We start from the raw sequence: 55,414 nt of genomic DNA on the forward strand, positions 1-55,414 counted from the left end.
CAGGTTCTGAGGAAGCGCAAGGGCAATTTTCAAGTTTTTATTCGTTCGCTTGAAAATTGCACAAAACCGCCTAAATCAGCCCTTTTTAATGCGTCCAGGCAGTTCTGACAGGCTATTAAGTACCCAATCTGCTGCATTTTCCCCTTCAGCAGTGACCGGCTTACCAGAACGAACCAGTACTTTAGTACCCACACCTGCCGCCGACGCTGCCTGCATATCTTCTATTTTGTCACCTACCATATAAGAAGCAGCCATATCGATGTTCAGATGCTTCTGCGCAGAGAGCAGCATACCGGGCTGCGGCTTACGGCAATCACACACTTGGCGATACTCTTCTACTGTTGCATCTGGCAGATGAGGACAGAAATAGATGCCATCAAGATCGACATCACGATCCGCCAGCGACCAATCCATCCACTCAGTGAGTTGCATAAATTGGTCTTCAGTAAACATGCCGCGCGCAATACCGGACTGATTGGTCACCAGCACCAGTGCATAGCCCATCTTCTTCAGCGCTTGTAACGCTTCAATGGTGCCGTCGATGAATTCAAAATTATCGATTTCGTGAACATAACCATGATCGACATTTAAGGTGCCATCACGATCTAGAAAAATAGCGGGGACTTTGTTCGACACGTAGAAACTCCTGCTGCAAATAATGCCGCACAGTATCGCATGATTGCATATATAGAGAGAATGGCAGATTGAATGACTTCGATTGATTTAGCCGTCTGGATGCCTTAACATCCATCCAAATTTCACGCAGTGCGATCGCGTGAAACCCGATACACCACGGATAACGCAACACGATAACTATTAAACTAATGATTAAACTCGAAAACATTACCAAAGTGTTCCAGCAAGGTTCACGTACCATTCAGGCGCTCTCTAACGTCAGCCTGCACGTGCCTGCGGGACAGATTTATGGCGTCATCGGTGCTTCCGGTGCCGGTAAGAGTACGCTAATCCGCTGCGTTAACTTGCTTGAGCGTCCAACATCAGGGCACGTTCTGGTTGATGGTCAGGATTTGACTGCCCTTTCCTCTTCAAAACTGACGCTGGCACGCCGTCAGATTGGCATGATCTTTCAGCACTTCAATTTGATGAACTCACGTACCGTATCCGGTAACGTTGCGCTGCCGCTCGAATTGGGCAATCTCTCACGCGAGCAGATTAAAAACCGCGTGACTGAACTGCTGGAGTTGGTTGGACTGGCAGACAAACACGACAGCTGGCCCGCAAATCTTTCCGGTGGACAAAAGCAGCGTGTGGCAATTGCCCGTGCGCTGGCCACTAATCCAAAAGTTTTGCTGTGTGACGAAGCCACCAGCGCCCTCGATCCAGCAACGACGCGTTCCATCTTAGAATTACTGAAAGACATCAACCGCCGTCTGGGGATCACTATTCTGCTGATCACCCATGAAATGGATGTGGTGAAACGCATCTGCGATCAGGTTGCCGTGATCAGTAATGGCGAACTGATTGAGAAAGACAGCGTCAGCGAAGTGTTCTCACATCCTAAAACGCCGCTGGCTCAGCAGTTCATTCAATCGACGCTGCATCTGGATATTCCAGACGATTACCAGCAGCGCATGCAGCCGCAAGCCTCCGCTGAAAGCGTCCCGCTGTTGCGTCTGGAGTTCACCGGAAAATCCGTGGATGCACCACTGCTGTCAGAAGCCGCTCGTCGCTTCAATGTGAATAACAACATTATCAGTGCGCAGATGGATTACGCCGGCGGCGTGAAGTTCGGCATTATGCTGGCCGAGATGGATGGCAATGAAACAGATACACAGGCAGCCATTGCCTGGTTAAAAGAAAATCATGTGAAAGTAGAGGTACTGGGTTATGTCTGAAGCGATGCTATGGTTACTGACGCGTGGCGTCTGGGAAACGCTGATGATGACCTTCGTCTCTGGTTTCTTTGGTTTTGTGCTCGGCCTGCCCGTCGGCGTGCTGCTGTACGTCACTCGCCCAGGACAAATTCTGGCCAATGGCGCGCTTTATCGCGTGCTCTCTGCGGTGGTGAACATTTTTCGTTCGATCCCCTTCATTATATTACTGGTGTGGATGATTCCTTTCACGCGCATGATTGTCGGCACCTCCATTGGTTTGCAGGCCGCGATCGTACCGCTGACTGTGGGTGCCGCACCCTTTATTGCACGTATGGTCGAGAATGCACTGTTAGAGTTGCCAACCGGTTTAATCGAAGCCTCACGTGCGATGGGCGCTACCCCCCTGCAGATCGTGCGTAAAGTGCTGCTGCCAGAAGCCCTGCCGGGTCTGGTGAATGCCGCTACAATTACCCTGATTACGCTGGTTGGCTACTCCGCGATGGGCGGCGCCGTCGGCGCAGGTGGACTGGGTCAGATTGGCTATCAATATGGTTACATTGGCTATAACGCCACTGTGATGAATACCGTGCTGATCCTGCTGGTTGTTCTGGTGTATCTCATTCAATTCTGTGGCGACCGCATCGTGCGTGCTGTGTCACATAAATAAGTAAACAACATCAATAGTCCTCTATTAAGGAAAGGATATGTCTTTCACATTTAAAAAGATTGCCGCTGTGGGTGCTCTGATTGGCGCAATTGCGCTGGCAGGATGCGATCAGAAAGCTAAAGATCCAAACCACATCAAAGTGGGTGTGATTGTCGGTGCTGAGCAGCAGGTTGCTGAGACTGCAGTTAAAGTCGCTAAAGAAAAATACAACCTGGATGTTGAGCTGGTGACCTTTAACGACTACGTGCTGCCAAACGAAGCGCTGAGCAAAGGCGATATCGACGTTAACGCCTTCCAGCACAAACCTTACCTGGATCAGCAGATCAAAGACCGTGGTTATAAGCTGGTTGCTGTAGCGAATACTTTCGTCTACCCAATTGCTGGTTACTCCAAAAAAATCAAATCACTGGATGAACTGCAGAACGGCGCACAGGTTGCTATTCCTAACGATCCAACCAATCTCGGCCGTTCGCTGCTGCTGCTGCAGAAAGTGGGCCTGATCAAACTGAAAGATGGCGTAGGTCTGCTGCCAACCTCTCTGGATATCGTTGAGAACCCTAAAAACCTGAAGATTGTTGAGCTGGAAGCACCACAGCTGCCACGTTCACTGGACGATCAGCAGATTGCTCTGGCCGTGATCAACACCACCTATGCCAGCCAGATCGGTCTGACCCCAGCGAAAGATGGCATCTTTGTCGAAGATAAAGATTCTCCATACGTGAACCTGATTGTGAGCCGTGAAGACAATAAAGATGCGGAAAACGTGAAGAAATTTGTTCAGGCATATCAGTCTGATGAAGTTTCTGAAGCCGCGAATAAAATCTTCAACGGCGGTGCAGTGAAGGGCTGGTAATTTTCGCCTTTCATGCCATGTAGGGCGGCTTCGGCCGCCCTTTCTTTTTGCTGACTTGTTATTTAATCCCGTCCTTGTTTCAATAACGCCACTTTTTTCTATTGAGGATGTTGCTATGCGTTTCTTACCGCTCTGCTTGTTAGCCTTAATGCTAACTGGGTGTGTACGTGAATATCACCCAATAAGCAGCGCCCCCGCTCGTCCGCAACAGTCATCTAGCGAACCTGAGCGCAAACCCACTCCTCGCCCTGCGCCAGTGAAGATTTATACCGATGCGACCGATCTGGTTAGCAATCCGTTCCGCGATCTGGGTGAAGTTTCCGCCGATGATTGCCAAAGCAGCAGCCAGGATTCGCCACCAAACATCAACACGGCGCGTAAACGTCTGCAGATTAAAGCAGCCAACATGAAAGCGAATGCCGTTTTGCTGCATAAATGCGAAATCGTCACCAGCACGCCAGGCTGCTATCGCCAGGCCATTTGCCAAGGCTCAGCCCTGAAAGTTTCCAATCAATGAGTGATTTTGCCTTTGCGCAAATCGGCGTCATTCGTTCGCCGTGGAAAGAAAAATTTGCCGTACCGCGCCAGCCTGGCTTAGTTCAGGATGGCGGCGGCGAGTTGCATCTCTTGCCGCCTTATAATCAGCCGGAAGCGGTGCGAGGGCTTGAAGCCTTCAGCCATCTTTGGGTGCTGTTTGTCTTCCATCAGACCATGGAAGGCGGCTGGCGTCCGACTGTGCGGCCACCACGGTTAGGGGGCAACGCACGCATGGGTGTCTTTGCTACACGCTCGACATTTCGCCCCAATCCGATTGGCATGTCGCTGGTCGAGTTGAAAGGCATTCGTTGTGAAAAGCAGCAGGTGATTTTGCAACTCGGTAGTTTGGATTTAGTCGATGGCACACCTGTCGTTGATATCAAACCTTACTTGCCGTTCGCTGAAGCGCTGCCTGACGCGCGTGCAGGCTTTGCTCAGAGCGCCCCCGATGCCAATATGCCAGTGCGCTTTTCCGCTTTGGCGCAGAGCCAGATTCAGCAGCAAAACAATTATCCCCATCTGGCCCGTTTCATTGCGGAAGTCTTAGCACAGGATCCCCGCCCCGCCTATCGTAAAGGTGAAGCGGAAGATCGTGAGTATGCTGCCTGGCTACTCGACTTTAACGTGCGCTGGCGTATCGATGAGATCGGCACAGAAGTGATCGCTCTCGATCCACGCTAAAACAAGCTTTTGAGTGAATGATCTCGCTGGTACACTAGCCGCCAGAAAATTTTTTGTCCGTGTCCTTCCGTACAACTGGAATCGTAATCAATGCGTACTACTCAATATCTGCTCTCTACCCTGAAAGAGACGCCATCCGATGCGGAAGTGATCAGCCACCAGCTGATGCTGCGTGCCGGTATGATCCGTAAACTGGCTTCTGGTCTTTATACCTGGCTGCCGACTGGTGTTCGCGTGCTACGAAAAGTTGAAAACATCGTGCGCGAAGAGATGAACAACGCGGGTGCGATTGAAATCTCCATGCCGGTGGTTCAGCCTGCCGATTTGTGGGAAGAGAGCGGTCGTTGGGAGCAGTACGGCCCAGAACTGCTGCGTGTGAAAGATCGTCATGAGCGCCCATTCGTTCTGGGTCCAACCCATGAAGAAGTGGTCACCGATTTGATCCGTAATGAGCTGAGCTCTTACAAGCAGCTGCCACTGAATCTGTATCAGATCCAGACCAAATTCCGTGACGAAGTGCGTCCGCGCTTTGGTGTGATGCGCTCGCGTGAGTTCATCATGAAAGATGCTTACTCGTTCCACACCACGCAGGAATCGCTGCAGGAAACTTACGATGCGATGTATCGCGCTTACAGCCAGAGCTTCAGCCGTATGGGGCTGGATTTCCGTGCAGTGCAAGCCGACACCGGTTCAATCGGTGGTAGTGCATCACACGAATTCCAGGTATTGGCACTGAGCGGTGAAGATGATGTGATTTTCTCCAGCGAATCGGATTACGCTGCAAATATTGAGAAAGCCGAAGCGCTGGCGCCGGCTGGCGAGCGTCCAGCAGCCACGCAGGCAATGACGCAGTTTGCGACCCCGAATGCCAAGACCATTGCTGAGCTGGTCGAACAGCATCAGGTTCCGGTTGAAAAAACGGTGAAAACGCTGATTGTCAAAGCCACTGAAGAGAGCGGTCATGCGCTGGTTGCCTTACTGGTACGTGGCGATCATGAACTCAATGAAATTAAAGCTGAACATCTGGACATCGTTGCAACCCCGTTAGAAATGGGCAGCGAAGAAGCCATTCGCGCGGCTATCGGCGCAGGATTTGGTTCCATCGGTCCAGTCGGCCTGACTATTCCCGTGATCGCCGACCGCACCGTGGCGAAAATGAGTGACTTCTCGGTTGGCGCGAACATTGATGGTCAGCATTTCTCCGGGGTTAACTGGGGTCGTGATTTGCCCGAAGCAAGCGTTGCAGATATCCGTAACGTGGTGGAAGGTGATCCAAGCCCAGATGGCAAAGGCACGCTGCAAATCAAGCGCGGCATCGAAGTGGGTCACATCTTCCAGCTGGGTACCAAGTATTCAGAAGCGATGAAAGCGGCGGTACAGGGCGAAGATGGTCGTAATCAAGTGATGACCATGGGTTGTTACGGTATCGGTATTACCCGTGTGGTTGCTGCCGCCATTGAACAGAACAACGACGAACGCGGCATTATCTGGCCAGCAGCTTTGGCACCGTTTGAAGTGGCGATTCTGCCAATGAATATGCAGAAATCTTTCCGCGTGAAAGAGTTGGCTGAAGAGCTTTACAGCCAACTGCGTGCTAAAGGGATTGATGTGATTCTGGATGACCGTAAAGAGCGTCCTGGCGTGATGTTTGCCGATATGGAACTGATTGGCGTGCCTCACACCATCGTGATTGGCGATCGCAATCTCGATAATCAAGAGATTGAGTACAAATCACGTTCTGCTAGCGAGAAGCAGATGATTAAGCAGCACGACATCGTCGAGTTCCTGACAAAAGCCTTGAACAAGTAAGTCTGAACGCCTCCTCTGGGAGGCGTTTTTTTATTGCACTTTTCCCCGCATCGCCTTCACATTACTGCGCCGTGATTTCCCCTCAAGCCGCCGCTCTTTCGATGCCCGCGTTGGACGTGTCGCTCGCCGCGCCCTTTCGACCGTGGTGAGTTCACGAATCAGATTGATTAACCGTTGCAGGGCCGCCTCACGATTCATTTCCTGGCTACGATATTCCTGAGCTTTGATGATCACAACGCCTTCAGCAGTGATCAGATGGTGGCTTGCCGCAAGCAGACGTTCCTTGTAAAAAGGCGGCAGTGATGACGCGTGAATATCAAAACGCAGATGAATCGCAGTGGATGTTTTATTCACATGCTGCCCACCCGCTCCCTGTGCACGGATGGCACTGAGCTCTACTTCATTGTCGGCAAGTGAGATCGAGCGTGACACTACGATCATCTGTCACCTGCCGTTAAGTGCGACGTTGTGCCGCGTAATAACCTGTTCATCAACTTAACCTTTTGTGCGCCGTCTAAATACTTGAGACCAGCGCTATGTGTCACTTTTTCACTTTTCTTTGCATACATCGCACCTCCCCCTAGCTGATTTCCATGAAAACCCTGTGTTATAGTCGCTTATCAACCAGAGTATTTAAGCTCTGCTGAGGAGGTGTATGTGCAAAAGTATTGTGAGTTAGTTCGCCAGAAGTATGCCGAAATTGGTAGTGGCGACCTGGGGTATGTGCCAGACGCGATTGGTTGCGCGCTAAATGCACTCAACGATATTGCCGCTAATTCTGCGCTAAACTCTTCTGTCAGGGAACAAGCAGCTTACGCTGCTGCTAACTTATTGGTGAGCGACTATGTTGACGAATGAAGCCTACAAACCCATCAACTGCGATGACTACGATAGCCTCGAACTCGCCTGCACCAAACACTGGACGCTGTCTTTAGAGTTAAAAAACGGCGATCAGATCAAGGCGAAAGCCGTGGACATGGTTTCGCGTAAAAACGTGGAATACCTGGCCGTCGATTTCTCCGGTGAAACCCGAGAGCTGCGGCTTGACCATATCGCCAGCTTTAGTCACCCTGAGCTGGGCACCGTCATCGTCAGCGAAGACGAATAAATCCTGCATCTGGGCGGGAATCTCTTCCCGCCCCTCTCGCTTAAGGCTTCAACGAACTGTAATACGCCGCTAAATCCTCCATGTCCTGATCGCTTAACCCAGCCACAAAAGCTTTCATCACCTCTGCCTGGCCACCGCTACGCTCCCCTTTTTTGTAAGCCTGTAACGAATGCAGCAGATAAGGCGTATGTTGACCCGCGAGATTGGGATAGAGCGGTACGGCACTTTTACCTTCCGCTCCATGGCACGCCTGGCAGCTTGCGGCTTTCTGTGCCCCCGCATTGACATCGCCGTCGGCAAACGCCGGTAACGCAGCAGCCAGCAAAGCGGCTGCCATCCAGTATTTCATCATTGCTCTCCATCTTATTGTTGTTGTATCCAGATCGCCTGCCAGCCTTGCTCATGACTGGCCGCACCTTCACGGGTGACAAAAATCCCCGGCGCACTGATAAGCGTCTGGTTGTAATAAATCAGTGGGATACGTTCACGCTGCCACGGTGGCACACCGAACTCCTGCCACAATTTTTTCATGTCGCGGCCACCCGCCCGTCCTTGCAGATGATAGTAACCCCGAGCCTGGAAACGAATGTTGATGGATTCGCCCTCAATCGGCGGGCGTAAGCAAGCTATCTCAGCGTCGCTCTGCAAGGTACCTAAACCATCGGGCAACGTAAGCGCCTGGCGACGGTCATGCCAGGTAAGCGAGTGCTGACTCAGAGAGGGCTGAGGTGTGAGCCAAAACAGCTGCTGGCGATAACGACGCAACGTGAATGAACCCAAAATCAGACAGGGACTGGCATCTTCGCGGCTGTGCATCACTTCATCGGTGATACGTTTTAACGCCTCGCGCGATGGCATTGCCCCCCCCTGCTGTGCGATCCAACGGCGCAACAGTGCATGCCGTCTTGGCTCGCTCATCGTCAGCAACGGAAGGAAAGATAAGGCGCCTCGCTCATCAACAAGTTGCGCCAGTTGTTCAGCCAGTAATTCGTCCAGCAACTGCTCTTGCTCGCCACAGAGTGCCGCGCTGCGGGCACTGGCAGCACTGAAATGTGGCCACCGCGCCTGTAACAATGGCAGAATTTGCTGACGCAAAAATTACGGTCGTAACGGCTGTCAGCATTACTCTCGTCTTCTATCCACCTTAGCTGGTGCTCTGCCGCATAAGCTTCCAGTTGCTGCCGGCTGACATCCAATAGCGGACGCAGATGCAGATGCGCACCGACTTGACGCTGCTCGGGCATCGCAGCTAATCCTGCCGGACCGCTACCTCTTTTCAGGGCGAGTAACAGCGTTTCACACTGATCATCCAGATGTTGAGCGGTAAGTAAGTGCTCACCGGGATGCAGTTGTTGAAACAATGCCTGATAGCGCGCTTCGCGAGCTGCGGCTTCGATACCTTTTGCCTGCCCATCAACCTGAACCTTTAGCACTTCACAGGAAACATGCCACTGCTGGCAAACACCCATACAGTGCGTCGCCCAACTGTCGGCATTTGGGCTTAATCCGTGATGAACATGCAAAGCACGTACGCGCAGCTGTTGGCTCACGAGCTGATGCAGTAACACGGTGGAATCCAGCCCGCCGCTGAACGCCAGCACATAACCGGCGTCGGGTGTCAGCAGCGAGGCAAGATGGGAAAAAGACATGGGTACGTTCCGTCAGAGCGAGCCGCCTGATTGCGGCCCGCAGCAGAGGCTAGTTTACGCTTGATACAGCTCTAGCGGCAAACCATCTGGATCGGGGAAGAAGGTGCACGCTTTGCCGGTCAGGGCATCAATGCGAATGGGTTCGCACACCACGCCTTTTTCAGCCAATGCAGCAATTGACTGTTCTACATCCTCAACACAAAACGCCAGATGGCGTAGACCACATGCTTCAGGCCCACTGACGCGCGGTGGCGGAGAGGGAAACGAGAACAGCTCGATGGTATAAACACCGTTCAGTCCTAAGTCCCCTTTCCAGGAGTCACGCTCGGCGCGGTAATATTCGCCGAGTAGTTCAAAGCCCAGCACGTCACAGTAAAATGCCTTACTGCGCTGATAATCGGTGGCAATAATAGCAATGTGGTGGATCTGTTTTATCTGCAGCATAGCGGCTCCGGTTTTCATATTAGCCGCATACCCTACGTGCTGCATGCGGCGCTGAAAAGAGGCATTAGTCCGAAGTTAACGGTTATTCTCTTCACGCAATACACGCACCAGGTAGCGTCCATCCTCGGTGAGGGTTGCGCCGTGAATATCCGTTTCAAAGCCAGGATAGTGCCGTCCTATAGTGCAGAGCATCAGCAGAAAATCGAGCACCGCGCGGCTCTCTTCGGTGATCATCTCTCCGGGCATCACCAGCGGCACGCCAGGCGGATAAGGTAGGATCATATTGGCAGAAACACGGCCCACCAACTCACGGATATCTACGGTTTCGACTTGCCCCTGCACCTGGCGCTGGAAGGCCTGATGCGGCGTCATTTTTGATTCAGGCAATACATCGAAAGCCTTAAGCATCAGGCGTGGCAGATCGTGTTGTCGGATCAGATTGTGAATGCCCTGCGCCAATGTCTGGATGCGCATATTGCGGTAGAAGTCGGGATCTTCGGCATAGAGATCCGGCAGCATGTTTTTCACCCGCAGGTTGAGATCGTAGGCGCGTTTGAATTCGGTCAGACCACGCAGCACGCTCATGGCTTTGGTTTTATCAATACCGATGCTGAACAGGAACAGCAGGTTGTAGGGCCCGGTTTTCTCCACCACCACCCCACGCTGATCGAGGAACTTCGCCACCAGCGCCGCTGGAATCCCCTCCTCCGCCATCTGTCCTAATTCACTCATGCCTGGCGTCAGAATTGTGACCTTGATCGGATCAAGGTACATGTGATCACGGTCGGCGTTCGTGAATCCATGCCAGTCCTCTTCGCCTGGTTGGATCGGCCAGCATTCAGCTTCATCAATCTGCTCAGGCTGCCAAATATCAAAGAACCAGCCATCACACTCTTCACGCAGGCGCTGAATCTCACGACGGAAATGCAATGCGCGCTCCACTGAACGATTTATCAGTCGTTTACCCGGATTACCGCGCAGCATCGCCGCCGCCGTTTCAATCGATGAGACAATGGCGTAACTCGGCGATGTCGTGGTGTGCATCATATAGGCTTCATTGAAGGTATCGTGGTCGTAATCACCTTTAATGTGAATCAGCGATGCCTGAGAGAACGCCGCCAGCAATTTGTGCGTCGACTGCGTTTCGTAAATCACTTTGCCCGGAATGCGTTCACCACTCATGCCGCTTTTGCCGGCATAAATGGGATGGAAATTGGTGTAAGGCACCCATGCGGAATCGAAATGAATAGAAGGGACGTCCAGCGTTTGCTTGATGTACTGCGTGTTATACAGCAAACCGTCGTAGGTCGAGTTGGTGATGACGGCATGCACCGGCCAACTGGCGCGCGGCGTCTCATTGACCTTTTGCTGAATGCTGTCGCGCGTGAACTCCCGCTGCGGAATTCCGCCCAAAATGCCTAGCGCATTACGCGTCGGCTTGAGCCAGATGGGGATGATGTCGCTCATCATCAGCAGGTGTGTGAGTGATTTGTGGCAGTTACGGTCAATCAGTACCGTGCTACCCGCCGGTGCGGCGTACATTCCGACAATTTTATTCGAGGTCGATGTGCCGTTAGTCACCATATAGCTCTGTTCAGCACCGAAGGTGCGCGCGACATACTCTTCAGCTTCAAGATGGGGGCCAGTATGGTCAAGTAACGAGCCGAGTTCCGTCACGGAGATGGACACATCCGCCTTCAGGGTGTTGGCACCGAAGAAATCATAAAACAGGCTGCCTACCGGGCTTTTCTGGAAGGCGGTGCCGCCCATATGGCCTGGCGTACAGAATGTGTATTTGCCCTCTTTCACATAGGTAAACAGCGCCTTGGTGAGCGGCGGCATGATTTTATCGATGTATTCATCAGTGTACTGCCGGATGTGCAGTGCAATGTCGTCAGCGGCATTGAGCGCGTACTCGAAGAATTGCAGCGCCATGCGCATTTCATTGATGCTGACATCCATCTGCGAATGGGTGTTGATGAAGGCATACAGTGTAGATATTCATTGAGCTGATTGATGTCGCTACACAGCGCCAGGCTGTAATCGTCCCAGTCAAAAACCACACCGCAGATGCGCGGGTTGTGTTCAATCAGTTTCAGCAGGTCGCTGGCATTGTTGGGATATACAGTCTGGAAGCCTTGCAGCTTGAGGGCTGCGTCCAGTTCACGAATCGGTTCATCTTTGTAGAACGCGCCGTGCGGTCCCATGATCGCGATAATATTCAATGCTCACCTCCTGTGGTGTTATGGCACTGAATAAGGATAGCGAAAAGTAAGAGGTGAATGTTCTGGAATGCGGTGTTGTTGATAGTAGATGTAAGGCTGGGATGCAAGAGACAGTTGTTTAGGGGGGGTATTGCTGAGAGTTGAGTGCAAAGGCCAGAAAAGGCCAGCCCGATCGCAAAGGAACAACGCATCCATGCAGATCGGCCGGGCCGTCCATGGCCCGGACGCTTTGCTCTTCGGGCAGGCCTTTCCTGGCCGGTTAGATTGTCATTGCTGCCCAATTCACAGTCGTCTGTCTAATCCCACCTGGAACTCAATAAAAGGACGCTTTGCTCTTCGGGCTGGCCTTTCCTGGCCGGTTAGATTGTCATTGCTGCCCGATTCGTAGCAGTCTGTACGATCGCGCTCAATAATTAACGGACATAAAAAAAGCGGACCGGAGTCCGCTTTTTTTCATGAGCAAGCTAGCTTACGCGTAGCCGTAGCTCATCAGGCGCTGATAACGACGGTTAAGCAACTCTTCGGTGCTTAAGACATCGAGATCGGCCAGATCCGCCAGCAGCTGCTTCTTCAAGCTCGCAGCAATATCCAGCGGATGACGATGCGCGCCACCCAAGGGTTCAGGGATGATCGCATCGATCAGCTTCAGCTCTTTCAGACGATCGGCGGTGATGCCCATCGCTTCAGCAGCCAAAGGCGCTTTATCAGCGCTTTTCCACAGAATAGAAGCACAACCTTCCGGTGAGATCACCGAGTAGGTGCTGTACTGCAGCATGTTCACTTTGTCGCCCACGCCAATCGCCAGCGCACCACCGGAACCGCCTTCGCCAATCACCGTACAGATCACCGGAATTTTCAGGCCTGACATTTCACGCAGGTTGCGAGCGATCGCTTCAGACTGACCACGTTCTTCTGCGCCAACACCAGGATATGCACCCGGGGTGTCGATGAAGGTGATCAATGGCATTTTGAAGCGTTCAGCCATTTCCATCAGTCGCAATGCTTTACGATAGCCTTCTGGTGCAGGCATACCGAAGTTACGACGGATCTTCTCTTTGGTTTCACGGCCTTTCTGATGACCAATGATCATCACCGGGCGACCATCAAGACGGGCAATCCCGCCGACAATCGCTTTGTCATCGGCATAAGCACGGTCGCCAGCCAACTCATCGAAATCATCAAACGCGTTGCGGACATAGTCCAGCGTGTAAGGGCGCAATGGATGACGCGCGAGCTGCGCAACCTGCCATGCACCTAAATCTGAGAAGATTTTACGGGTCAGCTCGACGCTTTTATCGCGCAGGCGCTGCACTTCTTCATCCAGATTAATATCGTGTTTCTCATCCGAACGACCAATTGACTTCAGCGAATCGATTTTCGCTTCCAGTTCTGCAATTGGCTGTTCAAAATCCAGGTAATTAAGACTCATAATGTTCCTGTTTTAGTCAAACTCCAGTTCCACCTGCTCCGATCCTACTAACGACCGCAAATCGTTGAGTAAACGATCGCTGGGCGAAATACGCCACGCTGCACCAAAGCGCAGCTTCGCCCGCGCATCTGCTCTCTGATAATAGAGATGCACCGGAATAGTCCCAGAACGATGAGGCTCCAAGGACTGGCGGAGACGGTTTAAAAGCTGGTCATCAATTTGCCTGTCCGTCAGCGAGATAGCAAGTCCGCGCGCGTATTTTTCCCGCGCTTCGTCGATGTCCATCACTTCTCGAGCGGTCATTTTAAGGCCACCGCTAAAGTCATCAAAGCTGACCTGTCCACTGACGATCAGGATACGGTCTTTCTCCAGCAGCTGCTGGTATTTATCTAACGCATCGGTAAATAACATCACTTCCAAGCGACCGGATCGATCGTCGAGAGTACAAATACCAATTCGGTTGCCGCGCTTGGTGACCATCACGCGGGCAGCAATCACCAGCCCCGCCGCGATGGTTACTTTACCACGATCCGTCGGATGCATGTCCTTCAGGCGCATGCCGCCGACGTAGCGATCGATTTCTTTCAAATATTGGTTAATCGGATGGCCAGTGAGGTATAGCCCGAGCGTCTCACGTTCGCCGTCCAATTGAATCTGTTCCGGCCAAGGCGTGATATTGGTGTATGACTTTTCTACCTGCTCGGGTTCTTCCGCCAGTACGCCAAACATATCTGCTTGCCCGGTGGCTTCCGCTTTCGCATGCTGATCCGCTGCTTTCAGCGCATCACCGAGTGCACTCATCAGCGCCGCACGATGCGGACCAAGCCGATCAAAAGCGCCGGACATGATCAGTTTTTCCATCACGCGGCGGTTGATCTTTTTGGTGTCGGTACGCGCACAGAGATCGAACAACTCTTTGAAGTAGCCGCCTTCGTTACGCGCTTCAATGATCGCTTCGATCGGCCCTTCGCCCACGCCTTTGATCGCGCCGATGCCGTAAACGATTTCACCTTCTTCGTTCACGTGGAACGGATACAGACCAGAGTTGATGTCGGGCGGCAGCACTTTCAAGCCCATACGCCAGCACTCATCCACCAGGCCGACCACCTTCTCGGTATTGTCCATATCCGCGGTCATTACCGCTGCCATAAACTCTGCTGGGTAGTGCGCTTTCAGCCACAGCGTCTGGTAAGACACCAAAGCATAGGCTGCCGAGTGCGACTTGTTAAAGCCATAACCGGCAAACTTCTCTACCAGATCGAAGATCTTCATCGAGAGTTCGCCGTTAACACCCATGCTTTCTGCACCGTCCTGGAATACAGAACGTTGCTTAGCCATCTCTTCAGGTTTCTTTTTACCCATTGCACGGCGCAGCATATCCGCGCCGCCCAGGGTATAACCTGACAGCACCTGAGCAATCTGCATCACCTGTTCCTGATACAGGATGATGCCGTAGGTCGGTTCCAGTACCGGCTTCAGGGTTTCGTGCTGCCACTGAATATCCGGGTACGAAATTTCTTCACGGCCGTGCTTACGGTCAATGAAGTTATCAACCATGCCCGATTGCAACGGTCCCGGACGGAACAGCGCCACCAGTGCGATCATGTCTTCGAAACAGTCGGGTTTCAGACGCTTAATCAGATCTTTCATGCCGCGTGATTCAAGCTGGAACACCGCCGTGGTTTCCGAGCGCTGCAGCATGTCGAAGCTTTTTTTGTCATCCAACGGGATGGCCGCGATATCAATCGGCTCCAACCCTTCTTTCGCACGGCGCGGGTTAATCATCTTCAGCGCCCAGTCGATGATGGTCAGCGTACGCAGGCCGAGGAAGTCAAACTTCACCAGCCCGGCATATTCCACATCATTCTTATCAAACTGAGTAACCGGGAATTGACCGTTCTCGTCACAGTAAAGCGGCGCAAAATCGGTGATTTTGGTCGGTGCGATAACGACCCCACCGGCGTGTTTACCGGCGTTACGCGTGACACCTTCCAGCTTGCGCGCCATGTCGATCAGCGCTTTTACCTCTTCATCTGCCTCGTAGATTTCCGGCAGTTGCGGTTCTGCTTCAAAGGCTTTTTCCAGCGTCATGCCGGGATCCGGCGGGATCAATTTAGAGATGCGATCGACAAAACCATACGGATGGCCGAGCACACGACCCACATCACGAATAACTGCTTTCGCGGCCATGGTGCCGAATGTGATGATCTGCGAAACCGCTTCACGCCCATACATTTCAGCGACATGATCAATCACCTGATCGCGCTTCTCCATGCAGAAATCGACGTCGAAGTCGGGCATCGACACACGTTCTGGGTTCAGGAAACGTTCGAACAGTAGATCAAATTCCAGTGGATCAAGATCGGTGATCTTCAGCGCATACGCCACTAATGAACCCGCACCTGAACCACGTCCAGGTCCAACCGGGATACCGTTATCCTTCGACCACTGGATAAACTCCATCACGATCAGGAAGTAGCCGGGGAACCCCATCTGGTTGATAACGTTGAGTTCGATTTCCAGACGTTCGTCATACTCGAGCCGCTTTTCGGCGCGCACAGCATCATCCGGGAACAAAAATTCCAGACGCTCTTCCAGCCCCTCTTGGGATTTTGCCACCAAGAAATCTTCAGTGGTCATCTCGCCAGTTGGGAATTGCGGCAGAAAGTATTCGCCGAGGCGCACCGTGACGTTACAACGCTTAGCAAGCTCTACGCTGTTTTCCAGCGCTTCTGGGATGTCCGAGAACAACTCGCACATCTCCTCTTCGCTGCGCATATATTGCTGAGGACTGTAAAGGCGTGGACGCTTGGGATCGTCCAACGTATAGCCATCATGAATCGCCACGCGGATTTCATGGGCGTCAAAATCTTCTTCATTCAGGAAGCAAACTTCGTTGGTGGCCACCACGGGCACACCTTCGGCAATCGCCAGTTCAACGGCAGCATGCAGATAACTCTCTTCATCGGCACGTCCAGTACGTGTCAATTCGAGATAATAGCGATTGGGGAAATGTTCCTGATAAAAGCTAAGGCACTGCTGGACCAAAACAGTGTTGCCGCGCAGCAGGCTACGTCCAACATCGCCCTTGCGTCCGCCGGACAACAGAATCAAGCCTTCGCCCAGTTCAATCAACCAGTCACGGTCAATAATCGGACCCGCGATGCCGTATCCACGCTGATAGGCACGTGAGATCATCAGCGTCAGGTTCTGATAGCCCGTATTATTGGCGGCAAGCAAAGTAAGCTGCGTAAGTTCATCAGCCATCAAATCGCTGGCAACGTGGAAATCAGCCCCCACGATGGGTTTAACCCCGGCATCGTGCGCACTTCCGTAAAAACGCACCAAACCACAGAGGTTGATGTAATCGGTTATCGCAATCGCCGGCATGCCGAGCGCAGCCGCCTTCTTGACCAATGGCTTGGTTTTTGCCAAGCCATCGACCATGGAGTAGTCGCTGTGTACGCGCAGATGTATAAAACGAGGTTCAGCCATATCAGTTTCCGGTTAAAACAGCGTCAGGCTATTAAAGCGTAGTCGGCTGACGCGCAGCCAGCACGTCGGCATCTATCAAGGCATTACGCACTGGCGCAAAGCTGCGGCGGTGATGAGGCGTAGCTCCAAACTGAGTCAACTTTTCCATGTGCAACGCGGTGGGATAGCCTTTGTGTTGGGCAAAACCATATTGCGGAAACAGCAAGTCTAACTCGGCCATTTCACGATCACGCGTCACTTTGGCGATAATCGATGCGGCACTGATTTCCTGCACCAGGCTGTCGCCTTTGACCACGGCCTGTGATGGCATTGGCAATGCTGGGCAACGGTTGCCATCGATCAATACAAAATCAGGCGTAACAGGCAGAGCCGCAACTGCACGCTGCATCGCCAGCATGGTGGCGTGCAGAATGTTGAGCTGGTCGATCTCTTCAGGTTCGGCACGGCCAAGGCTCCAGGCCAGCGCTTTTTCTTTGATCTCGTCATACAGTGCCAGGCGACGCTTCTCCGAGAGTTTTTTCGAATCAGCCAAACCCTTAATCGGATTCGCGGGATCGAGGATCACCGCAGCCGTGACGACCGCGCCAACCAGTGGGCCACGTCCGACCTCGTCAACGCCCGCAATGCGTTGGGCGTTGGGATAGATAAAATCAGCCATTGGCAATCTCCAGCACGGCATCCGCGGCCTGCTCATCAGCATTCCAGCGAATCTGTTGGTGTAATTCGTTGAAGGTACTTAGTAGTGCATCGCGGTCTGGGCCGGCATGCAACAGCGGCTCTAAGGCTGCCGCCAAAGCTTCTGGCTGACACTCATCCTGCAGCAACTCTTTCACCAACTCGCGGCCAGCCAGCAAGTTAGGTAATGAAACGTAGGGTGTTTTCACCAGACGTTTTGCTAACCAGAAGGTAAACGGCTTCATGCGGTAACCGACTACCATCGGACATTTCGCTAGCATGCACTCCAGTGCCGCGGTACCCGATGCCAAAATAGCGGCGTCGCTGGCAATCATGGCTTGACGCCCTTTGCCATCCAGCAAATGCATCGGCAGCTCTGGCGCAACCTCGGCTTTAATCTGTTCGAACTGCTCACGGCGCTTGGCATTGACCAGTGGCACCACGATTTCCAGCGTAGGGTAACGCTGTCGCAGTAACTGCGCTGCTCGCAGGAAGTCAGCGCTCAGCATTTCTACCTCGGCACCACGGCTACCTGGCAGCAAGCCCAGACAGATCGTGTCATCTGCGATACCTAACTCACGTCGCGCAGCGGACTTATCTGGCTGCAGCGGCATGGCATCCGCCATGGTGTGGCCAATAAAGCGACATGGAACGTTGAAGCGATCATAAAACGCTTTCTCAAACGGCAGAAACGCCAATACCAAGTTGGTGTTGCGGCCAATTTTGAACACACGTTTTTGCCGCCATGCCCACACCGATGGGCTGACGTAATGAATGGTGCGAATCCCTTTACGCTTAAGGCTACCTTCCAGTGTGATGTTGAAATCAGGCGCATCAATGCCGACGAAAACATCAGGCTTGAGTTCGGTAAAGCGCTGGGTTAAATCCTTGCGAATACTCAGCAAGCGGCGCAGGCGGCCGAGCACTTCGACAATACCCATCACTGCCAGCTCTTCCATCTCATACCAGGCTTCGCAGCCTTCGGCTTGCATTAATGGACCGGCTACGCCAACAAAGCGAGCATCAGGATGGCGCGCTTTAAGCGCACGAATGAGACCTGCACCAAGAATATCGCCGGAGGTTTCTCCGGCGACCAGGGCAATCGTTAAGGGACGCACTGACATGGATTAACGAATCAATCCACGCGTTGAACGAGCAAAGAAGTCGTAGAAAGGCTGCACTTCGCTATGTTGTTTCGCCAGCTCTTCAATCTCTGGTTTAACTTCATCCAGCGTTTTACCACTGCGATAAAGCAGCTTGTACGCATTGCGAATGGCGTGCAGTGCTTCTTTGCTAAAGCCACGACGCTTAAGGCCTTCGATGTTAATACCGAACGGCGTCGCGTGGTTACCCTGCGCGATAACGTATGGCGGCACATCCTGCGCGACGCCTGAACAACCGCCAACCATCACGTGTGCACCAATGGTGCACCACTGGTGTACTGCCGTCATGCCGCCGATAATTGCGAAATCATCAACAGTCACGTGGCCGCCCAGCGTGGCGTTGTTGGCGAAGATGCAACGGTTACCAATCACACAGTCATGCGCAATGTGCGCATTGACCATTAGCAGGTTGTCACTGCCAATTTTGGTAAGGTTGCCGCCCTGCGTGGTGCCACGATGAATGGTGACGCTCTCGCGGATGCGGTTACGATCGCCGATTTCAACACGGGTCGGTTCGCCGGCATATTTCAGGTCTTGGTTCACTTCACCAATCGAAGCAAACTGATAGATCTGATTATCTTTACCGATACGCGTGTGGCCATTCACCACCACGTGCGATTTGAGCACCGTACCTTCACCAATTTCCACGTTAGCGCCGACAAAGCAGAACGGGCCGATGTGAACATTGGCACCGATGACGGCACCTTCTTCAATGACGGAACTGGGATGAATATTGGCGGTTGAATCAATCACTAATTATGCCTCCCGGCTACGGGCACACATCATGGTCGCTTCACAGACAATTTTGCCGTCTACTGTTGCCACGCCTTTGAAGCGTGTCAGACCACGACGCGTTTTCTCGAAGGTGACTTCCATGATCATCTGATCGCCCGGTACAACCGGACGCTTGAAGCGGGCTTCGTCGATACCAGCGAAGTAATAGAGTTCGCCTGGCTCCAGTTTTCCGACGCTTTTAAACGCCAAGATACCGGTGGCCTGCGCCATTGCTTCCAGAATCAGAACGCCTGGGAAAATCGGCTTACCAGGGAAGTGTCCCTGGAAAAACGGTTCATTAACAGAAACGTTCTTTACCGCACGCAGATATTTATGCTCTTCAAATTCCAGCACGCGGTCAACCAGCAAGAACGGATAGCGGTGCGGCAGCAGTTCTAAAATCTCTTCGATTTTCAGAGTATGCGTTTCAGTTGTCAAAATACTCTTCCTGTCCTAAAAAATCTGATGGCAATAATAACACGGCCTGCACAGATCAAAATGATCCTCCGCAGGCCGCAAATCAGTTCGGTGGCGTAACGCTTTCTTGAGAGACCTTCTGCCTTGCCCGGATAAACCGAATGAGGCAGAAAATACGCTGCTTTTTTATGAAAGCGGGTCGCTGGGATGCGTTTAGTCGTCTTTGCCGACCTTACGTTCGATGGCTTTTAAGCGTTTGCTTATTTCATCGATATTCATCACCAAGGCTGCCGTTTTACGCCAGGTTTTGTTGGGTTGCAGTGGGATACCCGATGAGTATACCCCAGGCTCTGTGATAGGGCGCATTACCATGCCCATGCCGGTTACGGTCACTTTGTCACAGATTTCCATATGGCCGTTAATGACGCTGGCGCCGCCAATCATACAATAACGTCCAATCTTCAGACTACCCGCCATGATCACACCACCCGCAACGGCAGTGTTGTCTCCAATCACAACGTTGTGCGCAATCTGACACTGGTTGTCTATGATAACACCATTGCCGATCAGAGTGTTATCCAGTGCACCGCGATCGATAGTGGTACAAGCACCAATTTCTACTCGATCACCAATTATCACGGTTCCCAGCTGTGGGATTTTCACCCAATTGCCACGGTCGTTAGCATACCCGAAACCATCAGCACCGATCACGGTACCCGACTGAATCAGACAATCCTGACCAATCTCGATCTCATGGTAAATCGTAACGTTAGCCCACAAACGTGAACCACGACCGATGCGCGTCTGCTTACCAACAAAACATCCTGCGCCAATCACGATGTCATCACCCAGCTCAACGCCAGACTCGATCACCGCATTTGCACCCACCGAAACATTCTTACCCAGCGACGCTGTTGGATCGATTACCGCACTGGGCGCGATATTTTGCGCGGGCTGAGGCGTCGTGTCCAGCAGTTGTGCCATACGGGCATAGGTCAGGTAAGGATTTTTCACCACCAGGGCGGCCGTTTTACACCACTCCAGATCCGCTTCCGTCAGCACCACGGCTGAAGCCTGGATAAGAGCGAGTTGCTCGCGGTAGCGGCTGTTTGCAAGAAAAGTGATTTGACCAGTGGTGGCGGATTGCATAGAAGCAATGCCGGAGATGACGATATCGCCATCTCCGTGCAATTCTGCATCCAACTGCTGGGCTAAATCAGCCAGTCGAATTGATGACATCGATTATTTAACCTGTTTAACAACGTCAGCAGTGATGTCTTTAGCATCAGTAGAAGAGTACAACACGGCCTGAGAATCCAGCACCAGATCGTAACCTTCGCTCTTCGCTACAGACTGAACAGCGGTCTGGATTTTAGCCAGCAGCTTGTTACGTTCCTGCATCTGACGAGACTGGTTGTCTTTGTCAAAAGCCTGCGCTTTCTGTTCAAAAGCAGCACGCTCAGAAGCAATCTGCTTCTCTTTCTTGGTGCGGTCGCTGGCTTTCATGGTTGACGCATTACGCTGCAGATCCTGGATTTCGCCCTGGATTTTCTGCTGCTGCGACTGAAGGTCAGAAGCACGGCTTGAGAACTCGCCCTCAAGCTGTTTAGCAACGGCGGCACGCTGCGGAGATTGCTGGAAAACCTGGCTCAGGTTCACGACGGCGATTTTATCGGCCGCTTGGGCACCCGCAGAAGCAGCTAATGCAACACCCAGAGCAGCAGCACAGAACAACTTTTTCACTATAAACTCCTTACCTCAACGTGTGTGTTTGCAGCGTGTCACGCCTAAGCGCGACACGGGTGCAAGACGGTATTGTTACTTCCTTGTTCAGAACAGCTTTACCAGGTTTTACCAATGTTAAACTGGAACTGCTCTGATTTGTCTCCCTCGACTTTCTTCATCGGCTGAGCATATGAGAATACCAGCGGACCTAATGGCGACATCCATTGCAGGGCGACACCCGCAGAGACACGGATGTTATTCGGATCGCTGTAATCTGGAATGCCCGCCGCACGTGTTTCTGCGGTGTTCTGCCATTTAGTATCCCAGACTGTACCCGCGTCCATAAACACAGATGTACGGACTGAGTTAGCGTATTTCTCGCTCAGGAACGGCGTTGGTGTGATCAGCTCAAGGCTGGCAATCGCCATAGCGTTACCACCCACTGCATCATCTGACTTACAGATACCGTTAGCATCCGTCAGATTACAGGTGGACGAGTGATCGTTCAGGTAAGCCGCTTTCGGACCAATGGTATTGGACTGGAAGCCACGAACCGTGCTTGAACCACCGCCGTAGAAGTTCTCATAGAACGGCATCTCTTTACCACCGAGTCCGTCACCATATCCAATACGGCCACGTCCCAGCACCACCCAGGTGCCATCGCGGTTCAACGGTACGTACTGTTGAGAATCCAACGTCGCTTTGTAGAAGGCGTTGTCAGAACCTGGAATGGTCACTTTGCCGTTCAGGTTGGTACGGTTACCTTTGGTTGGGAAGAATCCACGATCCAAGGTGTTGTAGGTCCAACCGTAGTTGAAGGTGAAGTCATCCGCAGAGAAATCACCGTCATCGTTCAGACCCTGATGGCGGCCAACCGAGTCCAGATAACGCCACATCGCAACCTGCGGCTGCATGTTAGACAGGTCGTTATGTACATAACCCAGGCCAACACGCAATGTGTTGTTTTCGTTAACCGGGAAGCCCAACGTGCCATCCACACCATAACTTCTGTTGGTGTAGTCTGACAGGTCCGCATCATCCGCTTTAAAGTCGTTATAGAATACGCGACCACCCAAGCTCACACCGTCGACCGTGAAGTACGGATCGGTCAGTGAGAATTCAGCATAGGTCTGGTAATCGTTTTTGGTACCGCTGATGCCAACGGTATTACCGGTACCGAGCCAGTTTTCCTGGGTCACACCCACCTGGAAGCTGACGCCACTTTCAGTACCGTAACCGACACCAAAGTTAAAGGTACCGGTGTTACGCTCTTTAACCTTGTAGACGACGTCTACCTGGTCCGGAGAACCTGGCACGCGCTGGGTATCGACATCGACGGTTTCAAAGTAACCGGTACGATTCAGACGCTCTTTACCCTGGTCAACGAGGTCGCTGCCCAACCAGGCACCTTCCATCTGACGCATTTCACGGCGCAGTACGGCATCTTTCGAGGTATCGTTACCTTCGAAGCGCACTTTACGCACGTAATAGCGGTTGCCGGCATCCACATTGATATGCAGTTTAACGGTTTTGTCTGCGTCGTTAATTTCAGGCTGTGTCACTACACGCGGGTAGGCATAGCCATAACGACCCAGCAGTTTTTTGATGTCATCTTCCATCTGCGTGACTTTGGTGCCGTTATACAGCTCACCCGATGGAATACGCGTCATTTTTTCGATTTCAGCCGAGTGGCCCGCCATGCTGCCGTTTACAATCACGCCGGCAATCTTGTACTGATCGCCTTCGTTGATGTTCACGGTGATGTAGATGCCTTTTTTATCTGGCGTCAGGCTCACTTGGGTTGAATCGATGTTGAAGCGCGCATAACCGCGATCCAGATAGAAGCTGCGCAGGGTTTCAAGATCCCCGGCCAGCTTTTGCTTCTGGTATTTACGATCGCCGACCACGTTCCACCATGGCACTTCATCACGCAGTGAGAAGCGCGAGATCAATTCGTCAGAGCTAAAGGCTTTATTACCAACGATGTTGATCTGCTGGATTTGAGCAGAAACGCCTTCCTGGAAGACGAACTTCAAATCCACGCGGTTACGCGGCAGCGGTGTCGCAATCGCTTTGACGCTGGCGGTGTATTTACCGACGCTGTAGTAGAAGTCTTCCAACCCCTTCTCAATCGAAGAGAGCGTGGTACGGTCAAGTGCTTCACCGACACGTACTCCAGAAGCTTCAAGGTTCTGCTTCAGCTGTTCTTCTTTAACCGCTTTATTACCGGAGAAAGTGATGCTGGCAATGGTCGGACGTTCTTTCACCTGAACAATCAGGGTATTTCCGTCACGAAGAACCTGGACATCTTCAAAGTTACCTGTGGCGAACAGTGAACGAATGGTGTTTCTGACGTCATCATCAGAAACGGTATCACCGACACGTACAGGCATGCTAAGCAGAGCCGCGCCGACGGCGACTCGCTGTAGACCTTCGAAATGAATGTCCTTCACTACGAAATCGTCTGCACCGTAAACGGTGGCGCTGCTGAACAGCAGCGACGCTATGAGCAACTTTTTCATCGCCATCGTTGTTATGCGTTTTCCTAACACATCCCGCGCCTGTCTGCGTTCCAGCTATTACAGACGTGAGAAATCATTGAAAAGTGCAAGCCCCATTAATAACACCAGCAAAATTGAGCCAATGCGATAACTGAAGTCCTGAACTCGCTCGGACACCGGTCCACCTTTGATCTTTTCGATCGCCAGAAAGAGTAGATGTCCACCATCTAATACCGGCAGAGGGAACAGGTTGATGATCCCTAAGTTGACGCTGATCAGCGCCAGGAACATCAGATAGTAAATCACCCCGTATTCCGCTGATAACCCCGCACCTTGCGCAATCGAAATTGGCCCGCTCAGATTATTCAGCTTCACTTCCCCGGTTATCAACTTGCCCAGCATCGAGACCGTTAACTTCATCAACTGCCAGGTTTTGACACTGGCTTCGCCGATGGCGGCAAAAGGTCCATACTGCCTTACCGTTTTGTACTCATCAGGTAGCGGAATTACGCGCGGGATAACTCCCGCAAAGCCTTCCGCTTCATTACCCGGTTTCGCTTCCGGCGTTAACGTCAACGCCACCGGTTCGCCGTTTCGTTCGACATCCAGCGCCATGTTTTTGCGTGGATTATCGCGTACCTGTGCCGCGAAAGCCTGCCATTGTGTTAACGGCTGACCATCGACTTTAACGATCCTATCGCCTGCTTGCAAACCGGCAACGCTTGCCGGTGAGTTTGCCTGAACTTCAGCTAAGGTCGTTTCAATCTGCGGCCCACGTGGACGAATGCCTAACGCCACGACCGGGTCCTGTTTATCAGGCTCAAATTGCCATTCGCGCAAATCTAACTGCTTCTGCTGCGTGGCTTCTTCACCAAACTGCGAGACGGTAAGCGTGGCATTGCTGTCGCCAATTTTACCGATCAGTGCCATGCGCACAGCATCCCAATCAGGCGTTTCGATACCGTCCACCGCTTTTAGTTCCATCCCAGAGGTAATTTGCGCCTCTGCAGCGACCGAACCGTTCAGAATTTCGCCAACAACCGGACGAACCCCCGGCACGCCATGGATGAACACCACCCAATAGGCAAACACGGCAAAAATGAAATTAGCGATGGGACCGGCGGCGATGATGGAAGCGCGTTGCAGCACGGTTTTATTGTTGAAGGCTTGATGGCGTAGTTCAGCAGGAACGCTCTCAACGCGCTCATCAAGCATTTTGACATAGCCGCCGAGCGGAATTAAGGCGATAACATATTCGGTACCTTGGCGATCGCTACGACGCCATAGCGCTTTACCGAAGCCAATTGAGAAACGTTCAACCTTTACGCCACAGCGGCGGGCAACCCAAAAATGGCCGAATTCGTGCACCGTGATTAATACACCGAGTGCCACGATAAAGGCGACAAAACTCCAGAGTATGCTCAACATTGTCGCTTATCCTCAGAGAGTGCGGAACACCAGCAGCAGCAGGCAGGCAAACACCGGCACCGCAGCCGTCAGGCTATCGATACGATCGAGGATACCACCGTGCCCCGGAATCAAGTTACCGCTGTCTTTGATACCGGCTTCACGTTTGAACATGCTTTCGGTGAGGTCGCCGAGAACAGAGGCCAGCGTGGCAATGACGGCGCATATCACCAATGTGCCCGGTGCGACAGTGAGTGGCGCTAACATCGCAAACAGCCACGCAATAATCGCTGACGAGAGCAAACCGCCAAAGAAGCCTTCCCAGGTTTTACCTGGTGAAACTTTAGGAGCCAGCTTATGTTTGCCGAACAGACGTCCAAACATATAAGCACCGGAGTCTGCGCCCCAGACGATAAACATCACGAACAGCAGCCACCATGCACCCGCAAAGTGGTCGGTGTCGTAATGATATTGTCGCAGCGCCATCATGCCCCAAAAGAAGGGGATGACCGTAAGCAGGCCGAATACAAGACGCAGTGGACGTGAATGACGCCACAACGCAGCGGAAGCGGGATAAAAAAGCACAAGGAATAGTGCGACGATCCACCAGCCCAGTGAAGCCCATAGCGAGCCTTCCATCTGGTACTGATGAAGATTACGTTGGTAGGGTTGCAGGGTAAACAGCATCACAGCCAATAACAGGCCGCAGAGCACCGCCAGCCAGATACGCTGCTGACGCGAAGCCATACCTGCAAGCTGTCCCCATTCCCAGGCGGCCAGCATACAGATGATGATCGTTGTAATCGCAAAACCGGACAGCGGTAACCAAAACAGTGCAGCGATTACCAGCGGAATTAAAATAAACGCGGTAATCAGACGAGACTTCAGCAAAGGTTACCCCCAGATTGCTCAGGCGCCACCTGGTGCAGCACCGCCATAGCGACGCTCCCGAGAAGAGAATGCATTCAGTGCACCTTCAAAAACGTGTTCATCAAAATCAGGCCAAAGAACATCGGTAAACCAAAACTCAGCATAGGCAATCTGCCACAGCAGGAAGTTACTAATCCGATGCTCTCCCCCGGTCCTTATCACTAAATCCACCGGCGCCAGCTCCTGCATACACAGATACGGAGCCAAGCTTTCTTCGGTTATCTGGTCAGGACGTAATAAACCTTCCTGAACCTGTTCGGCCAGTTTTCTGGCACCCTGGATAATATCCCAACGGCCACCATAGTTGGCAGCAATGTTGAGGGTCAGTCCATTATTTTGTTGAGTCAGTTCCTCGGCGCGGCGAATGCGTTCCTGAATACGGTTATTAAAACGACTAATATCGCCAATCACGCACAGACGTACGTTATGTTTGTGTAGGCTTTTGACTTCGCTATCGAGCGCCCAAACAAACAACTCCATTAAAGCTGTCACTTCCTGTACCGGTCGGCTCCAGTTTTCACTGCTGAACGCATAAAGCGTGAGCGCTTCCAGCTTATGGCTGACCGCAAAGCTGACAGCCCGGCGTACTGATTTTACCCCGGCTTTGTGGCCTGAAATACGCAGTTTGCCCTGATTTTTTGCCCAGCGACCATTACCATCCATAATGATGGCCACGTGACGTGGCGTGCAGTACGACTCGTCATCGATTGTGTTGTGATTGTTGGACGACATAACGCGTAATAATTCCTTTCATCAGAAATGCTGTGGTTTCTGAATACATTGCGCCTGCGGCAAACTCCAGCCATTCTGCCGGATGACATTGAAACAATGCCGGGCCGTGAAACGCGAGCGAGCGACTATACCATTTTCACCCTAAGCGAACAAATAGCGGTAAGTATCAACCTGCTAAACGAAAGCGAGGTAGCATCTCTGTGGCACAGATTCGCGCTAACCGATCGATCTCCATCACATCATCAATGCTACTCGGCTCCTGGCACACCAGGGACGCCAGCACTTCGCTATTGATGGCAGCAATATCGGTAAAGCGGATCTGATGCTGCAGAAATGCCGCAACGGCCACTTCATTCGCTGCGTTCAGCGTGGTGGTGGCCGCCTGCCCTGTTGAGCATGCATCAATCGCCAGCTTAAGGCAGGGATAGCGCTCATAGTCCGGCTCAGCAAACGTCAATGACTTCATCCGAGTGAAATCAAGTGGCGTTACACCGGCCGAAATACGTGCTGGCCATGCCATGCTGTGCGCGATGGGGGTGCGCATATCAGGCGATCCCAACTGCGCTAACACACTGCCATCGCAGTAACGCACCATGGAGTGAATCACCGACTGCGGATGCAGAATGACTTCCATTTGTGCGTCAGTGGCATTAAACAGCCAGCGAGCTTCAATGTATTCAAGACCTTTATTCATCATGGTGGCCGAATCAACGGAGATTTTACGCCCCATTGACCAGTTCGGATGCGCACACGCCTGGTCTGGCGACATGGTCGCTAACTCGGCTAATGGTGTGTCACGAAAAGGACCACCCGATCCCGTAAGGAGAATGGACTCAATGCCATTTCCCCGCAGATCAGCGTACCCCAACTGATGCTGTATGGAAGCGGGTAAACTCTGAAAAATGGCGTTGTGCTCGCTGTCTACGGGCAGGAGCTGTGCCTGATGATGACGCACCGCCTCCATAAACAGACGGCCGCACGTGACAAGCGATTCTTTATTGGCCAGCAGCACGGTTTTACCGGCACGTATGGCTGCCAGAGTGGGTTGTAAACCAGAGGCGCCCACTATCGCCGCCATCACCTGATCCACCTCGTCCAGTGCCGCTAGCTCGCAGGCCGCCTGAACGCCGGAGAGCACTTCTGTTTGAAGATTTAGTGCTCTCAGTCGCTCACGCAGTGCTTGTGCGGAGACATCATCCGACATTGCGGCATAACGTGGGTTAAATTGCTGGCACTGTTCCGCCATCAACGCCACGTTCTGGCCAGCTACCAGTGCGGTGACTTGATACAGTTCTGGGTTTGCCGCAACCACCGCCAGTGTACTGGTGCCGATTGAGCCGGTGGAACCCAACAGAGTTAATCGCTTCATGATGCTATCCCTGTGACGTCATGGATTGTGCCTACAACCACACCAGGCACAATGTAAAACGCCGCCAGAGTCGTACAACGTCTCTGAACGGCGTTTTATACCCGTCATACTTCAAGTTGCAGGTGCGTTGGCTAAGCTCATTCACCCCAGTCACTTAGCTGAGTAAGCTCCTGGAGATTCATTCCCTTGCCGCCTGCCTGCACCTTGAATTATTTTGGGTACAGATAAAACTGACGGAATTAGAAATCCATCAGTTCCTTTTCTTTGTCGGCCAGTGCAACATCAACATGCTTGATGTACGCATCAGTCATTTTCTGGATCTCTTCCTGCGAGCGACGTTCGTCGTCTTCGCTGATCTCTTTGTCTTTCAGCAGCGCTTTGATCTTATCGTTAGCATCACGACGCACGTTACGGACAGAAACACGACCCTGCTCCGCTTCGCCACGTACGACTTTGATCAGATCTTTACGACGCTCTTCGGTCAGCGCTGGCAGGGGTACACGAATATCGGTACCTGCTGAGCTTGGGTTAAGACCCAAGTCAGATGCCATGATGGCTTTCTCAACGGCTGGGCTCAAAGAGCGATCAAACACGTTGATTTTCAGCGTACGGGAGTCTTCTACCGTGACGCTAGCCAACTGACGCAATGGCGTTGGTGTGCCGTAGTAAGGAACAACAATGCCGTCGAGCAGTGAAGGCGAAGCACGACCGGTACGTACTTTGCTGATTTGGTTTTTGAATGCATCCACACATTTTTCCATGCGCGTGTCAGCATCTTTTTTAATGTCGTTAATCACGTTAAAACCCTTGGATTCGGTTTGACCTGGCCATTTCCGGGAAGCCCGGAAGCGGTATCGATAAACATCGATCATCCTGAATGCTGCGCGATGTCAGTCCATCGCGCCAACAGAATATACCTTATTTTATCTTGCGTCGGGTATTAATGCGTAATCAGGGTGCCTTCTTTTTCACCCATCACTACGCGACGCAGCGCGCCAGGTTTATTCATATTGAAGACACGAATTGGTAGCTGATGATCGCGCGCCAGTGTAAAGGCGGCCAAATCCATCACTTTCAACTCTTTATCCAGCACTTCGCCGTAAGTCAGTTGTTCATACAGCGTGGCATCCGGGTTTTTCACCGGGTCATCCGAGTAGACACCGTCTACTTTGGTGGCTTTCAGAACCACATCGGCTTCGATTTCGATACCGCGCAAGCAGGCGGCTGAATCGGTCGTAAAGAACGGATTGCCAGTACCCGCAGCGAAAATGACCACACGGTTATTACGCAGCAAGCTAATCGCTTCCGCCCAGCTGTAGTTATCACACACGCCATTCAACGGAATGGCAGACATCAGACGCGCGTTGACATACGCACGGTGCAAAGCATCACGCATCGCCAGTCCGTTCATCACGGTAGCCAGCATACCCATATGGTCACCGACCACACGGTTCATACCTGCCTGTGCCAGGCCCGCGCCACGGAACAGGTTACCGCCACCAATAACCACACCCACCTGGATGCCCAGCTCAACCAGCTCTTTCACCTCTTGCGCCATACGGTCAAGCACGCTCGCGTCAATACCAAAACCTTCGGCGCCTTGCAGTGCTTCGCCACTCAGTTTTAGCAGGATACGTTGATATACAGGTTTTGCGTTGGTCGCCATGGTCAATTCTTCCTGGAAGATATGATGAATGAGAAGTTAAATCTGATCGATCATCCGCTTAGCGAACGAAAAAAGCTATTGGGATGAGACTGAAAAGTGGTCCACGCAAAACGCAGACAAAAAAGAACCGCCTTCCGGCGGTTCTTTCGGAACATTAAGACTGTTTAGACATTGCAGCAACTTCTGCTGCGAAGTCAGCTTCAACTTTCTCAATGCCTTCACCCACTTCGAAGCGGATGAAGTTGATAACGTCAGCGTTTTTCTCTTTCAGAGCTTGGCCAACAGTTTTGCTTGGATCGATAACGAAAGCCTGACCGGTCAGAGAAACTTCGCCGGTGAATTTCTTCATGCGGCCTTCAACCATTTTCTCTGCGATTTCTTTTGGCTTGCCAGACTGCATGGCGATATCCAACTGCACCTGGTACTCTTTCTCTACCACGTCAGCAGACACGTCTTCTGGCTTAACGAATTCTGGCTTGCTTGCAGCAACGTGCATAGCAACTTGCTTGCTCAGCTCTTCATCAGCACCGGTGGTTGAAACCAGAACGCCGATACGTGCGCCGTGCTGGTAGCTGTTCAGCTGTGCGCCTTCCAGGATAGCAACACGACGGATGTTGATGTTCTCACCGATTTTAGTAACCAGTGCTACGCGTTCTTCTTCGAACTGCGCTTTCAGAGCTTCAACATCAGTCACTTTACCTGCAGTGGCTGCATCCAGCACTTTGTCAGCGAAAGCCTGGAAACCAGCATCTTTAGCAACAAAGTCGGTCTGGCAGTTAACTTCCAGAATCATTGCGTAGCCGTCAGCGATTTTGGTTTTGATCACGCCGTCAGCAGCAACGTTGCCTGCTTTCTTAGCCGCTTTGATCGCGCCAGATTTACGCATGTTCTCAATCGCCAGCTCGATGTCGCCGTTCGCTTCGGTCAGCGCTTTTTTGCAATCCATCATGCCTGCGCCAGTACGCTCACGCAGTTCTTTTACCAATGCAGCGGTAATTTCAGCCATTCCAGAATCCTCGATTCGTCTCTGTGTGCGTTTACACTGTCAGAAACTTGTTGCGGAAAATTTACTCTGCCCCGCTCACCTGAAGGAAGCGTGACAAACTTAGATAAATAAAAGGGGCCTGTGCGGCCCCCTTAACAGATAACATCTGATGTCTAAGGGCTCTCAGAAAGAGCGAACCTTATTAAGCTTCAGCAGCTTCTTCAGCCTGCTCAGCCAGGTCCTGTGAACGGCCTTCGCGCACGGTGGTCGCAACGGCAGTCAGGTACAGGCTTACAGCACGGATCGCATCGTCGTTACCAGGGATAACGAAATCAACACCATCTGGATCAGAGTTGGTATCAACAACAGCAAATACTGGGATACCCAGGTTGTTTGCTTCTTTGATTGCGATGTGTTCGTGATCAGCGTCAATAACGAACAGTGCATCCGGCAGACCGCCCATATCTTTGATACCGCCCAGGCTGTTTTCCAGCTTGGCCAGTTCACGAGCACGCATCAGTGCTTCTTTCTTGGTCAGTTTGTCGAAAGTACCGTCCTGAGACTGAGTTTCCAGATCTTTCAGACGTTTGATTGACTGGCGAACAGTTTTCCAGTTAGTCAGCATACCACCCAACCAGCGGTGGTTTACGAAGAACTGGTCGCAGCTCAGAGCTGACTCTTTGATTGATTCGGCAGCAGCGCGCTTAGTACCCACGAAAAGGATTTTGCCTTTACGTGAAGAGATTTTTTTCAACTCAGCCAGAGCGTCGTTGAACATTGGTACAGTCTGCTCAAGGTTGATGATGTGAACCTTGTTACGAGCGCCGAAGATGAATGGCTTCATTTTCGGGTTCCAGTAACGGGTCTGGTGACCGAAGTGAACACCAGCCTTGAGCATGTCGCGCATTGAAACAGTTGCCATGATTACCTCTAAAGTATGATTGGGGTTGGGCCTCCATGTATCCCATACAACCGACCTCTTTCAAGGCACCCCGGCGTATGTGTCGATACATGTGTGTTTTAGTACACAAAGTGAGTTTTATGCGTTTCCTGCCAGCCACGAAGGTGACAGAGAATCGTCGGCGCGCTTTATACCATAATGCGCAGGAATACGCCAATAGTAGTTAGCGTCCACAGACGTGGGCAATCCCGATTTGGCAGCCTAATTGCTGGCTGCTAACATGACTGCCACAGAACTCATTATTGTCGAAAATGTCGGCAATTGCGGATTATTTAATGGCCATTTCAATTAAAACCCCTGAAGAAATCGAAAAAATGCGCGTAGCGGGCCGTCTGGCTGCTGAAGTGCTGGAAATGATCGCCCCTCACGTGGTGCCTGGCGTCACGACGGGTGAACTTGATCGCATTTGTCACGCGCACATCACTGACAAGCAGCAGGCAATTTCTGCCTGTCTTGGCTACCACGGTTTTCCGAAGTCAGTGTGCATTTCGGTCAACGAAGTAGTGTGCCACGGGATTCCCAGTGATGATCGTGCACTGAAAGATGGCGATGTCGTCAACGTCGATGTCACCGTAATTAAAGACGAGTATCACGGCGATACCTCGAAAATGTTTATTGTTGGCAAGCCAACCATTCAAGGTGAACGTCTGTGCCGCGTGACACAAGAGAGCCTGTATATCGCTTTGCGTTTGGTCAAACCGGGTATTCGCCTGCGTGAACTGGGCCGTGCAATCCAGCAATATGTTGAAGCGCAGGATTTCTCGGTGGTACGTGAATATTGTGGACACGGTATCGGCAAAGGTTTCCATGAGGAACCACAGGTGCTGCACTACGACGCGGATGACGGCGGTGTTGTGTTGCAAGCGGGCATGACCTTTACCGTTGAGCCGATGGTGAATGCGGGCGATTACCGCATCCGCACCATGAAGGATGGCTGGACAGTGAAAACTAAAGATCGCAGCTTGTCCGCGCAGTATGAGCATACTATTGTGGTGACAGAAAACGGCTGTGAGATTCTGACGCTACGTGAAGATGACACCATCCCTGCGGTGCTCGAAAACAACGCGTAACGCTCTCTAAACAGTACCAGGCCGGCTCATAGCCGGCCTTTTTTATGGCGCAGATGAGGCATGTTGATGAGTGGTAGCGTGACCGAAGCAGTACACAAAGGCCTGACCGATTCCCCCGCCAGCTGGCCCGATGAAGCCCTAACGCGTGACAAACTCAAACTTTATCTTGAGCAATTCCAGCAGCATCTTGGCATCGCCTTTGATGCGGGAACCGATGTTGAATCGCTCATTGATGCCAGAACCCTGTTTATCGACCGCCTGTTACGCCGGTTATGGCGTTTCTATGGCTTCGATAAAATAAAAGAGATCGCACTGGTTGCCGTGGGTGGATACGGGCGTGGCGAACTGCATCCGCTTTCTGACATTGATGTCTTAATTTTGAGCCGTCAGCCTTTAGATGACGCCGCAGCCCAAGGGACCAGCGAACTGCTGACGCTGATGTGGGATTTAAAGCTCGAAGTCGGCCACAGCGTGCGTACGCTGGAAGAGTGCTTACTGGAAGGCTTATCGGATCTTACCGTTGCTACCAACCTGATTGAATCGCGCATGCTGACCGGCGATGTGGCGCTGTTCCTCGAACTGCAAAAGAACATTTTCAGCGATGGTTTCTGGCCGTCAGCGCGCTTCTTTGCCGCCAAAATTGAGGAGCAGCAAGAGCGTCATCAGCGTTACCACGGCACCAGTTACAATCTCGAACCCGATATTAAAAGCAGCCCCGGCGGCCTGCGAGACATTCATACCTTGCAGTGGGTCGCAAGACGGCACTTTGGTGCCACCACCATGGATGAGATGGTGGGATTTGGCTTTATTACTGAAGCCGAGCGTAACGAAATCAACGAATGTCAGGAGTTTCTCTGGCGAATTCGCTTCGCACTCCACTTAACGCTAACGCGATACGACAACCGCCTGCTATTTGATCGTCAACTTACCGTGGCGCAGCGACTCAACTATCTTGGCGAAGGCAATGAGCCGGTTGAGCGGATGATGAAGGATTTCTATCGCGTGACACGCCGCATCGGCGAACTCAATCAGATGCTGCTGCAGCTGTTTGATGAAGCGATTCTGGCGCTCTCCACAACGGAAAAACCACGCAGCATTGATGATGACTTCCAGCTACGCGGCAATCTCATCGACCTGCGTGATGCCACCCTGTTTGAACGTGAACCGCAGGCAATATTGCGTATGTTCTACGTGATGGTGCGCAACGAAAACATCAAAGGTATCTACTCCACCACCTTGCGCCAGTTGCGTTATGCTCGACGCCACTTGAAGCAGCCGCTGTGCCAGATTGCAGAAGCACGCGAGACCTTTATGGCCATTTTGCGCCATCCTGGGGCGGTGAAACGCGCTCTGGTGCCCATGCATCGTCACAGTGTGCTTTGGGCTTACACGCCTTTGTGGGGCAATATTGTCGGCCAGATGCAGTTTGATCTGTTCCATGCCTATACCGTGGATGAACACACCATCCGCGTACTGCAAAAGCTGGAGAGTTTTGCCAACGAGGCCACGCGTCCGATGCATCCGCTTTGCGTGGAAGTCTGGCCGCGCCTGCCTCAGCCAGAATTGTTACTGATGGCAGCGTTGCTGCACGATATCGCGAAAGGTCGCGGTGGGGACCACTCCATTTTAGGCGCGCAAGATGCGCTTGATTTTGCCGAGTTGCACGGTTTGAACTCGCGTGAAATGCAGCTGGTGGCTTGGCTGGTGCGACATCACCTGTTGATGTCAGTCACCGCCCAACGCCGAGATATTCAGGACCCGACGGTCATTCAGCAATTCGCAGAGGTAATGCAGAACGAAAACCGCCTGCGTTATCTGGTGTGTCTGACGGTGGCGGATATCTGCGCGACCAATGAAAGTTTGTGGAATAGCTGGAAGCAAAGTTTGCTACGCGAACTGTTCTTCGCCACTGAAAAACAGCTGCGGCGCGGTATGGAGAATAGCCCTGACTTGCGCGAACGCGTGCGCCATCATCGTTTGCAGGCGCTGGCGTTACTGCGGATGGAGAACCTCAATGAAGAGCGTTTGCACCATATCTGGAGTCGCTGCCGGGCAGACTATTTCCTGCGACATACCCCTAATCAACTGGCATGGCATGCGCGACATCTGATTCATCACGACCTCACCAAACCGATGGTGCTGGTGAGCCCACAAGCCACCCGCGGTGGCACCGAGATCTTCATCTGGAGTCCCGATCGCCCCTATCTGTTTGCCGCTGTGGCAGGCGAACTGGATCGCCGTAATTTGAGTGTCCATGATGCGCAGATCTTTACCAGCCGTGATGGTATGGCCATGGATACCTTTATTGTGCTGGAGCCTGATGGCAGTCCGCTGGCGGCCGATCGCCATCCGATGATCATGCAGGCGCTGGAACAAGCCATTACACAAACGGAATGGGTGCCACCGCGTACGCGTCGTCAGTCGGCACGTCTCAAGCACTTTAGCGTGGATACGGAAGTCAATTTCCTGCCGACGCATACGGACCGGCGCAGTTATCTGGAACTGGTCGCGCTTGATCAGCCTGGCTTGCTGGCTCGGGTAGGCGAAGTCTTTGCCGATCTTGGCGTGTCACTTCATGGCGCGCGCATCAGTACGATTGGCGAGCGGGTAGAAGATCTTTTCATCCTTGCTAACAATGAACGGCGCGCACTTGATGGCGAAATGCGCAATGTGTTGCAGCAGAGGTTGACAGAAGCCCTCAATCCAAACGATAAACTGTGACCTGGCTTCCATCCTTCACGTTGCAGGTGCGTTGGCTTTCCTCGCTCGGCCTAGTCACATACTGATGTATGCTCCCAGGCTCTCGCTGCGTCGCCGCCTTCCTGCACCATGAAGGATGCTTGCCAGGTAATTTTACTATGTACGCTATTTGGCGTGCATTCCGCTTTGACAGAATCAGGAAAAAAATATGCAACAGTTACAGAGCGTTATCGAATCTGCCTTTGAACGCCGCGCCGAGATCACTCCAGCCAGCGTAGACAGCGCAACTCGTGAAGCCATTGAACAGGTTATCGGCCTGCTGGACAGCGGTGAACTGCGCGTTTCTGAAAAGATCAACGGAGAGTGGGTAACGCATCAGTGGCTGAAGAAAGCTGTGCTGTTGTCGTTCCGCATCAATGACAACCAGGTTATCGATGGCGCAGAAACCCGTTTCTACGACAAAGTCCCGATGAAGTTCGCTAACTGGGATGAAGCGCGTTTCAAAAACGCCGGTTTCCGTGTGGTGCCACCTGCAGCCGTCCGCCAAGGCGCATTCATCGCGCGTAACACCGTACTGATGCCTTCTTACGTCAACATTGGCGCTTACGTTGACGAAGGCACCATGGTTGATACCTGGGCTACTGTAGGTTCTTGTGCGCAGATCGGTAAAAACGTACACCTGTCTGGCGGCGTGGGCATTGGCGGTGTATTGGAGCCGCTGCAGGCCAACCCAACCATCATTGAAGATAACTGCTTCATCGGCGCTCGTTCTGAAATCGTTGAAGGCGTGATTGTTGAAGAAGGTTCAGTGATCTCAATGGGCGTTTACATTGGTCAGAGCACCAAAATCTACGATCGTGAAACCGGCGAAGTGCATTACGGCCGCGTACCAGCAGGTTCTGTTGTAGTTTCAGGCAATCTGCCATCAAAAGATGGTAGCTACAGCCTGTACTGCGCCGTCATCGTGAAGAAAGTAGATGCGAAAACGTTGGCGAAAACCGGCATCAACGAACTGCTGCGCACCATCGACTAAGCTTTCGTATTGCCCTTAATTCCTGCCAACGGGCCCGTATTCGGGCCCGTAATTTTTTCTTTACACTCGGATGACAATTACCTGTTTCGCGCCGCGAATTAACAGGTGCGTTTATTTTTCAAACAGTTCATAATCCGCGCCAGTTAACTCCGGTCGCGCACTGTTCATCCCGGTTTTTGTGTCTACAGTTGATTAAGTATGCCGTAAGCGTTCCGGTTGCTGCATTTCTGCCGCACCCCGAATGATGATGATAGTCCTGCGCGCTCACCCACTCTTAGATGGAATATAAACGCTATGTACGACAACCTGAAAAGCTTAGGTATCAGCAACCCCGATGACATCGACCGTTACAGCCTGCGTCAGGAAGCCAGCAACGACATCCTGAAAATCTACTTCCGCAAAGACAAAGGTGAATTCTTCGCGAAAAGCGTGAAATTCAAATACCCTCGTCAGCGCAAAACCGTGGTGGCCGATCACACCAGCCAGGGTTACAAAGAAGTTCAGGAAATCAGTCCGAATCTGCGTTACGTCATCGACGAACTGGACCAGATTTGCCAGCGTGACCAGGTTGAAGTGGATCTGAAACGCAAAATCCTTGACGATCTGCGTCATCTGGAAAACGTGGTATCCAATAAAATCGCGGAAATCGAATCCGATCTGGATCAACTGACCCGTAACGGTCGTTAATTTCCTCGCGTGAGACCACAGGGCCAGCCGATGCTGGCCTTTTTTATGGGATAAATTCAGTCTTTTCTGTACCCTCCTGCCTTTCTGAATAACGCTCTCCTGGCTACTATTGGCTCATGTCTGACTCCAGGTACGACACAACCATGCAATTTGCTGCCATTACTTCAGGCCAGCGCGGCCTCGATATCCATATCGCCAGTGACCTTGCGCGTAAAATCTTATCTGGCACATTAGAAGTGGGCGATGTTCTGCCCAGTGAAGTGGAACTCTGTGGTCGATTTGGCGTGAGCCGCACGGCATTGCGTGAAGCCCTTAAACTGCTCTCTTCCAAAGGCTTACTGGAATCGCGCCCCAAACTGGGTACGCGTGTTCGCGAGCGCTTTCACTGGAATTTGCTGGATGTCCAACTGCTGGAGTGGATGGAGGGCATTGAATCCACTGATGAGCTGTACCAGCAGTTTCTGGCGTTTCGCCAGACTATCGAGCCTCAGGCAGCCCGGCTGGCGGCGCTTCATGCCAGCACAGAACAGCGTAATGAGCTCTCATGCTTGTTTCGTGAGATGAACGCGATTTGCGCAGCCAAACCTTTCGATCTGACTCGTTGGCTGGAAGCGGATAGCGCCTTTCATCGCGTCATCTTCCATTCCACTGATAACTGCTTCTTTATTCCCTTCGGCAACTTATTGGCGACCATCTTTCGATGCTTCTTTACCTGGCCAACCAGCGCGAATGAGATTTTCCTCGACGAGCACCGTAAAATCTACGAAGCAATCATGATGGGAGATGCCGATGCCGCCCATCAGGCTTCCGCAGGATTAATGCTGAATAGCACGCGGCCCGCAACAGCTTAACGAGAAGAATACGAACGCGGTAGCGACAGTAACCATGTATCACGCTGCGCCTGAATGATGGCACCTCGAGCCATGGATGTGTCTTGCTCAGCAGGGGGCATCCAATCCGCACTCTCAATCCAACGTTGATAGCGGTCACTGCGCAGGCTGTTATCCGTTAGCGACAGTAATGGAATTAGCCTGATGCTCATCCTTTCACGATTTTTCCACGGCCATGGGGTACGCGCATCGCTGTAGGGTGCCATGTAATCCAGTGCATCCAGCAACGAGCCTCCCTGCTGATGATAATGCCAGAGATCGCCCGCATCACTGCGCTGCGCCAGTTGTGCCATGCTGGTTAACGCCTGTAAGTTGAAATAGCTGTAATGGAAAGAGCGCGTGCGCGCCAACTCCAGCGGCTGAGTGCCATCTGCACGGATCTGCCCATCAATCTTTTGCCGTGCCAGTGTAGCCATCTGTTTAATCACCTCTGGCTGCTGCAAATACCACGCAATTCCGGCGACCTGAACCACATACCAGCTTCCATGATTATTAGGGGCATCCCGCTCACCTTGCGCCAGTTTGCTGTGCTGCAACCAATAGAGATAGTCGCTAAACCAGAGATGAAGAGCCTCTTTATCCTGCGGACGCCAGCCGGGCGAGCTTTGCAGTAGCAGCAACGCATCCACCACCCGCGTTGCGAAATAGCGTCCATCCAGCACACCAGTATGCCGTCCCTGCGCTTTACCGGGCACGCCTTGGGCGTAATTAAGGTTAGGATTCATGCGCGTAGCAGGATCGATAAACCACGTTCGCGCCATGGACTGCGCTTTTTCCGCATAGCGTGTCTCACCGGAGAAATACCATGCCAGTGCGAGGGTTTGCAGATCGGCGGTAAAACGAGCCAACCGCACACCATCGCTTTGATCGTTTTTACTGGCTGGATTGACCTCGCCATCGCGCCGAACCCACGGCAGGCCAGAGGATTTTTCAGAATCAGGCCACCAGTATGCACTTAGGCTAAGGTAGTCATGACGGGATCCGCTTGGCGGTAACATGCCCTTTTGCGTCACGCTAAGATTGGGCTGGCGCAGCGCATGGTCTGCTGCACGCTTGAGTTGTTGCCAAGCTTGTTCCGATTGCGGCGCGGCGCGCTTCTCCTGCAATGCTTCGCGCGTCATCTGAAGCTGTTGCGCGGATAAGAAGGCCAGTGCGGGCAATTGTGCCTGGCTGGACGAGGCGAACCACATTCCCACTAACAACCACCAGATCGGTGCCTTCACGCGGCGCATCTGCTCCTCCCGATAATCGCAACGATTAACTCTGCTCATCCAGCTGCAACGCCACATACAGTAGCAGACGATCGTCAAAGTTACCCAGATCTAAGCCGGTGAGTTCAGAGATGCGATTGAGGCGATACTCTAGGGTATTACGATGTATAAACAGCGCACGCGCCGTGGCGCTGGGCTGCACGTTATGGCTGAACCACGCCACCAGCGTACGACGAAGTAAGCCATTGTTATCGTTGGATTTCAATTTCGCCAGCGGACGTGCCAGCTCATTAGCCTGCCAGCCACCACGAAGGCTATCCAGTAAGACTGGCAACACCAGGTCCTGGTAGAAAAAGCTACGCTGTTCCGGCACCCGCTGTTTTCCCACCATCATGGTCGTGCGGGCGGTACGGTAAGAACGCGCAATGCTGCCCGGACCGGTAAAGAAATTGCCGAGGGCGATACGCATCCGCACCTGGCCGCTCTCTTTCATTCGGTGTAGCAGTTGATCAACGCGACGGCGGTGATCATCCTGATCATAACGTCCGTGTGCATTGAGAGCCGGTTTCAACACCACCATTTCGGTGAGCGACACAATCGCAATCAGGTTGTCACGTTCGGGCGTGGTGAGCAGCGTTTGTAACTGCTGCAGCTCTGACATGGCACTGTCTACACCTAACTGACCGCTGTCGACTTCCACCACCGCCACCACACGCGGTTGATTGAGATCGATACCTAACCGCTGTGCCCATTCACTTAATGCAGGCGAAAGCGTATCGCTGCGGATCAGGTTAAGCACCAACTCCTCACGCAGGCGGCTATCCTGCGCCAACATGTGCAGTAGACGCGCCTGTTCCAGCATCATTTCCGCCGTCATGCACACCAGTTCACCATAGTGACGCAGTGCAGTCGGTTGCCCGGTTAAGCCAATCACTCCAACGATTTCACCATCGATTCTCAGCGGTAGGTTGATGCCCGGGCGCACACCATGCAGATGCTTCGCGACAGCTTCATCAATGTCTACCACCCTTCCCTGTGAGAGCACCAGCAGCGCACCTTCGTGCAATTCGCCAATACGCTCTCGGTCGCCACTGCCAATAATACGGCCGCGCGCATCCATCACGTTGACATTACTATCAATAATTTGCATGGTGCGGGCAACGATATCCTGAGCCAGTCGCGCATCGAGATGATAGGTGGCCATCAATCACTCCAGAGATAGGGAACAACTGACAGAATACGCATCACAGATACGCCTGGCATTGTGCAACTGCACATAGCCGGATAGAGATTACGGGAATTGAGGCAGACGTCACATTGCAGCACGGACATTTGCACAAATTGAAACAAAGCAAGTTGGTGCTGATGCTAGCGATTGGACATGTAGACAAAAAAAGGCGAGCCAATACGCTCGCCTCTGTTCACTTGCCTGAACCTTACTGCATTAACAGATAAAGGCTGCTGTCGCCGCGCTGCACGTTGAGTGCCAACACTGACGGTTTGGTATCAAGGATTTTGCGCAGCTCGCCTAAGTTAGCAATCGCCTGCTGGTTAACGCCCATAATCACGTCACCTTTCTTCAGACCAATACGCGCTGCCGCACTACCCGCCTTCACATTATCGACTCGGACACCTTTCTGGCCATTGCTGTCAACGTTGCTGAGGTCGGCACCTTCGATGCCCGTGTAAATCGTCGCGGACTGGACCTTTTCCTGTGAGCTTTGCTGAAGTTCAACGCTCACACTCACCGGTTTGCCATCACGCAGTAAGCCAAGCTGCAGCTTGGTACCCACCGGCAATGAGCCGACTTCCGCACGCAGCGCAGCAAAGCTGGTCAGCGCTTTACCATTCATCGACACCACGACATCACCGGCCTTCACGCCCGCTTTCGCTGCGGCTGAATTAGGCAATACCTGACTGACGAAAGCACCACGCTGTGCATCAACTTTCATCGCTTTTGCCAGCTCAGGATTCAACTCGGTACCCATGATACCCAGCTCACCGCGTTTCACCTGGCCGTACTCGATCATCTGCGCGGTCAGGTTTTTCACCATCGCGCTTGGAATCGCAAAGCCAATACCAATGTTGCCGCCGTCCGGTGCCAGAATCGCGGTGTTAATCCCGATCAGCTCACCATTGAGGTTCACCAATGCACCACCAGAGTTACCCCGGTTGATCGCCGCATCGGTCTGGATGAAGTTTTCATAATTCTCGACATTCAAGCCACTACGACCCAGCGCCGAGACAATGCCCGACGTCACCGTTTCGCCCAGTCCGTACGGGTTACCGATCGCCACGGTATAATCACCAACGCGTAAATCGTCAGAATCGGCGATTTTGATAGCAGTCAGATTCTTCGCATCTTTCAGCTGAATCAATGCAATATCAGACTGTGGATCTTTGCCAATCACTTTGGCGTCGTAACGACGTCCATCGCTCAGTTGCACCTGAATTTTAGTGGCGTTTTCCACAACGTGGTTATTGGTCACCACGTAGCCTTTATCAGCATTGATCACGACGCCTGAACCCAGCGCACGGAATTTTTGCTGCTGGGTGTTGGCTCCGCCATCACCGCCCTGACCACCCTCACCACCGCTTTGGCACATTGGTGAGCTTTGGAATGGCGATCCATCCTGGCAGAATGGCGAGTTATCACCAAAGAATTGCTGGAATTGCTGCGACATACGCGGGGTTTTTACTGTGGTGCTGCCTTCAACGCTGATACTCACCACGGAAGGCATCACTTTCTCCAGCATCGGCGCCAGGCTTGGCAACTGTTGGCTCGAGGAGGAAGCAGTTTCCGCCGCGAAACTAACAGGGCTTAATGCCATGCCCAGACTAAGCGCCAGCGCACTTAACATTAATGTGCTTTTTTCATTTGTCCGTGTCTCTCTAGAATTTACGGCCAGACCATTGCTGTGGTCGTGATGATGAGATTAAGTTTTTAGCGCGAAGTTCCTAATAAAGTTTTAGGTAAAGGTAAAAATTTATTCTTCACCTTTACAAAACTGCGCTTATTCCACCGCCATTAAACGGCGATACTCATCCCACGCATAATTGTCTGTCATGCCGCTGATATAGTCCTGGATCAATCGCGAGCGATAATAACGCTCCCACAACAAACGTTGATATTTGTGCTCGACGATCAAAGCACGCATCTGCTGCTGATAGGCTTTGCGATGTTTACCGGACAGCTTGTGGAATAGTCGGGTTTCAATCGGATGTTTCGCCAGAAAATCGTCGTTCGTCAGCGAGGTGAATTGTTCATAATCCAACAGCATCAGGGACTGATATATTTCCAGCAGCCCTTTAATCACGCGATATCCCTGCAATTCCAACTGTTCAACTTCCGGGTGATTAAACACCTGCTGACGCGCCACGGTTTTAAAGAGATTTAATAACCGCCCTTCATCGCCGTCATCTTCGAGCAAGGCGTGATTAAAATCGCCCTCAAAAATAGCAGGAAGATTATCAACAAAACGACGGACTGCATGACTTACCAGCACATTCTGGACGTTAACCCGTAATGACATGAAAAATTGGTCGCTAATACTGCGGCGTTTTTTCTGATTAGCCTCTTTCCATGCCTCACCAATAGTGCGACTAAAGGCATCACCATTGTTTACCGTACCCCAGACTTTTAACAGATATTTATAGAGGGTTTCGACATCAAAGATATCTTTCTCGACGGCATCATCCAAGTCGGCAATACAGTATGAGATATCATCAGCGGCTTCCATTATCCAGGTCAACGGATAACGATGATGTTCTTTAATATTGGTTGCCGCACGTAAGTCAGCGACATATTCACGCTCAGACAAATAAAAGCCCGGCTTTTTCATTAACACGCTAAATTCAGCCGGTTTATCACCCTGCCACCAGGCCGGTGCAGTATATTTCAAAATACAGGCGACTTGCGCATAACTCAGGTTGAGCTGCAGCAGCGTATGCACTAAACGGATCGCCTGCGCATTGCCTTCGAAGTGGCACAAATCCTGACGAATCATTGCATTTAACTGGTCAAAATCTGCACGCTGAGCATCGTCAGCCACCCCTGCCACTAACGGATCTACCAGCTCTGCTGGCAGATTATCGTCGAACCAGTCATTAATGGCCGCCTCACCAAAGTGGCCAAACGGTGGATTGCCGACATCGTGCAGCAGGCAAGCCATTTCAATCAAACTTTCGAACGCGCCCTCAAACTCATCCAGCCCATACTGGGCCAGCCCGCCTTGTGTTTTGAGCGTTTGCAGAATCTCTTTCGTGATATATCGCCCGGTCTGCTGTACTTCCAACGAGTGCGTCAGGCGTGAACGTACGGCGGCATTGCGCTCCAGTGGGAATACCTGGGTTTTCTGTTGCAGACGACGAATGGCGGCAGAATTAATAATACGCCCACGATCGCTCTCGAAGTGGCGCGTAATAAAGTATTCACCTTCGGGATCTTTGCGGCTGGTATAAGGGCGGGTAAAACTGATCTTCTTCCTGAAATTAATCGCTGCCATCATTCCCCCTTATTTTTTTGGTGAATTCATCCTCTGTTAGCCATGGTAGACTATGCCTCACTTTTGAGGTTTACATCCATAACTACAGCGAGATTCTTTATGAAAGCAGGCATTATTGGCGCGATGGAGCAGGAAGTCACTCTGCTGCGTGACAAAATTGAAAACCGTCAGACACTGACGCTGGCCGGCTGCGAAATTTACACCGGTACCTTAAACGGTGTTGAGGTTGCTCTGCTGAAATCAGGTATCGGCAAAACCGCTGCAGCATTGGGTACCACCCTGCTGCTCGAGCTGTGCAAGCCAGACGTGATTATTAACACCGGTTCAGCAGGCGGTTTAGCCCCTACTCTGAAAGTGGGTGACATTGTGGTGTCTGATGAAGTGCGCTATCACGATGCCGACGTCACCGCGTTCGGATACGAGCCGGGTCAAATGGCGGGTTGCCCAGCGGCCTTTGCAGCGGATGAAAAACTGATTGCCGCTGCCGAGCAAGTGATTAAACAGCTGGATCTCAACGCTGTGCGCGGATTGGTCGTGAGTGGCGATGCCTTCATCAACGGCGCCGAGCCGCTGGCACGCATCCGTAGCACCTTCCCGCAGGCCATTGCAGTAGAGATGGAAGCGACCGCGATCGGTCATGTATGCCATCAGTTCAAGGTGCCGTTTGTTGTGGTGCGCGCCATTTCTGATGTGGCTGACAAAGAGTCGCATTTAAGTTTTGACGAGTTCCTGTCTGTCGCTGCTAAGCAATCGTCTCTGATGGTTGAAAACCTGCTGGCACAGCTGGCGCGTGGCTAAATATCTGCTGCTTGGGCTATTGCTGATCGGCAATAGCCTGTTTGCCGCGGCACCTCGCGTCATTACGCTCGCCCCCCATCTGACTGAACTGGCCTTCGCTGCGGGCATCACACCGGTTGCTGTGAGTGCTTATTCGGATTATCCCGCGCAAGCCAAAACCCTTGAACAAGTGGCTAACTGGCAAGGTATTAAGGTGGAACGTATCCTGCTGCTCAAGCCGGATGTCGTGTTGGCATGGCGCGGTGGCAATCCACAGCGTCAAATCGAACAACTGCAACGTTTAGGGATTAAAGTTGAGTGGATCGACCCACAAACCCTCGATCAAATGATTGATGCCTTAGCCGCGCTACAGCATTGGAGCCCTCAGCCACAACAGGCTGTCACGGCTGCGCAGGCACTCAGGGCGCAGGAAGAAAACCTACGTAAACGCTATCAGCAGCAAACGCCGACTCCTCTGTTTTTACAGTTTGGACAGCAGCCGTTGTTTACCGCTGCGCGTAATACGCTGCAAAACGAGGTGATCACGCTGTGCGGGGGTAAAAACATCTTCGCCGACAGCAGCGTGAGCTGGCCGCAGGTGAGCCGTGAACAAGTGCTGGCACGCCATCCGCAGGCGATCGTGATCGGTGGCGACCAACATCAAGCCGCGAATATTGCCGCCTTCTGGCAGCCACAACTGGCCGTGCCGGTGATCGCGATAAATGATGATTGGCTGAGCCGCCCTGGCCCGCGCATGCTGTTAGCGGCGAAACAGCTGTGCGAAGATTTACATCCGGCGAAAAATAACACCAAGTAAGACTAAAGATTCGACAAAAATTGTCGAAAATCAAAATACAAGGCACGGCGGCCACGTAAGCTCTGTGCCCTTTTTGCGCAAAGCGCAATTTTTGACTTCACCAGGAATCATACATGACCAGAGCTCTGCTGCTGGCCATAGGCCTTGCGATGGCTGCGCCAATTGGTGCGGCCACCTCAACCGGCTCTATTGCCGTTACGCTGACATTGTTCTCCCGATGCGATATCTCACGCCAGAACGGAAAAAACCTGCCATTGATTGATTGTGGGCGTCACTTTAGTGCACAGCCTCGAGTCACTGAAAGCGTGTTGAAAAGCGATGCAAATCGTCGTGAGACGTCACGTTTAGTGACTATCGAGTGGTAAATTTCTGACCGCCAGGACGGCGGTCAGAGAGAAATCAGATGCTGAAAGAAGAACCGCAACCGCAAGTGGTTTTGGCATTCGGGTTAGTGACAATAAAGCGTGAACCCTCCAGGCCTTCGGTGTAATCCACTGATCCACCGACCAGATATTGCAGGCTCATCGGATCCACGACCAGCGCCACGCCCTGCTTCTCAATGGTCATGTCGCCGTCATTCATTTGATCATCAAAAGTAAAACCGTACTGGAAACCGCTGCAACCGCCGCCGGTAATGTACACGCGCAGTTTCAGCTCTGGATTTTCTTCATCCGCAATCAGGTTTTGTACTTTTTTTGCTGCTGCATCAGTGAATTGCAAAGGCAGCGCTGCTACGTCGTCACTCATCTTATACTCCGGGTAAACGTCCAGGTCAGAAAACAACCTTAATTTCACTATTATCTGCCAGCCGCCCAGTGCAATCAAGTACCGTGCTTGACACTGTGTGCCACCAAGGGTGCGCTAAAGTATAGCTTTACTGTGGCTTTAGCACCCGATCGCCTTTCACCCTAAGCCGTTCTTCCTTAGAATGGCGCCAGAATTTTTTCCAGAACAGCAGGAGCCGATCAATGAGTAAGTCAGAAAACCTGTATGCCGAAGCGCAACGCCTGATCCCTGGCGGTGTGAACTCCCCGGTACGTGCTTTTACCGGTGTGGGCGGCGTGCCGCTGTTCATCGAACGCGCCGACGGTGCTTATCTGTATGACGCCGATGGCAAAGCCTATATCGACTATGTCGGTTCATGGGGCCCGATGGTGCTTGGCCACAATAATGCCAATATCCGCAATGCAGTGATTGAAGCGGCGGCGCACGGCCTGAGCTTCGGCGCGCCGACTGAAATGGAAGTCAAAATGGCCGAGCTGGTGTGTGAGCTGGTGCCAAGCATGGATATGGTGCGCATGGTTAACTCGGGCACCGAAGCCACCATGAGCGCCATTCGTTTGGCGCGTGGCTTTACCCACCGCGATAAGATCATCAAATTTGAAGGCTGCTACCACGGCCACGCAGATTGCCTGCTGGTGAAAGCCGGTTCCGGCGCGCTGACCTTAGGCCAGCCCAACTCGCCAGGCGTACCCGCTGACTTTGCAAAACACACGCTGACCTGTAACTACAACGACTTAGCCTCAGTACGTGCCGCGTTCGAGCAGTACCCGGCAGATATCGCCTGCATCATCGTAGAACCGGTGGCGGGAAACATGAACTGCATCCCGCCGCAGCCCGATTTCCTGCCAGGCCTGCGTGCGCTTTGTGATGAGTTTGGCGCACTGCTGATTATCGATGAGGTCATGACCGGTTTCCGTGTCGCACTGGGCGGTGCTCAGGCCTATTACGATGTGACGCCAGATCTAACCTGTCTCGGCAAAATCATCGGTGGCGGTATGCCCGTAGGTGCCTTTGGTGGACGCCGTGACGTGATGGAAGCGCTGGCGCCAACGGGTCCGGTTTACCAGGCAGGGACACTCTCCGGTAACCCGATTGCCATGGCTGCGGGTTTTGCCTGCCTGACACAGATTGCACAACCCGGCACGCACAGCACCTTAACGGAGCTCACGACGCAGTTGTTAGAAGGCTTACTGGCGGCAGCGAAAGCAGAAAATATTCCGCTGGTGATCAACCACGTTGGCGGCATGTTCGGCATCTTCTTTACCGATGCAGCAAGCGTGACCTGCTATGCCGACGTAACGAAATGCGATGTTGAGCGCTTTAAGCGTTTCTTCCATCTGATGCTGGAAGAAGGCGTTTACCTCGCGCCATCGGCCTTTGAAGCGGGCTTTATGTCATTGGCCCACAGCCAGGAAGACATTCAGCGCACCGTTGATGCCGCGCGCCGCAGCTTCGCGAAGCTATAAATCAATTAGCGGTCACCATTAATGGCGTCCACTTAAGCACCAATCAGTGCGCATGAATGCGCCCCCTACGAAAGCCGCACCGAACAATGTAGGGTCGCCATTGATGGCGACTGAAACGCACTGAAGTGAACAGCATTATTCCATTAATGGCGACTCTAAATTGAAAGACACACAACGTTCCCGTATACACCTGGATAAGCATGTGCCCCCACAGATACTCCTTTCCGTAGGTTGCACATTTAGGCCCGACGCAACAGCCAGATAAAGTACGGCGCGCCAATAAAGGTCGCCATCAACCCCGCCGGGATTTGATCCGGGAACGCCAGCATCCTGCCGTACCAGTCAGCAAACAACATCAAGCCTCCCCCTAACAACCCCGCCATCAGTAACTGAGGTAACGCACGACGGAATCCCAGCATACGTACGATATGCGGAGCCATCAGCCCTACGAAACTGAGTGGACCAATGGTTAAGGTCGCGGTAGCCGTTAATGCCGCCGCCAGTAATAGCAGGCTCAAGCGCGAACCGGTCAATGCCATACCTGCCGAACGTGCCGTCGCACTACCCAGCGGTAGCAGCGTCAGCCAGCGGCTTGCCAGCGGTGCCAGTGCAATTAAAATAATGCCCACCCCCGCACTCTGCACTGCCTGCTGCATACTGATGTTGTAAGTCGATCCTGAAATCCAGGTCAGTAACCCGCCCATACGCGGATCGCCACTCGCCATCAGCACCATCAACAAGGTGACAAAAGCACTGTTGAGGGCCATGCCCGCCAGTAACATACGTTCTGGCGAGAAACCACCGCGACTGGCCACCAACATAATCACCAACAGCGTCAGTGCAGCTCCTAAGGCACCGACAGGCAATAACCACGCCACTGCATCACCCGGCACAAAGAACATCATTACCACCGCGCCACAGGCGGCACCGGAGCTAATGCCTAACACTTCTGGGCTCGCCATCGGATTGCCCGTCAGACGTTGGATCAGCGCCCCTGCCACGCCCAGCATCATGCCCACCACCAGTGCGGCCAGCACACGGGGTGCGCGCCACGGCAACAGTTGATGCCACATCTCGCCGCTAACCCACGTCCAGCTATGCGCATCGCGACCAAACGCCAAACCGATAACGCAAAACAGCGCCAGAATCGCCAACCCAGACACACACCAGAACACCACTTTTTGCCGTTCTGCTGGCACTTTATCGCCCAGATTCATCGCGGGCGGTACCGATCCAGTACGCAGACGCGGCAGCAACCATAATAGAATGGGCACACCAATCAGTGCGGTCGCCGTGCCCGTTGAGACTTCACGCCAGTGGCTGGTTAGCCACAGCACACACTGATCGGCCAGCCACAGCTGCAACGCACCAATCAGCGGCGCCAGTAGCATACGGCTCAACAAGCGACGACCACCGAGCATTTTCGCCAGCAAGGGGGCGAACAGGCCGATAAAGCCAATAATCCCTGCCACATTGACCAGTTGCGCGCTGAGTAGGATAGCCAACGCCAGCGCGGCGATACGTGCCGTTGAGAGTGCCAGGCCAAGATTCTTCGCCACGCCATCATCCAGCCCCATCAGGGTTAATGGGCGTAACAGCGCCAGCGCCACCGCAAATGCCAACAACAGGCGCGGCCACAGCATCGCCACATTGTGCCCATCCATCTGATTCAGCGCGCCAGTGCTCCACAGGAACATGTTGAGCAGTTGATCGTGATTGAAAATGGCAAAGATTTGATTCAATGAACCAGCATACAAACTGAGTACCAGGCCAGCCAGGATGAGCGTCACTGGCGAGAGGCGCTTACCCCAGGCCACACCAAATACCAGCACGCCGACCAGCACTGCGCCTCCCATCGCCGCAAATTGCTGAGTCAGTTCACCACCCGGCAGTTGCCATAATGTGGCGACCGTAATACCAAGTTGCGCACCCGATGAAACACCCAGCGTGGTCGGTTCAGCCAGCGGATTACGCAGTACCTGCTGGAATAACAAACCGGCTAAGCCGAGGCCTGCGCCCACCAGCAGCGCCAGTGCCAAGCGTGATAACAGGCTGTGATGAAACACCACTTGTTGGATGCTGTTGATATCTGGCGCCAATATCGCCTGCGACCACTGTGCAGTAGGCAGGGCCTCACGCAAGTTGATGAACGTTAAAATCAGTGCCAGGAGAAAAAGCGTGCTTAACAGCATCACAGGGAAAAGACGATGGCGCATCAATGCGACTCCAGCGCGTGTTCAAGCACGCGAACAAATTTCAGCGCCGCATAGGTCGCGCCGTAATACCACACGGCAGGCACGCGCTTAAAGCGGCCCGCCCGGATGAACGGCAGAGCCTGCCACAGCGCCGTGCTCATCACCTGCTGCATGTCACGGTCGTTGTCATGGTCGAAGCAAATCACCTGGACATCGCCCACGCTGGCTAAACGTTCCAGCCCAATCACCGCGCTACCCCAGAAGTTGGTTTCCCCCTGCCAGGCGTTGGTCAGGCCAAGGATTTCCATCACTTCCAGGAACAAGCTATTGGCACCGAAGGTAATGGCGTGACGACTGTCCATCAGCGACATCAGCAGCACCGGGCGACCAGCCCAAGGCTTAAGACGCTCACGCGCCGCTGCCAATTGCTCATCAAGGTACTGCAGATGCTGCATGGCCTGCACCTCACGTCCAAGCCGTGCGCCCAGCATGTGCAGCGACTTTCGTGCCGTGCTTAAGGGTTTTCCATCGCCGCTATTAAGATCAAATCCCATGGTCGGCGCGATACGTTCTAGCTTATCCAGCGCAGGTCCGTAACCGTTGGAATGCAGTATCAAGGAGGGTTCAAGCTGCGTCATCAGCTCCAGATTGGGTTCAGTACGTAAGCCGAGATCGATGGTATTGGCAGGTAGCCGCGGCTCGCCTACCCAGACGTTATAGTTGCGTAAGTCAGCCACGCCCAGTGGCGCGACACCGAGCGCCATCAGTAACTCCACCGGCAACCACTCCAGCGCCAGAATGCGCTCTGCATTGGGTAGGGCCGCGCGCAGGGGGGCAACATTCATCAGTGGCGAAAGCGCCAGCGCCGTCAGTAAACGACGGCGGGAAATGTCGAACATGCCGAGGCCTCAGTAAACAAAACTGACGGGTGCACCGCCCTGTGGATGGGGCAGAATGCCCATCGGAATACCGTAGATATCGCCCAGGACATCGGCCTGCATAATCACCTCTGGCCCACCCTCGGCGATCATTTCACCGCCGCGCAATGCCACCAGTCGGTCGCAATAACGCGCCGCCATGTTGATGTCGTGCAGCACCGCAATCACCGTTAAGCCACGCTCACGGCTGAGGCGCTGAATCAAGGCGAGAACATCGACCTGATGTGCAATATCCAGTGCAGAAGTGGGTTCATCCAACAGCAGGCAGCGGCTGTTTTGCGCCACTAGCATGGCTAACCATGCGCGCTGGCGTTCGCCGCCCGACAGGCTGTCCACCAGACGCCCGGCGAAAGGTTTCAAACCCACCAGCGTAATCGCCTCTTCTACACGGTCGCGATCTTCCTGGCCATAGCGCCCTAACGCCCCGTGCCAAGGATAACGCCCAATCGCGACCAGCTCGCGCACCGTCATTCCCTCTGCGGCAGGCAACTGCTGAGGCAAATAGGCAACCTGGCGCGCAAAATCTTTGCTCCCCCAGTTGTCGACCGCATCGTTATTGAGCAGCACCCGGCCTTCACTTGCCGCATGGTGGCGACCCAGCATCTTCAGCAGCGTGGATTTACCCGAACCATTGTGACCAATCAACGCCGTGACTTTACCTGGCGCGAAGGTGAGCGAGAGTGGCTGCAACAGCGTGCGCCCCGGTACATGAAAGCTGACGTTGTCCAACGTGAAGGTGGTTTCTTCATGGTGCGGATGCTGCATGGTAATCCCTGGTTAAAGGGCGCCGAAGCGCCCGTATTGATCAGATATTTTTAGAAGCGGAAGGTCGCCGTGCCCACGATTTGGCGCTCAGCACCCCAGTAGCAGGCATAGTCGCGATAGCAACTGGCAACGTATTCACGATCGAACAGGTTGTTGATGTTCACACCAACAGTTGAGCCAGGCAGACCGAAACGCGCGAGGTCATATTTGATCGCTGCGTCAACGGTGGTGTAACCCGCTACGTCGAAGTTCTGGTTTGAGTTACTGCCATTCTGCTCAGTCTCCGCATATAGCCCTTTGCTCTCACCGACGTAACGCACACCTGCTCCCAATGTCACGCCCGACAGTGCGGTTTCATGGAAGGTGTAATCTCCCCACAGCGATGCCATATGCTTCGGCACCTGCACCGGCGTTTTGCCTTTCAGAACCGTGTCTTCCGTATATTCTGCGTCGGTATAGGTGTACGCCGCTGTCATGTTGATGTTGGCGTTAAGTGCCGCTTTGGCTTCCAACTCAACACCGCGTGAACGGATTTCCCCGCTCTGCACGCTGAAGTTAATATTGTTCGGATCTGGCGTCAGGTTCTTGGTTTTGGTCAGTTGATAGATCGCACCGGTAATCACAATTGGGCGGTCTTTCGGTACGTATTTCACCCCAGCTTCATACTGCTTCGCACGTGAAGGGTCGAAAGTTTCACCGCTGGATGTTGTACCCGCGGTTGGGATAAACGATTCGCTGTAGCTGAAGTACGGCGCAATACCGTTATCAAAGACGTAGTTCAAACCGCCACGCCAGGTGAAGGCCTGGTCATGGTTTTTCTCTTCCGTGTTGCCATTGCGATTCAATGCTGAAGTCATCGCATAATCGTAACGGCCACCTAAGGTCAGAACCCAACGGTTCCACTCCATCTGATCTTGTGTGTACAGGCCGGTTTGCTCTTGACGATTCAGATATTGGTAAGGGAATGCAGCACCGTCTAGCGCATCGTTCCCGTACTGAGGATTGGTCGCACTAATTGGGAATGCTGAGCCAAACGCCGCATCAATATCATTACGTGTGCGCTGATAATCCACGCCCATCAGCAAAGTATGATCCACCGCGCCAGTGCCAAATTTAGCCTGTGCCTGCGTATCTACCGCGAATTGGTTTAACTTCTCATCAGACACTGCCGACCCACGAGTGATTTCGTTAGTCGTCGCATCAAAACCATTACCATAAATACTGCGATAATTGGTTCGCAAATCCGCATAGCGCAGATTCTGGCGCACTGTCCAGGTGTCGTTAAAGTTGTGCTCAAAGTTGTAGCCCACCATCTTGGTGTTGCGCGAGATCTTGTTGCTGTCTTCGCCTTCATCAAAATTGGTCGGTAATTTGTAGCTGCTGCCATCTGGACGGGTAATCCCCACAACGGTGCCCTGGCGCGGTAACCAGCCGTAATAACCGGTTTCCGGTTCGTTCTGGAAGTAGGTCAGCAAATCAAAGCGGGTATTCGCATCTGGACGCCAGCTGAACGAAGGGGCGATGGTGTAACGCTTCTCTTTGTTCATCTCCTGCTGTGCGTCAGCACTGCGTGCCAGACCGGTCAGGCGATAGCTATAGACGCCATCATCATCCAGTGAACCGCCAAAATCGAAGCCGGTTGAGAAGAGATTATCAGTGCCCATCTGGAACTGGACTTCACGCAGTGTTTCTTGGGTTGGGCGTTTGCTGACCAGCGCCACAACGCCGCCAGGATTGCTTTTGCCATACAACACGGAAACCGGACCGCGCAGCAGCTCAGCACGTTCCAGGAAATAAGGGTCGATGGCGAACTCAGAGTAGTTATCACCCTGCAGCTTCAGGCCATCAAGATATTGATTGGTATTGGTTTCGCTGAATCCGCGAATCGACAGCGCATCGATCACATCAGAGCTGCCACGGTTACCGGTCAGCACCCCAGGCGTGTAGTTAAAGGCGCCTTTAACACTGGTGACGGCTCGCATCGCCATCTCTTCCTGCGTCACCACCGAAACCGACTGTGGGTTTTTCTCAATCGGAGTATCCGTTTTGGTGCCGGTGGCACTCTGCTTGGCCGCAATCGTCGGTGCCGGCCCCCATGCGCTCTCCTGAGCGACGTTGCTACCGCCATTCGCGGTCACGACTACCGTATCTTCTGCCAGCGCCTGTGCGCTGAGCGTACCCAGTGTTAAAGAAATCAATATAGCAAGCGGACGACGGGAGGCCGCAGCACGCACCAAACAAGGATTAGAAATTCGCGTATTCATAAAAGGTTCTCTCGAAAAGAAAATTATGCAGGTGAATACAAACGAGAATGATTATTAGACGCACGAATTTTAGGCGAAGTTTGACAAGATCCGCAAGATGTAATGCCTGATAGCGGTGTGTTTACGACCAGATCGTGCAAGTCCATGATCGTGATTAACAAAGCACAGGCATGAAAAAGGGCGCCGAAGCGCCCTGTATTCTTTGCAGCTAACTACTTGCTGCCAAACATATCCTTGATCCAACCTGCTACCCCGTCAGCGTCCTTCTGCTCACCCTGTTGCTGCTGAGGTGACTGCTGCTGCGGTTGAGACTCTTGCTGCTGTTGGAGCTGCTGCTGTTGCTGGCACAGCGAGTTGGCATCCAGCGTCCACACCGGCAGTGAACGCCAGGTGCTGCTGCCAGAACCACACACAAAGTTACCGGCAGAATCGACGTTCATCTGGGTGATATCTTCAGGCGGCGTCAGCACCAACGGCATAGGCGCCTGATTATCAAGGTAGCGGCGGTAAAGCTGCATCGCACCACTGGCACCGTACAACTTGGTGGTCTGGTTGTTATCGCGCCCTACCCAAGTAATCGCCACTTCTTTGCCATCAACACCGGCAAACCAGCTGTCGATCAAATCATTGGTGGTACCCGTTTTGCCCGCCAGGTGTGCGTTAGGATAACGCGCGCCCAATGCACGAGCGGTACCGTGATCGGCTACCTGCTGCATGCTGTAAAGCGTCAGATACGCAGCCTGTGCAGGCTCAACACGCTGTGCTTGCGGGAAGCTCTGATACAGAACGGTGCCATCTTCCGCTATCACCGAACGTACCGCTGACAGGTCAGCACGATTACCACCGCTGGCAATCGACTGGAACGCCTGCGCCACTTCAACCGGAGTCAGGTTCAGCGCACCCAACAACATGGCTGGAACCGGGTTCAACTGATCTTTTGGCACACCTAATTTCGTCCAGGTATCGACCACGGAATTCAGCCCCAACGTCATGCCGAGATTTACCGTTGGCACGTTCATGGAGTTGGTCAGCGCATCTACCAGCATCACTTTGCCACTGAAACGCTTATCGTCATTCATCGGTTTCCAGATGGAGCCATTCGGCTGCTTCAGCGCAATCGGCTCATCGGCAATCCAACTGTTGAGGCGATAGCTGTTCGGCTGGCTCAACGCGGTGAGATAGGTTGCCGGTTTCGCCAGTGAGCCAATGGAACGACGTGCCTGCAGTGCACGGTTATAACCGGCAAACTGCGGATCGGCCCCACCCACCATCGCAC

General features: G+C 52.8%; 48 protein-coding genes and 2 pseudogenes. 17 read left to right on the forward strand and 33 right to left on the reverse strand.

The window, feature by feature from the left end:
• Positions 1 to 75 precede the first annotated feature (75 nt).
• Entirely contained in the window at positions 76 to 636 is a 561-nt protein-coding gene (gene gmhB, locus HA51_RS23080; RefSeq protein ID WP_084937298.1) for a D-glycero-beta-D-manno-heptose 1,7-bisphosphate 7-phosphatase, read from the reverse strand.
• 188 nt (positions 637 to 824) lie between these two features.
• On the opposite strand from gmhB, the gene metN reads away from it, so the two are divergent.
• The 6 genes from metN to proS all read left to right on the forward strand — a co-directional run bounded on the left by metN (position 825) and on the right by proS (position 6,382).
• Entirely contained in the window at positions 825 to 1,856 is a 1,032-nt protein-coding gene (gene metN, locus HA51_RS23085; protein ID WP_084937301.1) for a methionine ABC transporter ATP-binding protein MetN, read from the forward strand.
• Positions 1,849 to 2,502: a methionine ABC transporter permease MetI gene (locus HA51_RS23090; protein ID WP_084937304.1), complete on the forward strand. Its 654-nt coding sequence runs from the start codon at positions 1,849 to 1,851 to the stop codon at positions 2,500 to 2,502. Before metN ends, HA51_RS23090 begins: the two co-directional genes overlap by 8 nt.
• A 37-nt stretch (positions 2,503 to 2,539) precedes the next feature.
• Positions 2,540 to 3,355, forward strand: coding sequence for a MetQ/NlpA family lipoprotein (locus HA51_RS23095; RefSeq protein ID WP_084937307.1), 816 nt, complete (start codon positions 2,540 to 2,542; stop codon positions 3,353 to 3,355).
• A gap of 115 nt (positions 3,356 to 3,470) precedes the next feature.
• On the forward strand, positions 3,471 to 3,872 hold the full coding sequence (rcsF, locus tag HA51_RS23100) for an Rcs stress response system protein RcsF (RefSeq protein WP_084937309.1): 402 nt from the start codon (positions 3,471 to 3,473) through the stop codon (positions 3,870 to 3,872).
• On the forward strand, positions 3,869 to 4,573 hold the full coding sequence (tsaA, locus tag HA51_RS23105; protein WP_084937311.1) for a tRNA (N6-threonylcarbamoyladenosine(37)-N6)-methyltransferase TrmO: 705 nt from the start codon (positions 3,869 to 3,871) through the stop codon (positions 4,571 to 4,573). The genes rcsF and tsaA overlap by 4 nt, the downstream gene beginning before the upstream one ends.
• A 90-nt stretch (positions 4,574 to 4,663) precedes the next feature.
• Entirely contained in the window at positions 4,664 to 6,382 is a 1,719-nt protein-coding gene (gene proS, locus HA51_RS23110) for a proline--tRNA ligase (protein WP_084937314.1), read from the forward strand.
• A gap of 30 nt (positions 6,383 to 6,412) precedes the next feature.
• Here proS and arfB read toward each other — a convergent pair whose 3' ends face one another.
• Positions 6,413 to 6,823, reverse strand: coding sequence for an alternative ribosome rescue aminoacyl-tRNA hydrolase ArfB (gene arfB, locus HA51_RS23115; RefSeq protein WP_084937316.1), 411 nt, complete (start codon positions 6,821 to 6,823; stop codon positions 6,413 to 6,415).
• A gap of 216 nt (positions 6,824 to 7,039) precedes the next feature.
• Here arfB and HA51_RS23120 point away from each other — a divergent pair, with 216 nt between their 5' ends.
• Positions 7,040 to 7,240, forward strand: coding sequence for a YaeP family protein (locus HA51_RS23120; protein WP_013507964.1), 201 nt, complete (start codon positions 7,040 to 7,042; stop codon positions 7,238 to 7,240).
• The gene (gene rof / locus HA51_RS23125) at positions 7,227 to 7,490 is read left to right on the forward strand and encodes a Rho-binding antiterminator (protein ID WP_084937319.1); all 264 of its coding nucleotides are present in this window, start codon (positions 7,227 to 7,229) and stop codon (positions 7,488 to 7,490) included. Before HA51_RS23120 ends, rof begins: the two co-directional genes overlap by 14 nt.
• A 40-nt stretch (positions 7,491 to 7,530) precedes the next feature.
• Here rof and HA51_RS23130 read toward each other — a convergent pair whose 3' ends face one another.
• The 21 genes and pseudogenes from HA51_RS23130 to rpsB all read right to left on the reverse strand — a co-directional run bounded on the left by HA51_RS23130 (position 7,531) and on the right by rpsB (position 31,998).
• On the reverse strand, positions 7,531 to 7,839 hold the full coding sequence (locus tag HA51_RS23130) for a c-type cytochrome (RefSeq protein ID WP_084937322.1): 309 nt from the start codon (positions 7,837 to 7,839) through the stop codon (positions 7,531 to 7,533).
• Between the two features lie 14 nt (positions 7,840 to 7,853).
• Positions 7,854 to 9,139, reverse strand: a pseudogene (tilS, locus tag HA51_RS23135) (tRNA lysidine(34) synthetase TilS).
• Positions 9,140 to 9,193: 54 nt separating this feature from the next.
• Positions 9,194 to 9,583, reverse strand: a complete 390-nt coding sequence (locus HA51_RS23140; protein WP_084937325.1) for a VOC family protein — start codon at positions 9,581 to 9,583, stop codon at positions 9,194 to 9,196.
• Positions 9,584 to 9,658: 75 nt separating this feature from the next.
• A pseudogene (locus HA51_RS23145) lies at positions 9,659 to 11,808 on the reverse strand (lysine decarboxylase LdcC).
• A gap of 469 nt (positions 11,809 to 12,277) precedes the next feature.
• Entirely contained in the window at positions 12,278 to 13,237 is a 960-nt protein-coding gene (accA, locus tag HA51_RS23150) for an acetyl-CoA carboxylase carboxyl transferase subunit alpha (RefSeq protein ID WP_084937328.1), read from the reverse strand.
• 12 nt (positions 13,238 to 13,249) lie between these two features.
• Positions 13,250 to 16,732: a DNA polymerase III subunit alpha gene (dnaE, locus tag HA51_RS23155; protein ID WP_084937330.1), complete on the reverse strand. Its 3,483-nt coding sequence runs from the start codon at positions 16,730 to 16,732 to the stop codon at positions 13,250 to 13,252.
• 31 nt (positions 16,733 to 16,763) lie between these two features.
• Positions 16,764 to 17,390 carry a ribonuclease HII gene (rnhB, locus tag HA51_RS23160; RefSeq protein ID WP_084937333.1) on the reverse strand — a complete coding sequence of 209 codons (627 nt, stop codon included), beginning with the start codon at positions 17,388 to 17,390 and terminating at the stop codon, positions 16,764 to 16,766.
• Positions 17,383 to 18,531, reverse strand: coding sequence for a lipid-A-disaccharide synthase (lpxB, locus tag HA51_RS23165; protein ID WP_084937335.1), 1,149 nt, complete (start codon positions 18,529 to 18,531; stop codon positions 17,383 to 17,385). The genes rnhB and lpxB overlap by 8 nt, the downstream gene beginning before the upstream one ends.
• Before the next feature lie 3 nt (positions 18,532 to 18,534).
• Positions 18,535 to 19,323 carry an acyl-ACP--UDP-N-acetylglucosamine O-acyltransferase gene (gene lpxA / locus HA51_RS23170; protein WP_045832791.1) on the reverse strand — a complete coding sequence of 263 codons (789 nt, stop codon included), beginning with the start codon at positions 19,321 to 19,323 and terminating at the stop codon, positions 18,535 to 18,537.
• 3 nt (positions 19,324 to 19,326) lie between these two features.
• A complete protein-coding gene (fabZ, locus tag HA51_RS23175) occupies positions 19,327 to 19,782 on the reverse strand; it encodes a 3-hydroxyacyl-ACP dehydratase FabZ (RefSeq protein ID WP_013507953.1) in 456 nt (151 codons plus the stop codon).
• A gap of 192 nt (positions 19,783 to 19,974) precedes the next feature.
• Positions 19,975 to 21,000: a UDP-3-O-(3-hydroxymyristoyl)glucosamine N-acyltransferase gene (lpxD, locus tag HA51_RS23180; protein ID WP_084937338.1), complete on the reverse strand. Its 1,026-nt coding sequence runs from the start codon at positions 20,998 to 21,000 to the stop codon at positions 19,975 to 19,977.
• A 3-nt stretch (positions 21,001 to 21,003) separates the two neighbouring features.
• Positions 21,004 to 21,504 (reverse strand): OmpH family outer membrane protein, encoded by a 501-nt coding sequence (locus tag HA51_RS23185; RefSeq protein ID WP_084937341.1) that lies wholly within the window; start codon positions 21,502 to 21,504, stop codon positions 21,004 to 21,006.
• A 98-nt stretch (positions 21,505 to 21,602) separates the two neighbouring features.
• On the reverse strand, positions 21,603 to 24,014 hold the full coding sequence (gene bamA / locus HA51_RS23190) for an outer membrane protein assembly factor BamA (RefSeq protein WP_084937344.1): 2,412 nt from the start codon (positions 24,012 to 24,014) through the stop codon (positions 21,603 to 21,605).
• A 51-nt stretch (positions 24,015 to 24,065) separates the two neighbouring features.
• Entirely contained in the window at positions 24,066 to 25,415 is a 1,350-nt protein-coding gene (gene rseP, locus HA51_RS23195) for a sigma E protease regulator RseP (RefSeq protein WP_084937347.1), read from the reverse strand.
• A 12-nt stretch (positions 25,416 to 25,427) separates the two neighbouring features.
• A complete protein-coding gene (gene cdsA, locus HA51_RS23200) occupies positions 25,428 to 26,285 on the reverse strand; it encodes a phosphatidate cytidylyltransferase (protein ID WP_084937349.1) in 858 nt (285 codons plus the stop codon).
• Positions 26,286 to 26,303: 18 nt separating this feature from the next.
• Positions 26,304 to 27,056 (reverse strand): (2E,6E)-farnesyl-diphosphate-specific ditrans,polycis-undecaprenyl-diphosphate synthase, encoded by a 753-nt coding sequence (ispU, locus tag HA51_RS23205; protein WP_084937351.1) that lies wholly within the window; start codon positions 27,054 to 27,056, stop codon positions 26,304 to 26,306.
• A gap of 166 nt (positions 27,057 to 27,222) precedes the next feature.
• Positions 27,223 to 28,425, reverse strand: coding sequence for a 1-deoxy-D-xylulose-5-phosphate reductoisomerase (ispC, locus tag HA51_RS23210; protein ID WP_211282982.1), 1,203 nt, complete (start codon positions 28,423 to 28,425; stop codon positions 27,223 to 27,225).
• Between the two features lie 239 nt (positions 28,426 to 28,664).
• The gene (frr, locus tag HA51_RS23215) at positions 28,665 to 29,222 is read right to left on the reverse strand and encodes a ribosome recycling factor (protein ID WP_084937409.1); all 558 of its coding nucleotides are present in this window, start codon (positions 29,220 to 29,222) and stop codon (positions 28,665 to 28,667) included.
• Positions 29,223 to 29,365: 143 nt separating this feature from the next.
• Positions 29,366 to 30,091: a UMP kinase gene (pyrH, locus tag HA51_RS23220; RefSeq protein WP_034829488.1), complete on the reverse strand. Its 726-nt coding sequence runs from the start codon at positions 30,089 to 30,091 to the stop codon at positions 29,366 to 29,368.
• A 154-nt stretch (positions 30,092 to 30,245) separates the two neighbouring features.
• The gene (tsf, locus tag HA51_RS23225; protein WP_084937356.1) at positions 30,246 to 31,097 is read right to left on the reverse strand and encodes a translation elongation factor Ts; all 852 of its coding nucleotides are present in this window, start codon (positions 31,095 to 31,097) and stop codon (positions 30,246 to 30,248) included.
• Positions 31,098 to 31,278: 181 nt separating this feature from the next.
• Positions 31,279 to 31,998: a 30S ribosomal protein S2 gene (gene rpsB / locus HA51_RS23230; RefSeq protein WP_084937358.1), complete on the reverse strand. Its 720-nt coding sequence runs from the start codon at positions 31,996 to 31,998 to the stop codon at positions 31,279 to 31,281.
• 314 nt (positions 31,999 to 32,312) lie between these two features.
• Here rpsB and map point away from each other — a divergent pair, with 314 nt between their 5' ends.
• The 5 genes from map (at position 32,313) to HA51_RS23255 (ending at position 38,378) form a co-directional block, all read left to right on the forward strand.
• A complete protein-coding gene (gene map, locus HA51_RS23235) occupies positions 32,313 to 33,107 on the forward strand; it encodes a type I methionyl aminopeptidase (RefSeq protein ID WP_084937361.1) in 795 nt (264 codons plus the stop codon).
• Positions 33,108 to 33,173: 66 nt separating this feature from the next.
• Positions 33,174 to 35,828, forward strand: a complete 2,655-nt coding sequence (gene glnD, locus HA51_RS23240) for a bifunctional uridylyltransferase/uridylyl-removing protein GlnD (protein WP_084937363.1) — start codon at positions 33,174 to 33,176, stop codon at positions 35,826 to 35,828.
• A 187-nt stretch (positions 35,829 to 36,015) separates the two neighbouring features.
• Positions 36,016 to 36,840, forward strand: a complete 825-nt coding sequence (gene dapD / locus HA51_RS23245; protein ID WP_084937366.1) for a 2,3,4,5-tetrahydropyridine-2,6-dicarboxylate N-succinyltransferase — start codon at positions 36,016 to 36,018, stop codon at positions 36,838 to 36,840.
• Positions 36,841 to 37,134: 294 nt separating this feature from the next.
• On the forward strand, positions 37,135 to 37,527 hold the full coding sequence (locus HA51_RS23250; protein WP_084937369.1) for a DUF3461 family protein: 393 nt from the start codon (positions 37,135 to 37,137) through the stop codon (positions 37,525 to 37,527).
• Positions 37,528 to 37,670: 143 nt separating this feature from the next.
• Complete coding sequence (locus tag HA51_RS23255) at positions 37,671 to 38,378, forward strand: FadR/GntR family transcriptional regulator (protein ID WP_084937371.1); 708 nt, start codon at positions 37,671 to 37,673, stop codon at positions 38,376 to 38,378.
• On the opposite strand, the gene HA51_RS23260 is transcribed toward HA51_RS23255, so the two are convergent.
• The 4 genes from HA51_RS23260 to dgt all read right to left on the reverse strand — a co-directional run bounded on the left by HA51_RS23260 (position 38,375) and on the right by dgt (position 44,133).
• A complete protein-coding gene (locus HA51_RS23260; RefSeq protein WP_425435786.1) occupies positions 38,375 to 39,607 on the reverse strand; it encodes an alginate lyase family protein in 1,233 nt (410 codons plus the stop codon). The two genes, HA51_RS23255 and HA51_RS23260, sit on opposite strands and share 4 nt — an antisense overlap.
• A 67-nt stretch (positions 39,608 to 39,674) precedes the next feature.
• Positions 39,675 to 40,832, reverse strand: coding sequence for a CdaR family transcriptional regulator (locus HA51_RS23265; RefSeq protein ID WP_084937377.1), 1,158 nt, complete (start codon positions 40,830 to 40,832; stop codon positions 39,675 to 39,677).
• A gap of 232 nt (positions 40,833 to 41,064) precedes the next feature.
• The gene (degP, locus tag HA51_RS23270) at positions 41,065 to 42,489 is read right to left on the reverse strand and encodes a serine endoprotease DegP (protein ID WP_084937380.1); all 1,425 of its coding nucleotides are present in this window, start codon (positions 42,487 to 42,489) and stop codon (positions 41,065 to 41,067) included.
• Positions 42,490 to 42,642: 153 nt separating this feature from the next.
• On the reverse strand, positions 42,643 to 44,133 hold the full coding sequence (gene dgt / locus HA51_RS23275) for a dGTPase (RefSeq protein ID WP_084937382.1): 1,491 nt from the start codon (positions 44,131 to 44,133) through the stop codon (positions 42,643 to 42,645).
• A gap of 99 nt (positions 44,134 to 44,232) precedes the next feature.
• On the opposite strand from dgt, the gene mtnN reads away from it, so the two are divergent.
• The 3 genes from mtnN to HA51_RS23290 all read left to right on the forward strand — a co-directional run bounded on the left by mtnN (position 44,233) and on the right by HA51_RS23290 (position 46,092).
• The gene (mtnN, locus tag HA51_RS23280; protein WP_084937385.1) at positions 44,233 to 44,931 is read left to right on the forward strand and encodes a 5'-methylthioadenosine/S-adenosylhomocysteine nucleosidase; all 699 of its coding nucleotides are present in this window, start codon (positions 44,233 to 44,235) and stop codon (positions 44,929 to 44,931) included.
• Entirely contained in the window at positions 44,924 to 45,727 is an 804-nt protein-coding gene (gene btuF / locus HA51_RS23285) for a vitamin B12 ABC transporter substrate-binding protein BtuF (RefSeq protein ID WP_084937388.1), read from the forward strand. Before mtnN ends, btuF begins: the two co-directional genes overlap by 8 nt.
• Positions 45,728 to 45,840: 113 nt before the next feature.
• Complete coding sequence (locus HA51_RS23290) at positions 45,841 to 46,092, forward strand: hypothetical protein (RefSeq protein ID WP_084937390.1); 252 nt, start codon at positions 45,841 to 45,843, stop codon at positions 46,090 to 46,092.
• A 34-nt stretch (positions 46,093 to 46,126) separates the two neighbouring features.
• On the opposite strand, the gene erpA is transcribed toward HA51_RS23290, so the two are convergent.
• Positions 46,127 to 46,474 (reverse strand): iron-sulfur cluster insertion protein ErpA, encoded by a 348-nt coding sequence (gene erpA / locus HA51_RS23295; RefSeq protein ID WP_084937393.1) that lies wholly within the window; start codon positions 46,472 to 46,474, stop codon positions 46,127 to 46,129.
• A gap of 221 nt (positions 46,475 to 46,695) precedes the next feature.
• On the opposite strand from erpA, the gene hemL reads away from it, so the two are divergent.
• A complete protein-coding gene (hemL, locus tag HA51_RS23300; RefSeq protein ID WP_084937395.1) occupies positions 46,696 to 47,976 on the forward strand; it encodes a glutamate-1-semialdehyde 2,1-aminomutase in 1,281 nt (426 codons plus the stop codon).
• Positions 47,977 to 48,215: 239 nt separating this feature from the next.
• On the opposite strand, the gene fhuB is transcribed toward hemL, so the two are convergent.
• The 5 genes from fhuB to HA51_RS23325 form a co-directional block, all read right to left on the reverse strand.
• Entirely contained in the window at positions 48,216 to 50,192 is a 1,977-nt protein-coding gene (gene fhuB, locus HA51_RS23305; RefSeq protein WP_084937398.1) for a Fe(3+)-hydroxamate ABC transporter permease FhuB, read from the reverse strand.
• Complete coding sequence (fhuD, locus tag HA51_RS23310) at positions 50,192 to 51,070, reverse strand: Fe(3+)-hydroxamate ABC transporter substrate-binding protein FhuD (protein ID WP_084937401.1); 879 nt, start codon at positions 51,068 to 51,070, stop codon at positions 50,192 to 50,194. Before fhuD ends, fhuB begins: the two co-directional genes overlap by 1 nt.
• Before the next feature lie 9 nt (positions 51,071 to 51,079).
• Complete coding sequence (fhuC, locus tag HA51_RS23315; protein WP_084937404.1) at positions 51,080 to 51,874, reverse strand: Fe3+-hydroxamate ABC transporter ATP-binding protein FhuC; 795 nt, start codon at positions 51,872 to 51,874, stop codon at positions 51,080 to 51,082.
• Between the two features lie 50 nt (positions 51,875 to 51,924).
• Positions 51,925 to 54,138, reverse strand: coding sequence for a ferrichrome porin FhuA (fhuA, locus tag HA51_RS23320; RefSeq protein WP_084937406.1), 2,214 nt, complete (start codon positions 54,136 to 54,138; stop codon positions 51,925 to 51,927).
• A gap of 212 nt (positions 54,139 to 54,350) precedes the next feature.
• Positions 54,351 to 55,414: penicillin-binding transpeptidase domain-containing protein (locus HA51_RS23325; protein ID WP_281253476.1), on the reverse strand; the 1,064-nt coding region annotated here is incomplete at its 5' end.

This window comes from Pantoea rwandensis (genome assembly GCF_002095475.1).
Lineage (GTDB): Bacteria > Pseudomonadota > Gammaproteobacteria > Enterobacterales > Enterobacteriaceae > Pantoea > Pantoea rwandensis.

Bases quoted from the DNA above. Each gene is read 5' to 3' on its own strand.
- pyrH (WP_034829488.1), bottom strand. From the start codon at position 30,091: ATGGCGACCAACGCAAAACCTGTATATCAACGTATCCTGCTAAAACTG.
- HA51_RS23140 (WP_084937325.1), bottom strand. From the start codon at position 9,583: ATGCTGCAGATAAAACAGATCCACCACATTGCTATTATTGCCACCGAT.
- HA51_RS23290 (WP_084937390.1), top strand. From the start codon at position 45,841: ATGACCAGAGCTCTGCTGCTGGCCATAGGCCTTGCGATGGCTGCGCCA.
- fhuC (WP_084937404.1), bottom strand. From the start codon at position 51,874: ATGCAGCATCCGCACCATGAAGAAACCACCTTCACGTTGGACAACGTC.
- HA51_RS23250 (WP_084937369.1), top strand. From the start codon at position 37,135: ATGTACGACAACCTGAAAAGCTTAGGTATCAGCAACCCCGATGACATC.
- lpxD (WP_084937338.1), bottom strand. From the start codon at position 21,000: ATGTCATCAATTCGACTGGCTGATTTAGCCCAGCAGTTGGATGCAGAA.
- hemL (WP_084937395.1), top strand. From the start codon at position 46,696: ATGAGTAAGTCAGAAAACCTGTATGCCGAAGCGCAACGCCTGATCCCT.
- bamA (WP_084937344.1), bottom strand. From the start codon at position 24,014: ATGGCGATGAAAAAGTTGCTCATAGCGTCGCTGCTGTTCAGCAGCGCC.
- dnaE (WP_084937330.1), bottom strand. From the start codon at position 16,732: ATGGCTGAACCTCGTTTTATACATCTGCGCGTACACAGCGACTACTCC.
- tsf (WP_084937356.1), bottom strand. From the start codon at position 31,097: ATGGCTGAAATTACCGCTGCATTGGTAAAAGAACTGCGTGAGCGTACT.
- fhuD (WP_084937401.1), bottom strand. From the start codon at position 51,070: ATGTTCGACATTTCCCGCCGTCGTTTACTGACGGCGCTGGCGCTTTCG.
- ispU (WP_084937351.1), bottom strand. From the start codon at position 27,056: ATGTCGTCCAACAATCACAACACAATCGATGACGAGTCGTACTGCACG.
- fhuA (WP_084937406.1), bottom strand. From the start codon at position 54,138: ATGAATACGCGAATTTCTAATCCTTGTTTGGTGCGTGCTGCGGCCTCC.
- degP (WP_084937380.1), bottom strand. From the start codon at position 42,489: ATGTTAAGTGCGCTGGCGCTTAGTCTGGGCATGGCATTAAGCCCTGTT.
- lpxB (WP_084937335.1), bottom strand. From the start codon at position 18,531: ATGTCAGTGCGTCCCTTAACGATTGCCCTGGTCGCCGGAGAAACCTCC.
- glnD (WP_084937363.1), top strand. From the start codon at position 33,174: ATGAGTGGTAGCGTGACCGAAGCAGTACACAAAGGCCTGACCGATTCC.
- HA51_RS23255 (WP_084937371.1), top strand. From the start codon at position 37,671: ATGCAATTTGCTGCCATTACTTCAGGCCAGCGCGGCCTCGATATCCAT.
- rseP (WP_084937347.1), bottom strand. From the start codon at position 25,415: ATGTTGAGCATACTCTGGAGTTTTGTCGCCTTTATCGTGGCACTCGGT.
- HA51_RS23265 (WP_084937377.1), bottom strand. From the start codon at position 40,832: ATGGCCACCTATCATCTCGATGCGCGACTGGCTCAGGATATCGTTGCC.
- ispC (WP_211282982.1), bottom strand. From the start codon at position 28,425: ATGAAGCGATTAACTCTGTTGGGTTCCACCGGCTCAATCGGCACCAGT.
- erpA (WP_084937393.1), bottom strand. From the start codon at position 46,474: ATGAGTGACGACGTAGCAGCGCTGCCTTTGCAATTCACTGATGCAGCA.
- HA51_RS23090 (WP_084937304.1), top strand. From the start codon at position 1,849: ATGTCTGAAGCGATGCTATGGTTACTGACGCGTGGCGTCTGGGAAACG.
- accA (WP_084937328.1), bottom strand. From the start codon at position 13,237: ATGAGTCTTAATTACCTGGATTTTGAACAGCCAATTGCAGAACTGGAA.
- map (WP_084937361.1), top strand. From the start codon at position 32,313: ATGGCCATTTCAATTAAAACCCCTGAAGAAATCGAAAAAATGCGCGTA.
- rcsF (WP_084937309.1), top strand. From the start codon at position 3,471: ATGCGTTTCTTACCGCTCTGCTTGTTAGCCTTAATGCTAACTGGGTGT.
- rof (WP_084937319.1), top strand. From the start codon at position 7,227: ATGTTGACGAATGAAGCCTACAAACCCATCAACTGCGATGACTACGAT.
- arfB (WP_084937316.1), bottom strand. From the start codon at position 6,823: ATGATCGTAGTGTCACGCTCGATCTCACTTGCCGACAATGAAGTAGAG.
- mtnN (WP_084937385.1), top strand. From the start codon at position 44,233: ATGAAAGCAGGCATTATTGGCGCGATGGAGCAGGAAGTCACTCTGCTG.
- proS (WP_084937314.1), top strand. From the start codon at position 4,664: ATGCGTACTACTCAATATCTGCTCTCTACCCTGAAAGAGACGCCATCC.
- rnhB (WP_084937333.1), bottom strand. From the start codon at position 17,390: ATGGCTGATTTTATCTATCCCAACGCCCAACGCATTGCGGGCGTTGAC.
- HA51_RS23095 (WP_084937307.1), top strand. From the start codon at position 2,540: ATGTCTTTCACATTTAAAAAGATTGCCGCTGTGGGTGCTCTGATTGGC.
- fhuB (WP_084937398.1), bottom strand. From the start codon at position 50,192: ATGCGCCATCGTCTTTTCCCTGTGATGCTGTTAAGCACGCTTTTTCTC.
- tsaA (WP_084937311.1), top strand. From the start codon at position 3,869: ATGAGTGATTTTGCCTTTGCGCAAATCGGCGTCATTCGTTCGCCGTGG.
- dapD (WP_084937366.1), top strand. From the start codon at position 36,016: ATGCAACAGTTACAGAGCGTTATCGAATCTGCCTTTGAACGCCGCGCC.
- metN (WP_084937301.1), top strand. From the start codon at position 825: ATGATTAAACTCGAAAACATTACCAAAGTGTTCCAGCAAGGTTCACGT.
- HA51_RS23130 (WP_084937322.1), bottom strand. From the start codon at position 7,839: ATGAAATACTGGATGGCAGCCGCTTTGCTGGCTGCTGCGTTACCGGCG.
- dgt (WP_084937382.1), bottom strand. From the start codon at position 44,133: ATGGCAGCGATTAATTTCAGGAAGAAGATCAGTTTTACCCGCCCTTAT.
- rpsB (WP_084937358.1), bottom strand. From the start codon at position 31,998: ATGGCAACTGTTTCAATGCGCGACATGCTCAAGGCTGGTGTTCACTTC.
- HA51_RS23260 (WP_425435786.1), bottom strand. From the start codon at position 39,607: ATGTGGTTCGCCTCGTCCAGCCAGGCACAATTGCCCGCACTGGCCTTC.